At 60.9% G+C, this 56803-nt stretch carries 52 protein-coding genes (1 of these 52 cut by a window edge); 32 read left to right on the top strand and 20 right to left on the bottom strand.

Annotation, left to right across the window (positions count from 1 at the left end; translation table 11 throughout):
• Positions 1 to 22: 22 nt before the first annotated feature.
• The 5 genes from secF to queA are packed head-to-tail and all read right to left on the bottom strand — an operon-like array spanning position 23 to position 5531.
• On the bottom strand, positions 23 to 958 hold the full coding sequence (gene secF, locus ERE07_RS04170) for a protein translocase subunit SecF (protein WP_130007522.1): 936 nt from the start codon (positions 956 to 958) through the stop codon (positions 23 to 25).
• A gap of 60 nt (positions 959 to 1018) precedes the next feature.
• The gene (secD, locus tag ERE07_RS04165; protein WP_130007521.1) at positions 1019 to 2893 is read right to left on the bottom strand and encodes a protein translocase subunit SecD; all 1875 of its coding nucleotides are present in this window, start codon (positions 2891 to 2893) and stop codon (positions 1019 to 1021) included.
• Positions 2894 to 2948: 55 nt separating this feature from the next.
• Positions 2949 to 3293 (bottom strand): preprotein translocase subunit YajC, encoded by a 345-nt coding sequence (gene yajC / locus ERE07_RS04160; RefSeq protein ID WP_130007520.1) that lies wholly within the window; start codon positions 3291 to 3293, stop codon positions 2949 to 2951.
• A gap of 55 nt (positions 3294 to 3348) precedes the next feature.
• On the bottom strand, positions 3349 to 4485 hold the full coding sequence (gene tgt / locus ERE07_RS04155; RefSeq protein WP_130007519.1) for a tRNA guanosine(34) transglycosylase Tgt: 1137 nt from the start codon (positions 4483 to 4485) through the stop codon (positions 3349 to 3351).
• Entirely contained in the window at positions 4482 to 5531 is a 1050-nt protein-coding gene (queA, locus tag ERE07_RS04150) for a tRNA preQ1(34) S-adenosylmethionine ribosyltransferase-isomerase QueA (protein ID WP_130007518.1), read from the bottom strand. Before queA ends, tgt begins: the two co-directional genes overlap by 4 nt.
• A gap of 174 nt (positions 5532 to 5705) precedes the next feature.
• On the opposite strand from queA, the gene dacB reads away from it, so the two are divergent.
• The 6 genes from dacB (at position 5706) to ERE07_RS04115 (ending at position 10066) form a co-directional block, all read left to right on the top strand.
• Complete coding sequence (dacB, locus tag ERE07_RS04140) at positions 5706 to 7184, top strand: D-alanyl-D-alanine carboxypeptidase/D-alanyl-D-alanine endopeptidase (protein ID WP_130007517.1); 1479 nt, start codon at positions 5706 to 5708, stop codon at positions 7182 to 7184.
• A gap of 79 nt (positions 7185 to 7263) precedes the next feature.
• Positions 7264 to 7899 carry a uracil phosphoribosyltransferase gene (upp, locus tag ERE07_RS04135; RefSeq protein ID WP_130007516.1) on the top strand — a complete coding sequence of 212 codons (636 nt, stop codon included), beginning with the start codon at positions 7264 to 7266 and terminating at the stop codon, positions 7897 to 7899.
• A gap of 151 nt (positions 7900 to 8050) precedes the next feature.
• Positions 8051 to 8770, top strand: coding sequence for a hypothetical protein (locus tag ERE07_RS04130; protein ID WP_130007515.1), 720 nt, complete (start codon positions 8051 to 8053; stop codon positions 8768 to 8770).
• 135 nt (positions 8771 to 8905) lie between these two features.
• Positions 8906 to 9223 (top strand): ElaB/YgaM/YqjD family protein, encoded by a 318-nt coding sequence (locus ERE07_RS04125; protein WP_130007514.1) that lies wholly within the window; start codon positions 8906 to 8908, stop codon positions 9221 to 9223.
• A 55-nt stretch (positions 9224 to 9278) separates the two neighbouring features.
• A complete protein-coding gene (locus tag ERE07_RS04120) occupies positions 9279 to 9701 on the top strand; it encodes a phage holin family protein (protein ID WP_130007513.1) in 423 nt (140 codons plus the stop codon).
• The gene (locus ERE07_RS04115; protein ID WP_130007512.1) at positions 9698 to 10066 is read left to right on the top strand and encodes a hypothetical protein; all 369 of its coding nucleotides are present in this window, start codon (positions 9698 to 9700) and stop codon (positions 10064 to 10066) included. Before ERE07_RS04120 ends, ERE07_RS04115 begins: the two co-directional genes overlap by 4 nt.
• An 82-nt stretch (positions 10067 to 10148) precedes the next feature.
• On the opposite strand, the gene ERE07_RS04110 is transcribed toward ERE07_RS04115, so the two are convergent.
• On the bottom strand, positions 10149 to 11732 hold the full coding sequence (locus tag ERE07_RS04110) for a UbiD family decarboxylase (protein WP_130007511.1): 1584 nt from the start codon (positions 11730 to 11732) through the stop codon (positions 10149 to 10151).
• An 81-nt stretch (positions 11733 to 11813) separates the two neighbouring features.
• Between ERE07_RS04110 and ERE07_RS04105 the strand changes: the two genes are divergently transcribed.
• Positions 11814 to 12683, top strand: coding sequence for a lytic transglycosylase domain-containing protein (locus ERE07_RS04105; RefSeq protein WP_130007510.1), 870 nt, complete (start codon positions 11814 to 11816; stop codon positions 12681 to 12683).
• 110 nt (positions 12684 to 12793) lie between these two features.
• On the opposite strand, the gene ERE07_RS04100 is transcribed toward ERE07_RS04105, so the two are convergent.
• Positions 12794 to 13951 (bottom strand): pyridoxal phosphate-dependent aminotransferase, encoded by a 1158-nt coding sequence (locus ERE07_RS04100; RefSeq protein ID WP_130007509.1) that lies wholly within the window; start codon positions 13949 to 13951, stop codon positions 12794 to 12796.
• A 76-nt stretch (positions 13952 to 14027) separates the two neighbouring features.
• Here ERE07_RS04100 and ERE07_RS04095 point away from each other — a divergent pair, with 76 nt between their 5' ends.
• The 4 genes from ERE07_RS04095 (at position 14028) to ERE07_RS04080 (ending at position 19030) form a co-directional block, all read left to right on the top strand.
• On the top strand, positions 14028 to 14954 hold the full coding sequence (locus ERE07_RS04095; RefSeq protein ID WP_130007508.1) for a hypothetical protein: 927 nt from the start codon (positions 14028 to 14030) through the stop codon (positions 14952 to 14954).
• 125 nt (positions 14955 to 15079) lie between these two features.
• A complete protein-coding gene (locus tag ERE07_RS04090) occupies positions 15080 to 17368 on the top strand; it encodes an NADP-dependent malic enzyme (RefSeq protein WP_130007507.1) in 2289 nt (762 codons plus the stop codon).
• Entirely contained in the window at positions 17349 to 18563 is a 1215-nt protein-coding gene (locus ERE07_RS04085) for a patatin-like phospholipase family protein (protein ID WP_130007506.1), read from the top strand. The genes ERE07_RS04090 and ERE07_RS04085 overlap by 20 nt, the downstream gene beginning before the upstream one ends.
• Positions 18560 to 19030: a barstar family protein gene (locus tag ERE07_RS04080; protein WP_130007505.1), complete on the top strand. Its 471-nt coding sequence runs from the start codon at positions 18560 to 18562 to the stop codon at positions 19028 to 19030. The genes ERE07_RS04085 and ERE07_RS04080 overlap by 4 nt, the downstream gene beginning before the upstream one ends.
• 92 nt (positions 19031 to 19122) lie before the next feature.
• Here the strand turns inward: ERE07_RS04080 and ERE07_RS04075 are convergent, their stop codons facing one another.
• A complete protein-coding gene (locus ERE07_RS04075) occupies positions 19123 to 19857 on the bottom strand; it encodes a 16S rRNA (uracil(1498)-N(3))-methyltransferase (protein ID WP_130007504.1) in 735 nt (244 codons plus the stop codon).
• A 1184-nt stretch (positions 19858 to 21041) separates the two neighbouring features.
• Here ERE07_RS04075 and tkt point away from each other — a divergent pair.
• The 10 genes from tkt (at position 21042) to ERE07_RS04025 (ending at position 32770) form a co-directional block, all read left to right on the top strand.
• Positions 21042 to 23057 (top strand): transketolase, encoded by a 2016-nt coding sequence (gene tkt / locus ERE07_RS04070; RefSeq protein ID WP_425330948.1) that lies wholly within the window; start codon positions 21042 to 21044, stop codon positions 23055 to 23057.
• Between the two features lie 15 nt (positions 23058 to 23072).
• Positions 23073 to 24083 (top strand): type I glyceraldehyde-3-phosphate dehydrogenase, encoded by a 1011-nt coding sequence (gene gap, locus ERE07_RS04065; RefSeq protein ID WP_130007502.1) that lies wholly within the window; start codon positions 23073 to 23075, stop codon positions 24081 to 24083.
• A gap of 169 nt (positions 24084 to 24252) precedes the next feature.
• A complete protein-coding gene (locus tag ERE07_RS04060; protein WP_130007501.1) occupies positions 24253 to 25446 on the top strand; it encodes a phosphoglycerate kinase in 1194 nt (397 codons plus the stop codon).
• A gap of 123 nt (positions 25447 to 25569) precedes the next feature.
• On the top strand, positions 25570 to 27003 hold the full coding sequence (locus ERE07_RS04055; protein WP_130007500.1) for an aldehyde dehydrogenase family protein: 1434 nt from the start codon (positions 25570 to 25572) through the stop codon (positions 27001 to 27003).
• Positions 27004 to 27049: 46 nt separating this feature from the next.
• Positions 27050 to 27676: a molybdopterin adenylyltransferase gene (gene mog, locus ERE07_RS04050; RefSeq protein WP_130007499.1), complete on the top strand. Its 627-nt coding sequence runs from the start codon at positions 27050 to 27052 to the stop codon at positions 27674 to 27676.
• 134 nt (positions 27677 to 27810) lie between these two features.
• Positions 27811 to 28875 carry a class II fructose-bisphosphate aldolase gene (fba, locus tag ERE07_RS04045; RefSeq protein ID WP_130007498.1) on the top strand — a complete coding sequence of 355 codons (1065 nt, stop codon included), beginning with the start codon at positions 27811 to 27813 and terminating at the stop codon, positions 28873 to 28875.
• Between the two features lie 76 nt (positions 28876 to 28951).
• Positions 28952 to 29836: a phosphoribosylaminoimidazolesuccinocarboxamide synthase gene (locus ERE07_RS04040; protein WP_130007497.1), complete on the top strand. Its 885-nt coding sequence runs from the start codon at positions 28952 to 28954 to the stop codon at positions 29834 to 29836.
• A gap of 5 nt (positions 29837 to 29841) precedes the next feature.
• The gene (gene purE / locus ERE07_RS04035) at positions 29842 to 30384 is read left to right on the top strand and encodes a 5-(carboxyamino)imidazole ribonucleotide mutase (RefSeq protein ID WP_130007496.1); all 543 of its coding nucleotides are present in this window, start codon (positions 29842 to 29844) and stop codon (positions 30382 to 30384) included.
• Between the two features lie 4 nt (positions 30385 to 30388).
• Positions 30389 to 31573, top strand: coding sequence for a 5-(carboxyamino)imidazole ribonucleotide synthase (locus ERE07_RS04030; RefSeq protein WP_130007495.1), 1185 nt, complete (start codon positions 30389 to 30391; stop codon positions 31571 to 31573).
• Positions 31574 to 31636: 63 nt separating this feature from the next.
• Positions 31637 to 32770, top strand: a complete 1134-nt coding sequence (locus tag ERE07_RS04025) for an L-threonylcarbamoyladenylate synthase (protein ID WP_130007494.1) — start codon at positions 31637 to 31639, stop codon at positions 32768 to 32770.
• A gap of 124 nt (positions 32771 to 32894) precedes the next feature.
• Here ERE07_RS04025 and ERE07_RS04020 read toward each other — a convergent pair whose 3' ends face one another.
• Entirely contained in the window at positions 32895 to 33707 is an 813-nt protein-coding gene (locus ERE07_RS04020; protein ID WP_130007493.1) for an alpha/beta fold hydrolase, read from the bottom strand.
• A 19-nt stretch (positions 33708 to 33726) separates the two neighbouring features.
• Positions 33727 to 34185, bottom strand: a complete 459-nt coding sequence (locus ERE07_RS04015) for an Lrp/AsnC family transcriptional regulator (RefSeq protein WP_130007492.1) — start codon at positions 34183 to 34185, stop codon at positions 33727 to 33729.
• A gap of 178 nt (positions 34186 to 34363) precedes the next feature.
• Between ERE07_RS04015 and ERE07_RS04010 the strand changes: the two genes are divergently transcribed.
• A complete protein-coding gene (locus tag ERE07_RS04010; RefSeq protein ID WP_130007491.1) occupies positions 34364 to 34894 on the top strand; it encodes a cysteine dioxygenase family protein in 531 nt (176 codons plus the stop codon).
• Between the two features lie 98 nt (positions 34895 to 34992).
• On the top strand, positions 34993 to 35442 hold the full coding sequence (locus ERE07_RS04005; RefSeq protein ID WP_130007490.1) for a MaoC family dehydratase: 450 nt from the start codon (positions 34993 to 34995) through the stop codon (positions 35440 to 35442).
• Positions 35443 to 35517: 75 nt separating this feature from the next.
• Here ERE07_RS04005 and ERE07_RS04000 read toward each other — a convergent pair whose 3' ends face one another.
• Entirely contained in the window at positions 35518 to 36747 is a 1230-nt protein-coding gene (locus tag ERE07_RS04000; protein WP_130007489.1) for a nucleoside recognition domain-containing protein, read from the bottom strand.
• 199 nt (positions 36748 to 36946) lie between these two features.
• Between ERE07_RS04000 and ERE07_RS03995 the strand changes: the two genes are divergently transcribed.
• Positions 36947 to 39163: an acyl-CoA dehydrogenase gene (locus ERE07_RS03995; RefSeq protein ID WP_130007488.1), complete on the top strand. Its 2217-nt coding sequence runs from the start codon at positions 36947 to 36949 to the stop codon at positions 39161 to 39163.
• Between the two features lie 168 nt (positions 39164 to 39331).
• Here the strand turns inward: ERE07_RS03995 and gloA are convergent, their stop codons facing one another.
• The 6 genes from gloA to glyQ form a co-directional block, all read right to left on the bottom strand.
• Positions 39332 to 39727 (bottom strand): lactoylglutathione lyase, encoded by a 396-nt coding sequence (gene gloA, locus ERE07_RS03990; protein ID WP_130007487.1) that lies wholly within the window; start codon positions 39725 to 39727, stop codon positions 39332 to 39334.
• A gap of 65 nt (positions 39728 to 39792) precedes the next feature.
• Complete coding sequence (locus ERE07_RS03985) at positions 39793 to 40734, bottom strand: M48 family metallopeptidase (RefSeq protein ID WP_245153389.1); 942 nt, start codon at positions 40732 to 40734, stop codon at positions 39793 to 39795.
• Positions 40721 to 41452, bottom strand: a complete 732-nt coding sequence (locus ERE07_RS03980; RefSeq protein ID WP_425330947.1) for a lysophospholipid acyltransferase family protein — start codon at positions 41450 to 41452, stop codon at positions 40721 to 40723. Before ERE07_RS03980 ends, ERE07_RS03985 begins: the two co-directional genes overlap by 14 nt.
• Positions 41449 to 41994, bottom strand: a complete 546-nt coding sequence (gene gmhB / locus ERE07_RS03975) for a D-glycero-beta-D-manno-heptose 1,7-bisphosphate 7-phosphatase (protein WP_130007486.1) — start codon at positions 41992 to 41994, stop codon at positions 41449 to 41451. Before gmhB ends, ERE07_RS03980 begins: the two co-directional genes overlap by 4 nt.
• Positions 41991 to 44132 carry a glycine--tRNA ligase subunit beta gene (gene glyS, locus ERE07_RS03970; protein ID WP_130007485.1) on the bottom strand — a complete coding sequence of 714 codons (2142 nt, stop codon included), beginning with the start codon at positions 44130 to 44132 and terminating at the stop codon, positions 41991 to 41993. Before glyS ends, gmhB begins: the two co-directional genes overlap by 4 nt.
• Positions 44129 to 45037 (bottom strand): glycine--tRNA ligase subunit alpha, encoded by a 909-nt coding sequence (glyQ, locus tag ERE07_RS03965; RefSeq protein ID WP_130007484.1) that lies wholly within the window; start codon positions 45035 to 45037, stop codon positions 44129 to 44131. Before glyQ ends, glyS begins: the two co-directional genes overlap by 4 nt.
• A gap of 152 nt (positions 45038 to 45189) precedes the next feature.
• Here glyQ and ERE07_RS03960 point away from each other — a divergent pair, with 152 nt between their 5' ends.
• Both ERE07_RS03960 and ERE07_RS03955 read left to right on the top strand, forming a co-directional pair.
• A complete protein-coding gene (locus ERE07_RS03960) occupies positions 45190 to 45957 on the top strand; it encodes a crotonase/enoyl-CoA hydratase family protein (RefSeq protein WP_130007483.1) in 768 nt (255 codons plus the stop codon).
• 63 nt (positions 45958 to 46020) lie between these two features.
• Positions 46021 to 47547, top strand: coding sequence for a fumarate hydratase (locus ERE07_RS03955; protein WP_130007482.1), 1527 nt, complete (start codon positions 46021 to 46023; stop codon positions 47545 to 47547).
• A 27-nt stretch (positions 47548 to 47574) separates the two neighbouring features.
• Here the strand turns inward: ERE07_RS03955 and ERE07_RS03950 are convergent, their stop codons facing one another.
• A complete protein-coding gene (locus tag ERE07_RS03950; protein ID WP_425330946.1) occupies positions 47575 to 49932 on the bottom strand; it encodes a cytochrome P450/oxidoreductase in 2358 nt (785 codons plus the stop codon).
• 151 nt (positions 49933 to 50083) lie between these two features.
• Between ERE07_RS03950 and ERE07_RS03945 the strand changes: the two genes are divergently transcribed.
• Positions 50084 to 50890 (top strand): IclR family transcriptional regulator, encoded by an 807-nt coding sequence (locus ERE07_RS03945; RefSeq protein ID WP_130007480.1) that lies wholly within the window; start codon positions 50084 to 50086, stop codon positions 50888 to 50890.
• Positions 50891 to 51046: 156 nt separating this feature from the next.
• Positions 51047 to 52024 (top strand): Bug family tripartite tricarboxylate transporter substrate binding protein, encoded by a 978-nt coding sequence (locus ERE07_RS03940; protein ID WP_130007479.1) that lies wholly within the window; start codon positions 51047 to 51049, stop codon positions 52022 to 52024.
• Positions 52025 to 52058: 34 nt separating this feature from the next.
• Here ERE07_RS03940 and ERE07_RS03935 read toward each other — a convergent pair whose 3' ends face one another.
• A complete protein-coding gene (locus ERE07_RS03935; protein ID WP_130007478.1) occupies positions 52059 to 52694 on the bottom strand; it encodes an FMN-dependent NADH-azoreductase in 636 nt (211 codons plus the stop codon).
• Positions 52695 to 52703: 9 nt separating this feature from the next.
• The gene (locus ERE07_RS03930; RefSeq protein WP_245153446.1) at positions 52704 to 53075 is read right to left on the bottom strand and encodes a GNAT family N-acetyltransferase; all 372 of its coding nucleotides are present in this window, start codon (positions 53073 to 53075) and stop codon (positions 52704 to 52706) included.
• Positions 53076 to 53434: 359 nt separating this feature from the next.
• On the opposite strand from ERE07_RS03930, the gene pdxR reads away from it, so the two are divergent.
• The 4 genes from pdxR to ERE07_RS03910 all read left to right on the top strand — a co-directional run.
• Complete coding sequence (pdxR, locus tag ERE07_RS03925; RefSeq protein ID WP_245153388.1) at positions 53435 to 54907, top strand: MocR-like pyridoxine biosynthesis transcription factor PdxR; 1473 nt, start codon at positions 53435 to 53437, stop codon at positions 54905 to 54907.
• A gap of 253 nt (positions 54908 to 55160) precedes the next feature.
• Positions 55161 to 55640, top strand: a complete 480-nt coding sequence (locus tag ERE07_RS03920; RefSeq protein WP_130007476.1) for a carboxymuconolactone decarboxylase family protein — start codon at positions 55161 to 55163, stop codon at positions 55638 to 55640.
• A 205-nt stretch (positions 55641 to 55845) separates the two neighbouring features.
• Positions 55846 to 56676 carry an HTD2 family dehydratase gene (locus tag ERE07_RS03915; RefSeq protein ID WP_130007475.1) on the top strand — a complete coding sequence of 277 codons (831 nt, stop codon included), beginning with the start codon at positions 55846 to 55848 and terminating at the stop codon, positions 56674 to 56676.
• A protein-coding gene (locus ERE07_RS03910) for a CaiB/BaiF CoA transferase family protein (RefSeq protein WP_280634351.1) crosses the window boundary here: on the top strand, positions 56673 to 56803 show its 5' portion. The gene runs 1087 nt beyond the window's last position; 131 of the gene's 1218 nt are visible here — the first part of the coding sequence; its start codon is at positions 56673 to 56675; the stop codon falls past the right edge of the window. Before ERE07_RS03915 ends, ERE07_RS03910 begins: the two co-directional genes overlap by 4 nt.

Here is a 56803-nt window from a genome sequence, read left to right as displayed (position 1 = left end):
GTGTGGCCTGTGGCGTGAAACCTCAGGCGATTTCCGCGCCCGGGTCGTCCTTCTTGACTGGTTTGACCAGGTCTTCGCGCTTGACGCCCAGCCACATGGCGATAGCCGCGGCCACGAACACAGAAGAGTAGATGCCGAACCAGATGCCAATGGTTAAGGCCAGCGCGAAATAGTGCAGTGTGGGGCCGCCGAAGAACAGCATGGACAGCACCATCATCTGTGTGGACCCATGGGTGATGATGGTGCGGGAGATGGTTTGGGTGATGGCGCTGTTGATGACCTCGCGCACTGAGGATTTGCGTTGCTTGCGGAAGTTTTCGCGAATACGGTCCATGATGACCACGGATTCATTGACGGAGTAACCCAGCACAGCCAGTACCCCGGCCAGCACCGATAGCGAAAATTCCCATTGGAAGAACGCAAAGAAGCCCAGGATGATCACCACATCGTGCAGGTTGGCGACCACGCCGGCCACAGCGAACTTCCATTCGAAGCGGAAGGCCAGATACAGCATGATGCCTACGACCACGCACAGCAGCGCCATCAGGCCGTTGTGCACGAGCTCCTGGCCCACCTGCGGACCGACGAATTCCACGCGGCGCAGCGTCACCTGGGCATCCTGGTGCTGCAGGGCGCTCAAGACGGCATCGCTTTGCGCGGCGGAGCTTTCACCTTGGCGCAATGGCAAGCGGATCAGGACGTCTTGCGACGTGCCGAAGTTCTGCACCTGGAAATCGGTGTATCCCAGGCTGTCGATGGCTGTGCGAACCTGATCGAGCTGGGCTGCCTGCTCGTAGTGCACTTCCATGACTGTGCCGCCTGTGAATTCGATCGACAGGTGAAAGCCGCGCGTGGCAATGAAGAACACTGCCAGAAGAAACGTGATCAGACTGATCAGGTTCAGCACCAGCGCGTGGCGCATGAAAGGGATGGTGCGGTGGATGCGGAAAAATTCCATGTTTTGTCTTGCCTGTAGGTGACGAAGGGGCGGCGTTGTTGCGCCGCGCCATGCTCAGGTTCAGTCCTTTTCGGGTTTCCAGATCTGGCCGATGGAGACGGTGCGCAACTTGCGCTTGCGGCCGTACCAGAGGTTGACCAGAGCGCGCACGCCCACGATGGACGAGAACATCGACGTCAGGATACCGATGCAGTGGACCACGGCAAAGCCACGTACTGGGCCGGTTCCGAAGGCCAGCAGCGCCAGGCCGACGATCAGCGTGGTGAGATTGGAGTCGAGAATCGTGCCCCAGGCGCGTTCGAAGCCCAGGTGAATGGCCTGCTGTGGCGGCAGCCCGGCCCGCAGTTCCTCGCGTATCCGTTCGTTGATCAGCACGTTAGAGTCGATCGCCATGCCCAGGGTGAGTGCGATGGCGGCAATGCCTGGCAGGGTGAGTGTGGCCTGCAGCATGGACAACACCGCCAGCAGCAACAGCACGTTGAAGGCCAGCCCCAGTGTGGAGAACATGCCAAACAGGCGGTAGTAGGCGACGATGAAGATTGCGATGGCGATAAAGCCATAGAGCGTGGAGTAGAAGCCCTTGGCGATGTTGTCGGCGCCCAGGCTGGGGCCGATGGTGCGTTCTTCGATGATTTCCATGGGCGCGGCGAGCGAACCGGCGCGCAGCAGCAGGGCGGTGTCAGCGGCTTCCTGGGCGGTCATGCTGCCCGTGATCTGCACCTGCCCGCCAGGAATCTCGCTGCGGATGACAGGGGCGGTGACGACCTGACCCTTGCCTTGTTCGAACAGCAGGATGGCCATGCGCTTGTTGATGTTGTCGCGCGTGACGTCGCGGAAAATGCGCGCGCCCTTGGAATCCAGCGTGAGGTTGACCGACGGCTGCTGGGTTTGCTGATCGCGGCCCGGTTGGGCATCCTGCAGGTTTTCGCCAGTGAGGATGACCTGGCGGCGCAGCAGCAATGGGCGGCCGTCGCTGTCTTCGTAGCGCTCAAGCCCGAACGGCACGGTACCTGCGGCCAGGGCGGCCTGTGCAGCGGGCGAGTCGTCGACCATGCGGATTTCCAGCGTAGCCGTGCGCCCCAGGATTTCCTTGGCCTTGGCGACGTCTTGCACGCCTGGCAACTGAACAATAATGCGGTCGGCCCCCTGTTGCTGGATGACAGGCTCGGCGACGCCGAGTTCGTTGATGCGATTGTGCAGCGTGGTGATGTTCTGCTTGAGGGCGTTGGTCTGCACCTGAGTGATCGCGGTTTCGGTAAGCCGGCCGGTCAGCAGGTATTTGCCGCCGTTTTCACCCGCATTGGTGAAGGCCATCTCGGGCATGGCCCGACGCAGCGCGGAGGCAGCGGCGTCTCGGTCGGCTTCGCTGGCATAGGTGGAGACGATAGACATGCTGTCGCGTTCGACACCCGAAACAGGCACCTTGGCAGTGCGCAGCGTGCTGCGCACATCGTTGGCCATGGAGTCGTAGCGGCCAGTGAGCGCGCCTTGCATGTCGACTTGCAGCAGGAAATGCACGCCACCGCGCAAGTCAAGGCCGAGGTACATGGGGTGGGCGTTGAGCGCGGACAACCAGTTTGGCGACGCCGGCAGCAGGTTCAGCGCTACCGTATAGCCAGGGTCGGAGGCATCGGGATTCAGGTTCTTCTCGATGAGATCCTTGGCCTTGAGTTGGACGTCGGTGTTGTCGAAACGCACGCGTACCGTGCCGACCGGGCCGTTCATATCGAAACGGCTAGCCGTGAAGGGGATACTGTGGCTGTTGAGCAGGTTTTCGATCCGCTCCAGCGTGCTGTTTTCTACTTTGACAGTGGCCTTTGCGCCAGCCACCTGAACTGCGGGAGATTCCCCGAAGAAATTAGGCAGTGTGTACAGCAGGCCCAGAATCAGGGCCACCAGTACGGTGAGGTACTTCCAGAGTGGGTAGCGGTTCATGGTAGATCAGAAGCTGGAGCAGGAAAGGCGCCGCGGGCGCCTGGAGACGGACGGATCAGAGAGCCTTGATCGTGCCCTTGGGCAGGACCGATGTGACAGCCGTGCGCTGTACAAGCGTCTCGACAGGCTTGTCGGCTAGCGTGCTGATTTCCACGGTAATGTAGTTGTCACTGATCTTGGTGACCTTGCCCAGCATGCCGCCGCTGGTGATGACTTCGTCGCCCTTGGCCAGATTGGCGACCATGTTGCGGTGTTCCTTCTGGCGCTTCATCTGGGGACGGATCATCAGGAAATAGAGGATCACGAACATCAGGATGATGGGCAGCATGCCCATCAGCGCGTTCTCGCCGCCAGCGGCCGCCTGGGCCGTAATCAGTGTCAAGGTGTCGGTGACTGCCATGGATTGTTTCTCCTGAAGGATTTTTAGTTAACTCTGTATTGTAGCGGGATAATTTCTATTCGATGCCGCGGGCGCGATCGCGGTGGAACTGTTCGCGCCACTGCGTGAAGCGGCCCGCCTCGATGGCATCGCGCATTTCGCTCATCAGTGCGAGGTAAAAATGCAGATTGTGCAAGGTGTTCAGGCGTGAGCCGGTGATTTCGTTGGCGCGCTGCAGGTGGTGCAGGTAGGCGCGGCTGAAATGCTGACAGGTATGGCAGGTGCAGGAGGGGTCCAGCGGGCGCGTGTCGTCGCGGTAGCGCGCGTTGCGTATCTTGATATCGCCATACCGGGTGAACAGCCAGCCGTTTCGCGCATTGCGCGTGGGCATGACACAGTCGAACATGTCCACTCCGCGGGCGACGCCTTCGACCAGGTCTTCGGGGGTGCCGACGCCCATCAGGTAGCGGGGGGCGTTTTCGGGCAGCCGGGGCGCAACATGGGAAAGCACACGCATCATGTCTTCTTTGGGCTCGCCCACCGACAGGCCGCCGATTGCATAGCCTTCGAAGCCGATATCCACGAGCCCGGCCAGGGATTCATCGCGCAGATGTTCGTACATGCCCCCTTGAACGATGCCAAACAGCGCATTGGGGTTCTCCAACTGATGGAAGGCGGTGCGTGAGCGCTGGGCCCAGCGCAGCGACATGCGCATGGAGCGGGCAGCTTCTTCGACCGTGGCGGGACGGCCATCTATGGTGTACGGCGTGCATTCGTCGAACACCATGGCGATGTCGGAATTGAGCGAGCGCTGGATGCGCATGGATTCCTCGGGAGTGAGGAACAGGCGCGCGCCATCGATGGGCGAAGCGAACTTGACGCCTTCTTCGGTGATCTTGCGCAGGCCATTCAGGCTGAACACCTGAAAGCCGCCCGAGTCGGTGAGGATGGGCTTGGGCCACTGCATGAAGCCGTGCAGCCCGTGGTGCTTTTCCATGACGTCGGTGCCGGGACGCAGCCACAGATGAAAGGTGTTGCCCAGCACAATCTGGGCGCCGATGTCGTCCAGCTCGTGCGGCAGCATGGCCTTGACGCTGCCATAGGTGCCTACGGGCATGAAAATGGGTGTTTCGACCACGCCGTGATTGAGCGTGATGCGGCCGCGCCTTGCGGCGCCGTCGGTAGCCTGGAGTTGAAACTGTAAGCCGGTCATTGAGCGGATTCGATGAACATGGCATCGCCGTAGCTGAAGAAGCGATACCTGGATTGGACGGCATGCGCATAGGCACGCCGGATGGGATCCATGCCCGCCAGGGCGGAGACCAGCATCAGGAGCGTGGATTGCGGCAGGTGAAAATTGGTGACCAGTGCGTCCACCCATGCAAACTGATACCCGGGCGTGATGAACAGACGTGTATCGCCTTCAAAGGTTCCCCGGCGATCGGCGTCAGGCGCCAGCCACTGCGCTGCGGCGGATTCAAGCGCCCGTACGCTGGTGGTGCCGACGGCCACGACGCGGCCGCCGCGCGCGCGTGCGGCATGAACCTTGTCGACCGTTTCCGGCGAAACGGAATAGCGTTCGGCATGCATGGTGTGTTCGGACAGGTTTTGCACCCGCACGGGCTGGAAAGTGCCCGCGCCGACATGCAGCGTGACAAAGGCCTGGCTCACGCCCATGTCCCCAAGCGTGCGCAGCATGGCGTCGTCGAAGTGCAGGCCTGCCGTCGGGGCGGCAACGGCGCCTGGCTCGCGTGCATAGACCGTTTGGTAGCGGTCTTCGTCCAGTTGATCGGCAGCGTGCTCGATATAGGGAGGCAGGGGCGTGGCGCCATGGCGATCCAGCAAATCGAGTACACGTTCGGGAAACATGATGTCGAAGAGCTCGCCCTCGCGGCCCATCACGGTTGCCGCGAACGCGTCGGCCAGCATCAGGCGTGTGCCCGCCTTGGGCGACTTGCTGGCGCGTACATGGGCCAGGACACGGTTGGGGGCGGTGATGCGCTCCACCAGAACTTCGACTTTGCCCCCGCTTTCTTTCTGGCCTGTCAGGCGTGCCTTGATGACCCGGGTGTCATTGAAGACCAGCAGGTCGTCGGGGCGCAGCAGGCTGGGCAGGTCGATGAATTGCCGATCGTGCAGCCCACCCTGGGCGTCCAGGTGCAGCAGGCGGCTTTCGACGCGGCGCGCGGCAGGCGTTTGGGCAATGAGTTCTGGCGGCAGTTCGTAATCGAACTGTGAAAGTTGAAGAGCAGGATTCACGGAAAATAGTTGCTGGCCGGTGCATGAGCGAATCGGCGGATTGAATTGTGTGGTGAGCTTGCCGGCGAGGCAGGCTGGCGGTATTTTAAGCTGCGATGGCAAAAAATTGTTTACTCGCTGTCCCGGGCCCGTCTTCTTTGGGTATGCTGATGCTTTTTGAGGGAAAGCCGCCACATGGTATCGCAGCCGGCGTCACACTACCGAAAACACGCCTATCCACGCCCGCTCGCCGGGTGTATTCATCGTGCCTGGTGGCTGATTGCATTGCTGGCTTGCCTGGCAGCCAGCTTTGCCCAGGCGCAGGGTTTGCCGCCCGAGCTCGACAAACTCTGGCGTGCCACACGGCTACCCGATAGTGCGCTGTCTTTGTACGTGCAGGAAATCGGTGGCCCTACCCTGGTGGCTGTCAATCCGGGCGAGCCGCGCAACCCGGCCTCGGTGATGAAAATGGTCACGACCTGGGCCGGGTTGTCGGGCCTCGGCCCAGACTATGTCTGGCGTACCACGGCGCTGGCCGAGGGCAAGGGGCGCATCGACGCGCAGGGCACCCTGGCTGGGCCTCTGTATATCAAGGCCGGTGGAGATCCCTTTTTTACCATGCAGGATCTCTGGGCGCTGTTGCGTGAACTGCGCATGCGCGGTGTCAAGAATCTGACCGAAGTCGTGGTAGACCGATCTATCTTTGGCAATGTCGACACGGATCCGGGCGCCTTCGATGACGCCCCTGATCGCCCGTACAACGCCAGCCCCGACGCCATGATGGTGGGCCTGGGCGCGGTGCGATTGATGTTTCAGCCCGACGCGGCGGCGCGCAAATGGATACCCGTCCTGGATCCGCCCTTTCGCGGTATGCGGGTAGAAGGCGAAATCAAATGGACGGATGCCGTGTGCCCTGGCTCGCCCTCGATCTCGACCCAAGTGTTGCCCGTCAATGGCGAATTCGTGGTGCGCGTGGGCGGCGCGGCTGCGGGTTCATGCGGCGAATTCAGCATATACCGCCTTGCGCTGCCTCAGCGCGAGTATTTTGCCTCGCTGTTCACCATGCTGTGGCGAGAACTGGGGGGCACGCTGGCGCGTGGCGTTCGCGCGGGGCGGGTGCCCAACAATGCTACGACGCTGGCCTGGCATGACTCCCAGAGCCTGGGCGATACCATTCGCTATATCAACAAGCACAGCAATAATGTGATGGCGCGCACGCTGCTGCTCACCCTGGGCGCGGAGATGTCCGGCCAGGGCGCAACGCCACAATCGGGGGCATCTTCGGCGCTGCGCTTGCTGGCGGGACAAGGTGTCGATACACGTGGATGGGTGATCGACAATGGCGCAGGCTTGTCGCGGGCCAGTCGCCTGACAGCACAAGGCTTGGCTGGCATGCTGGATGCGGCCTGGCGCTCGCCGCTCATGCCCGAGTTTATTTCGTCTCTGGCGATCGCGGGGGTGGACGGCACGGTCAGGCGCCGCATGCGGGATAACGAGGTCAAGGGGATGGCCCACCTCAAGACGGGAACGCTGCGCGCCACGCGGGCATTGGCGGGCTATGTGCTGGGCGCAAGCGGCAAGCGCTATATTCTGGTCAGCATGGTGAATGATGAACGGTCGTCTGCCGTGCGGGCATTTGACGATGCCCTGGTGGCGTGGCTCGCCGAACGCTGAGCCCAAATCATGCCTCGCCATAAAATAGCGTAACAGCTGTCACAAAATAACATCGCAGGCTACTCTGCAAGGGATTCCCATGCCTATTCACGAAATACGCCATCCGCTCATTCGCCACAAGCTTGGCCTGATGCGCCGCGCAGACCTCAGCACCAAGAATTTCCGCGAAATGTCGCAGGAGATCGCCGCGCTGCTCACCTATGAAGCCATGAAGGATCTGCCCCTGGAGCCGGTTCGCATCGAAGGCTGGGCAGGGCCGCTGGATGTCGAAAAGCTCGCTGGCAAGAAGGTAACCGTGGTGCCCATCCTGCGCGCAGGCATCGGCATGCTGGATGGGGTGCTCAGCCTGATACCGGGAGCGCGCGTAAGCGCCGTCGGTATTGCGCGCAATGAAGAGACACTGGAGGCCCAAACCTATCTGGAGCGGCTGGCGGGGCAGATGGACCAGCGCGTTGCACTGATTGTCGATCCCATGCTGGCCACGGGCGGCTCCATGGTGGCCACCATAGATTTGCTCAAGAAGGCCGGCTCGCGTTCCATCCGTGCCCTGGTGCTGGTGGCGGCGCCCGAGGGTATTGCGGCCGTACAAGACAAGCATCCCGATGTCGATATTTATACCGCTTCCATCGACAGCCATCTCAACGGCGACGGCTACATTATCCCCGGGCTGGGTGACGCGGGCGACCGTATCTTCGGTACGCGCCAAAAGCATTGAGTCCGTCGCGGGGTGAGGCTGCGCGCCGCAAAACCCCGCACCAAATGTAACGGCGTTCATAATTGCTTAACTTTTGCGAAGACGCCGAGCCTGAGGGTCGATGGCAAATCGGTTAGTATGAAGACTCGATATCTTTATTCAGATGGTGCCTATGCGTTCCTGGTTTACGATTCTGGCAGGATGTCTTGTTGGTCTGGCGGCAGGCCCTGCGGTGGCGGGTATGTGCCAGACGCCGTTCATGCACGATGGCGGCCGCGTTCAGCTCAGCGGTTCCGGCATGATGACGCTTGGCGCAGACTTGAGTTTCTCCAACGTCAAAAAGCAGGGCGACAACGCCTGCCAGGCACGCGTTCAGGGTACGGCTACCTATGGACTGGCGGGCTTGCCCGGGGGCAAGTCCAAGGTAGATTACTGGATGAAAGTCAGTAATGGCCAGGCCAGTTTCGAGCGCGATGACGGCAATGGCCAGCGTGTTCCCGTCCAGGGAAAGTTTGACCTGCGCATGCTGGGGCTATTTTCGTACGCCTCGCCCATTACCCAGGCTGGCCAGACATTTCCCGCCCAGCAGTTTCAATTGCACGTCGACAAAAAAGCGGTCGACGCAAAGCCCGTGGTCATACGCACGGGCGAGCGTACCGTGGGCGAACGCCAGCGCATCAGCACGGCGGCGGGCGAACAATCCTGCTGGCCAGTGCAGTACACGCGGGTCAGCGAACCCACCCAGGCGTCGTTCAACGGGTTGGTGCTCCCGGTGCCAGGCATGACATCTGCTGTCACGGATTGGTATTGCCCTGATGTCAGCATGGTCATGAAGCAGGACAGCGTGCAAAGCGGGGTGACCTCAACCGTAGAAGTTACATTGGTGCAGTAGTTTTGGAGTGCAGCCTGTGGGTTTTGCAGGGATTACGTGTTCTTTGAATTGGGCTGGTGCTGCGAAGGGTTGGGCATGGCTCAAGCGTTAAAACGACCCCTTATTGTTTCAACCGAGTTTGATTAGGAGTGAATCATGGCAACAAAAAAGACTGTTCGGACTAGCGAAGAAGAATTCATCGACAGCGTCAAGACCAGCCTGGACGATGCCGAAAAACTGTTGCGCGAAGCCGCCGAAGCCACAGGCGACAAGGCAGCCGAACTGCGTGAAAGTGCACTGCTGTCGCTCAAGCGCACACGCGAAGCCCTGTACGACACACAGGATGCGGTGTTCGAGCGTGGCCGCCGCGCGGCGCGTGTCACGGATGACTACGTACACGATAATCCCTGGCAGGCGATCGGTATGGCGGGTCTGGCCGGCGTGTTGCTTGGCGCTTTGATCTGCCGTCGCTAAACCGCCGGGGGCTTGGCCCCCCGGATTTTTACCAATACCGACAAGAAGGCGGGATATGGCCCTAAGACAATCGGTAGGCGACTTGGCGTGTACGCTGCTGTCCATCGTGCGCACCCGGATCGAGCTCTTTTCGCTCGAGGCCTCTGAGCAGAAATCACATTTGATTACGCTCCTGGGCATGGCGTTTGGGGCGTTGCTGTTCCTGACACTGGCCCTGCTGGTGTTTTCCATCGCGGTGGCGCTGTATTTCTGGCCGACAGACCAGCGCTATCTGGCCTTGGGCGTACTGGCCCTGATTTACGGCCTGATCGGCGCCGGCTTGTTTCTTGCAATACGGCAACGCCTGTTGTATTCGCCCATGCCTTTTTCGGCGACAGTCGAAGAGCTGCGACGTGATCTCGCGCTCGCGGAGCGCTTGCGCGAGCCTTCTTCTGCCGTGTCTCCGGGTGATTTGCCAGGGGGAAGGGAGCTGCCATGACGCAAGATAATCGCAATAGCGCCCGGGAGCGCGCCGTACGCATTGAGCTTGCGCGAGCCCGGGCGGCGCTTGAGCGTCAAGCCGTTGCGCGGGATGCGCGAGAGCTGGCGGCCTCCTTGCGGCCAGGAGCGCTGGCGCACAGTGCTTTTCCCCGGTTGTCATCACGCTCTGCGTCGCAGTGGGTGCTGGAAGCCGTCACACTGACACGGCGCTATCCGCTGCTGGCATCCGGTGCGTCGGCGTTGCTGTCAGGCCTGGGCAAGGGCAAGCGGCGGCGTTGGTGGCGCATCGGAGCTGGCTTGTTGCTCAGTTGGCAGCTCGCCCGCAATATGAAACACAAGAACGACAACGTGGGCGATGCTTGAGCAGCCAGAACAGCGCTGCTTGAAAACAAACCCGCGCGCGCGGCCGCGCGGACGCCGTTAAGCGCACCGTCGCGGCTGGCGCTCAGAGGCCCAGTGTTTGCCAAAGGGCGTCCACGCGCGCCTTGACATTGTCGTCCATCTGTATGGGCCTGCCCCATTCGCGCTGGGTTTCGCCAGGCCATTTGTTTGTGGCATCCATGCCCATCTTTCCGCCCAGCCCCGAAACCGGGGAGGCAAAATCCAGGTAATCAATAGGGGTGTTTTCGACCAGCACGGTGTCGCGCACGGGATCCATGCGGGTTGTCATGGCCCAGATCACTTCTTGCCAGTTGCGCACATCTACATCGTGATCGACGACGACAATGAACTTGGTGTACATGAATTGACGCAGCACACTCCATAAGCCGAACATCACCCGCTTGGCATGGCCGGGGTATTGCTTGCGCATGGACACAACTGCCATGCGGTAACTGCAGCCTTCGGGAGGCAGGTAGAAATCCACGATTTCCGGAAGCTGACGCTTGAGCAGCGGCACGAACACCTCGTTGAGCGCGACGCCAAGCACGGCTGGCTCGTCGGGCGGCTTGCCGGTATAGGTGCTGTGATACAGCGGATTGCGCCGCATGGTGATGCGATCCACCGTAAAGACCGGAAACCAGTCCTGTTCGTTGTAATACCCGGTATGGTCGCCGTAGGGGCCTTCCAGCGCCATTTCGTAACCAGTGTCCGGCGGCGGGGGCGGAGGATGCGCACCGTTCGTGGCAGCCGTGGAAGCGTGAGCGGCCGCGGCTGCCGTGGGTGGCAATGCGCGGGGATCACTGGAGGGCAGGATATGCCCTTCCAATACGATCTCGGCGTAGGCGGGGACCGAGAGCGCGCTGCCCAGGGTTTGGGTAAGCTCAGTGCGCGAACCGCGAAGCAGGCCAGCGAACTGGTATTCGGACAGGCTGTCCGGCACGGGAGTAACCGCGCCCAAAATCGTGGCGGGGTCGGCGCCTAACGCCACCGCAATTGGAAAAGGCTCGCCGGGATGGGCCAGGCAATGGTCTCTGAAATCCAGCGCGCCGCCCCGATGCGACAACCACCGCATGATCAGCTTGTTGCGGCCGATGAGTTGCTGCCGATAGATGCCCAGGTTCTGGCGTTTGGCGTTCGGACCACGGGTCACGACCAGGCCCCACGTGAGCAGCGGAGCGATATCGCCGGGCCAGCAGCGTTGCAGGGGAATCGCGTTGAGATCCACATCCTTGCCTTCGCGCACGATATCCTGACAAGGGCCGCCTTTGATCATCTTGGGGCTCATGTCCCACAATGCCGCCTTGAGCTTGCTGACGGTGGCCAGGGCATCGCGCAGCCCGCGTGGGGCTTCGGGTTCGCGCAGCGAAGCCAGCAGTTCGCCCACATCGCGCAGGGCGCTGACGTCATCCGCGCCCATGCCCCAGGCTACACGCTTGGGCGTGCCAAAAAGGTTGGTCAATACCGGCATTTGCGCGGGCGCGCCGTTATGCTGCGGCTGCTCGAAAAGCAGGGCGGGACCTTGCGCGCGCAGAACGCGATCACTGATCTCGGTCATTTCGAGATCGGTCGAGACGGGCGGTGTCAGCCTTTTCAGCTCACCGGCCCGCTCGAGTTGGGCGATAAAGTCTCTCAGGTCACGATATTTCACAGGTTGCGCCGATCGGGTTACATTCGTAGGAAGTCAGGAGGTTAACATCGACCTTCGTCATTTTATCGTCAAGGGGCTAAATTGGCCGTGGCAGATCCTCATTCGCTGCTTGTCCGCTCCCTGCGGGGGGCGTCCTATCGCCTGAGCGAGCTGGTGTACGTGAGCGCCGTTTACCTGGGCATTGCCGTCCTGGTCAGCGGCACGCTGGCCGCGATCGTGCCATCGTTGCGAGAGCAGGCGCGCCAAATCCACGAAGCACTGGTCGTTGCCCTCAAGCCCGACGGCTTTCAGGATCAGGCGTTTGCCACCCTGGGCAATATTGAAAACGACTTGTTTTTGCCGGGCAAGGCACCAGATGCCAATGTTCCCGCCGAAGATGAGCAGGCCACGGATCAGGCAGAGCAGGCTTCGCGCCCGCCGGCGGGCGCCCAATTGAGCTTTGCGCTGGCGCTCCGGGCATCGGAAGCGGGCCAGCATGTGCCAGGCCTGACCAACGCGCAGGCGCAGTCGCTGCGCAGCTATATTGCCCGCAAGTATCGCATTGCCTACAGCGTGGCTGGCGCACTGGTCAATACCGCTTTTGTAGTGGCCCGCGAGCGCAATATGGACCCTCAGCTGATTCTGGCGGTGATCGCCATTGAGTCGCGCTACAACCCCTATGCTGAAAGTCACGTGGGCGCGCAGGGCTTAATGCAGGTGATGACCAAGGTGCATAAGGACAAGTTCGAAGTCTTCACCGACGGGCCGATTGCCGCGCTGAATCCGATTGCCAATATCCGCGTGGGTACGCAGATTCTCTACGACTGCATCAAGCGGCGAGGTTCCGTGGAAGGCGGCCTGGCGTGCTATGTGGGGGCCACCGGGCCCAGCGACGGCGGCTATGGCGCCAAGGTGCTGGCCGAGCGGCGTCGTATTGCGCTGGCCTCGGGAATACCGATCAAAGCCAACTGAATGCGTTTGCCCGCAATCTTGGCCAACAAGTCCAAGGCTTGCGAACGCTCGTCGTTCGGGTAAAGGGCAGGTTGCCCAACCGCATGGCCAGAAAAAGACCGCCAGAAAATCTACCCCAGGAAGCGCCTTAGTCTTTCCATGGCTTCCTGCAGGCGATCCAGGCCCGTGGCATAGGAAAGCCGCAGGAAATTTGCTGCGTGAGCCGGGCCGAAATCCAGCCCCGGCACGGCGGCGATCCCCGCTTCGTGCAGCAGGCGGTGCGAGAACGCTGCGCTATCCGAGCTGTGCTGGCTGACGTCGGTATAGATGTAGAACGCGCCGTCGGGCACGACTGGTACATGCAGGCCCAGTTTTTCGAGCTCCGGCAGCAGGAAGTCGCGCCGCTGCTTGAACGAGAGACGACGGTTTTCATACACCTGTATGACCTCAGGTTCAAAACAACTGATGGCCGCATGCTGAGCGAGCGAGGGAGCGCAAATGGCCAGGCTCGCTGCGAGTTTTTCGATGGCGGGCATCATATCCTGCGGGGCGATCAACCAGCCCAGGCGCCAGCCCGTCATGTGAAAGTACTTGGAAAAGCTGTTGATGACGATGAGATCATTGTCCAGCGTCAATGCGCTTTGAGGGCGCTCGTCGTAGTACAGGCCCAGATAGATTTCATCCATGATAATGAAACCGTTGCGTTGCCGTACTTCGGCGATAAGCGCTCGCAGGTCTTCGCGCGAGATGGTGGCGCCAGTGGGGTTGCTGGGTGATGCGATCAGCACGCCGCGGGTGGCTGGCCCCCAGTGTTCACGGATATCCTGGGCGCTCAGGTGAAAGCGCTGCGCCGCGCTCGCGGGGATCAGGCGCGGCACGCCGCCGGCGGCGGTGATGAAATTCTGATTGGCCGGGTAGGATGGATCCGGCATCAGGACTTCGTCGCCGGGGTTGATGAGCGCCATGGTCCCCAGCAGCAAGGCGCCAGAAGCACCCGACGTGACGATAATGCGCGAGGGGTCGATGGCCGCGCCAAAGGCCGTTGCATAGTACCGGGCAATGGCGTCGCGAAGCAGCGGCAGCCCGGCTGGCGAGGTGTAGCCGCTCAAACCCGCCTGGGCGGCGCGGTTCAGGGTTTCGATGACTTGCGGCGGCGCGGTGAAGTCCGGTTCGCCTATGCCCAGGCTGATAATGTCGTGGCCTTGCGCTTGCAGGACACTTGCTTTCTTGAAGAGCTCCACAGCGTAGAATGGCATGAATTGTTCGGTACGCTTGGCAAGGCGGGACATGATGCGAAAATCTCAGGTAAAAGAATGGATTGTAGCCTCCTGGCGTACCCCGCTACAGAATCAAGGATAACAAACTATGCAGTCCTCATCCCGCCGTGCATTTCTCACCGGCCGGCGCCTCCCCACAGACCCCTGGCAGGCGTTCTGCCAGGCCATGCGCAGATCCATGGAGGGGCCATTCTATGAATTCGAGACCGTAGAAGGCGTGGGCGCCGCAAGGCTTACCCCCAAGCAGGCAGCCGAAGTGCACAAGGCTCGCAGCCTGTGTGAGGAGCATGGCGTGCTGTTCGCGCTGGACGATATCCCCGCTGCGACGCGCATCGAAGACATGCCGGTGCTCTGGATGGATCCGGGCCGTTCTTTGGGACGTTGTGAGCGGTTGGAGCCGGGTGGTGCCCTGTGGTTCGTACAGCCTGGCTGCCTGCTGGGGGAGCTCGAATCCGCAGGCCTGACCGCCTTCGCCGATCTTCCCTGCCATATTACGGTGGCTGCCTGGCTGGCCGATCGCCGACTGTGCGACTGGCCTGCGGGTGAAACCTTCCGCAGCGGCATTGTTCATGCATCCGTGTTGCTGGCCGATGGCCAGGCAGTCAGCCTGGGCCCGTTTGGCGAGCACAACCGCAAGCCGCTCGAGGGCGCACGGCTGCAGCGGCTTATCCCTGCGCTGTACCAGTTGTCGGCGAGCGACGCAGCGGCTGCGTGCAGGCAGGCCCCGAACTGGCCGGCCCGTTATCGGCTCGACGCCTTGAAGCCCATCGAAGGCCAGGACGTTAATCTCGCTCACTTGGTGCTCGGGCATGGCGGCGACCTCGGCTGGGTTGAATGGGTCGTGATCGATGAGCGTCTGGCCCAGCCCATGGTCGAGCCTCCTTACGGCAGTCGGTTTGCCTCCGCGCGTGCGGCGGATCTCGGGCTCTTCGCGCAGGCGGGTGAGTTGGATGCCGGTGTCAAGGCGCTGTTTGATCCCAAGGGCCATTTTCCGCACCCCGGCCAGGACCTTTGAAACCGCTCGTTCCGGCGCTATTTGCCAAATCAGTTTTGGGGCATAGGTGTGCAGGCATGTCCCAAACGGCGGCAAAACGCTAGAATGGGCCTCTCCTTCACTTCTCTTACGTTTAAAACGTCGCCATGGAAGAAACGCTACGCAAAGCCGCGCTGGAATATCATGAATCCGGCCGCCCCGGCAAAATCTCTGTCACGCCAACCAAACAGCTGTCCAATCAGCGCGATCTGGCACTGGCCTATTCCCCCGGCGTGGCGGCGGCGTGCGAAGAAATCGTCAATGATCCGCAGAACGCGGTGCGCTACACAGGGCGTGGCAATCTGGTGGGTGTCATCACCAACGGTACGGCTGTGCTTGGGCTGGGCAATATCGGCGCGCTGGCCTCCAAGCCCGTCATGGAAGGCAAGGCGGTGCTGTTCAAGAAGTTTGCCGATATTGATGTCTTCGATATCGAAATCAACGAAACCGATCCCGACAAGCTGGTCGAAATCATTGCTGGGCTGGAGCCCACCTTTGGGGGCATCAATCTTGAAGACATCAAGGCGCCCGAATGCTTTACCGTGGAGCGCAAGCTGCGCGAACGCATGAATATCCCCGTGTTCCACGACGACCAGCATGGCACGGCCATCTGTGTGTCTTCGGCATTCATCAATGGCATCGAGGTCGTGGGTAAAGATATTGCCAAGGTCAAGGTCGTAGTGTCGGGCGCGGGCGCGGCAGCGCTGGCCTGCCTGGATCTCATGGTAGACCTGGGCCTGCCGGTGGAAAACATATGGGTGTCTGACATCGAGGGCGTCGTTTACAAGGGCCGCACAGTGCTCATGGATCCGGACAAGGCGCGTTTTGCGCAGGAAACCGATGCGCGCACGCTGGGCGACCTTATCCAGGACGCCGATGTGTTCCTGGGCCTGTCCGCGGGTGGCGTGCTCAAGCCCGAGATGGTCAAGAAAATGGCGCCACGGCCGCTCATTCTGGCGCTGGCCAATCCCAATCCCGAAATCCTGCCCGAAGACGCACATGCGGTTCGCGATGATGTGGTCATGGCAACAGGGCGGTCAGACTATCCCAATCAGGTCAACAACGTGCTGTGCTTCCCGTACATTTTCCGGGGCGCGCTGGATGTGGGTGCAACCACCATCACGCGAGGCATGGAAAAAGCCGCCGTCATGGCCATTTGCAAGCTGGCCCGCGAAGAGCAGAACGATGTGGTGGCAGCGGCCTATGGCACCTACGGCGTCTCTTTCGGGCCCGAATACTTCATTCCCAAACCCTTTGATCCCCGTTTGATCGTGCGTATCGGTGTGGCGGTTGCCTGCGCCGCCATGGAAGATGGCGTGGCCACGCGCCCCTTGGCAGATGTCGACAACTACGCGGCGCAACTGCAGCAGTTTGTTTACCGCTCGGGCTCCTTCATGAAGCCGCTGTTCTCGTCAGTCAAGAAGCTGGTGCGCGATGGCGGCAAGTCGCGCATTGTCTTTACCGAAGGCGAGGAAGAGCGCGTGCTGCGGGCCGTGCAGATCGTGGTCGACGAAAAACTGGCCCGGCCTATCCTGGTGGGGCGTCCTTCGGTGCTGGCAGACCGCATCAAGCGTTTTGGTCTACGCATTGAGCTGGGCAAGGATGTCGAAGTCACCAACCCCGATTACGACGAGCGTTTTCATCGCTACTGGACCACTTACTGGGAAATCATGTGCCGTCGCGGCATCAGCAAGGAAATGGCACGCGTCGAGATGCGTCGGCGCCTGACGCTGATCGGCGCAATGATGGTTCATCTGGGCGATGCCGATGGCCTGATATGCGGCACCGTGGGCAGCTATGCCAACCACTTGCAGTTCATTGATCAGGTGATCGGCAAAGTACCAGGCACCTGCACCTATGCGGCCATGAATATCCTGCTGCTGGCAGAGCGTACCATTGCAATCGCCGATACCCACATCAACGACAATCCCGATGCCGAGCAGGTCGCCGAGATCACCTTGGCCGCCGCCCGTGAGCTGCGTCGTCTGGACATGGTGCCCAAAGTAGCCTTGCTGTCGCGTTCCAATTTTGGCACGGGCAGTTCCGCCTCGGGCGCCAAGATGCAGGAAGCGCTGGCGCTGGTGCGGGAACGCGATCCGGAGCTTGAGGTCGATGGCGAGATGCACGGCGACTGCGCGCTAGACGAAGCATTGCGTCAGCGCATTCTGCCTTCCACCACGCTCAAGGGCGAAGCCAATCTGTTGATCTGCCCGAATGTGGATTCGGGCAATATCGCCTATAACCTGCTCAAGACCGCTGCCGGAGGCAACGTGGCGGTCGGGCCCTTCCTGCTGGGCGCGAATGCGCCAGTGCATATCCTCACATCCAGTTCCACAGTGCGGCGCATTGTCAATATGACTGCACTGACCGTGCTTGATGCCAATCGGCCAGCCTGACAGCCTTCCCGGAAAAGCGATCGGCCTGGTGCTGACTGGAGGCGGCGCCCGCGCCGCCTACCAGGCGGGCGTCCTGGCGGGTTTGCTCGATATTCTGGACCCTGATCGCTCGCCGGATTTCCGCAACCCCTTCGGTATCATCTGCGGCTCGTCGGCTGGCGCAATTAACGCGGCAGCACTGGGATGCCGCGCCAACGATGTACACAAGGCCTGCGACCATCTGGAGGCCTTGTGGGGCGGCCTGCATACAGGCGACGTCTATCATGCCGACGGGCCGCGCCTACTGTATACGGGCCTGCGGTGGCTGAGCCTGCTGCTGATGGGATGGGCTTTGCCGAACCGGCGCAATAATCAGCCTCGCTCTTTGCTGGACAATTCTCCCCTGCGACACCTGCTGGAGTCCACGCTTGATTTCGAGCGCCTGCAGCGCAATCTCGACAAAGGGTATTTGCAGTCGCTGGCCATCACTGCCACGGCCTATACCACCGGCGAACACCTTACCTTCTATCAGTCCACGAACACCATTGAACCCTGGACGCGCTCGCTGCGCCAGGCGATTCCGTGTAACCTCGGGGTAGGGCACCTGTTGGCCTCCAGCTCCATTCCGTTTATTTTTCCTGCCGAGGCCCTGGCCATACGGGGGCTGACTCAATGGTGCGGGGATGGCTCCATGCGTCAATTGGCGCCCATGAGCCCTGCCATCCATCTGGGTTCGCAAAAGATTTGCGTCATTGGCACGGGCCATCAGGATGATATCCATCTTGAAGAGCAGGAGGCAAAGCCGCGTTATCCTTCGCTGGCGCAGATTGGCGGGCATGCTCTGTCCAATATTTTTCTTGATAGCCTGTCCATGGATGTGGAACGTATGCAACGCATCAACGATCTGCTTGCTTTGTTGCCTGCAAATGCATTACAAAGCCAATCGCTGCGTCCAGTAAGCACTTTTGTGATTACGCCTAGCCGCTCCCTGGACGAACTGGCGATTGAACACATCGACAGAATGCCGCGCGCTGCGCGTACCCTTTTTCGTGTTCTTGGTGTATCGTCGTCTTCCGGGCCAACAACCGGCGGTGCACTGATTTCCTATTTGTTGTTTGAGGCCAGTTTTACCCGAGAGCTCCTCCGTCTCGGAAGAGCCGACAGCATGAGCCGTGTTGAAGAAGTGAAAGCGTTTTTCAAGGAGACGCAGCAATGAGCCAAGCGCAGTCGTTGCAAAAGAAATTGCAAAAAGGCGGTTTGATCGACATGCCTGCAGTGTCCCAGGAACAAGCCCTCGAGGCTGCCCGCGAAGCGGGCATGTCGGCTTTTGTCGTGGATTGCGACCGCGCACGCAGCCGGTCGGCAGTGCTGCGCGCAGTCGTCAAAGCGGTGGATTTCCCGGAGTTTTTCGGCGGCAATCTCGATGCGCTCTACGATTGTCTGTGCGACACCGTGCTTGACCACAAGAATGGTCTGTTTTTATGGTTTCGAAAACTGCATTCAGGGGATCCCGCGCTCGAGGAAGACGCTAAGGCGATTATGGCGGTGTGCGACGATGTGTCGGATTTTGCCAGCAACAACGAGCGATTGTTCGGCTATATCGTCGAGCATGCCGGCAAGCATCCGGATCCCGAACCAGGGCTGGAGCCTTCGCGATATTTGGGCGGCGAAGGCAACGATTGATTCAGGGCGGCGGGGCCTTGCATCGCTTCATTCCGCGGATGATCATCTGCAAGCCGAACTAAGCGTGTTCCGGCCTGCATGGGTCCGTGCGCCTAGACCCATCCCAGCATGGCGCTGGCGGCCGCGATCAGGGCCAGACCGGCCGTTTCTGTACGCAAAACGCTGCGTCCGAAGCTGACGGGCGTGAGGCCGTGGTCTCTTGTGAGACGCAGCTCTTCGTCGGACCATCCTCCCTCGGGGCCGATCAGCAACGCCAATTCGTTGTCGACTTGCTTGAGTGCCTGCGCCAGCGTGTGTTGCGCGCCGGGATGGCAGAACAGCGTCGTGGCCGGATTGGGAGCATGGGTGGTCAGGTAGGCCTGCAGGGTAGAGGGTTCATGCACCTGCATGAGTCTGTTGCGGCCGCTTTGCTCGCTGGCGGCGAGCGCAACACGGCGCCAGTGTTCCAGTCGTTTGCGCAGGCGCTCCCCGGAAAGCTGCAGAATGCTGCGCTGGGCAAAAATGGGCTGAACGTCTGTGGCGCCTAGCTCGACGGCTTTTTCCACGATCCAGTCCATCTTGTCGCCGGAAGGAATGCCTTGTAGAAGGGTGATGCGACCTGCCAACTCTGTTTCGGGGGTTTGATGCTCACCAAGCCTGGCGTAGCCGCGCTTGCCTTCGACAATCAGGTTCCCGGGATATTGGCCACCCTGGCCATCGAACAGGACGATGGCGGCTTCGGGTTTGAGTCGGAGCACACGAATGGCGTGGTGAGCCAGAGCGGTGGGCAGTTCCACGGTGCTGTGGGGTGTCAGGGGGCCAGGGTGAAAAAATCGGGGCAGGGTCATGGCAGCAGGTGGCGCGGCGGAAAGTACGGTGTCGGGTGTCGGCGTTGATATGACGTCAGTGGTTTTGCGTTGTCATATTGTATCGGGCTGGATGCTGCCGGGTTCTGTTGGCACATGCTGATAGATTCTGTTGGCACATGCTGATAGATTCTGTTTGTTCGTGCTGGTGGATTCTGTTTGTTCGTGCTGGTGGATTCTGTTTGTTCGTGCTGGTAAGTTCTGTTGTCGTATGTGATGGGTTCAGTTGGCTTCTGTTGGCTTGTACCGATAGGTTCTGTTGACGGTCGGGCGGTCGTTCACCCGGCTTCCGGCACAACCTCGCCGGTTCGGCGCCCACGCGCCGAACATCGCGTCGGCCGCTCGTCCAGGCCCTTCGGCCTTCCCTTCGCGCCTGCCTCGCTCGGCTCAGATCGTGCCTGCAGGCGGGTGAACGACCGCCCGACCTGCATTGAATTCATGCGTACGGTCGCTGGGGCGGGTGGGGTGCTTGGCCTTCTGCTCCTGCGTCTGGTTTGTGCCGAAGATCTCTTGCGCTCGTGAAGCCGGGCCTCCCTATCCAGGCCCGGCTTCACGTCGGAGCGTTTGCATGCGGACGGTGGTGGTGTCTGCATGCCCGAGTGCAATCACTATTGCCGATCAGACTAATGCCGATCAGCCTTCCGAAAGCCAGCAACCCGATGTGGTCATGGGCCCTGATAGGGGGGCCCATGACCACAAGCGCAAGAGCTCTTTTGCTATGACAGGCTATATCAGAAAAATGCCAAGCAAGCCACCCGCCCCAGCGGCGTGGCGCATGAATTCAATGCAGGACGGGCAGGGGCTCATCCGGCTGCAGGCACGATCTGAGCCGAGCGAGGCAGGCGCGAAGGGAAGGCCGAAGGGCCTGGACGAGCGGCCGACGCGATGTTCGGCGCGTGGGCGCCGAACCGGCGAGGTTGTGCCGGAAGCCGGATGAGCCCCTGCCCGGCCGTCAACAGATACCTCCGCAGCCAGGCACCACCAGCCAGACGCCTCCGGCAGGAGACCCCATCGCACCCTTGGTCAGACACCCAAAACCCTCCCCCCGCCCCGATGGTAAAATCGAAGACTTTGCATATCCTTCAATATCGAGGGCCGGCCTGTTTACCGGGGCGGTGCCTTTTGCGAGTGTTCCGATGAGCCTTACCCCTGCCCAAGATACCTCCATGGCCAACGCAATTCGCGCCCTGGCCATGGATGCAGTCCAACAAGCCAACTCGGGACATCCCGGCGCCCCCATGGGCATGGCCGATATCGCCGAAGTACTCTGGACCCGCCATCTGCGGCACAACCCTGCCGACCCCACCTGGGCGAATCGCGACCGCTTCGTGCTGTCCAATGGCCATGGCTCCATGCTGCTGTACGCCTTGTTGCATCTTACAGGCTACGACCTGCCGATAGAAGAACTGCGCAACTTCCGGCAGCTTCACTCCCGCACGCCAGGCCACCCCGAAGTCGGCATCACCGCGGGCGTCGAAACCACCACCGGCCCCCTCGGCCAAGGCATAGGCAACGCAGTGGGCATGGCGCTGGCCGAAGCCCTGCTGGCACAGGAATTCAATCGCGAAGGCCACAAGATCGTCGATCACTATACCTACGCGTTTGCCGGCGACGGCTGCCTGATGGAAGGCATTTCCCACGAAGTATGCTCGCTGGCCGGTACGCTCAAGCTTTCCAAGCTTATCCTCTTCTACGACGACAACGGCATTTCCATTGATGGCCATGTCGACGGCTGGTTCCGCGACAACACCCCGGAACGCTTTGCCGCGTATGGCTGGAACGTCATTCCCAACGTCGATGGCCATGATGCCAAGTCCGTTGAGGCGGCCATCGAGCAGGCGCACGCCTTCGCTGCGCAGGCCAGCGGCCCCACCATTATTTGCTGCCGTACCGTGATCGGAAAAGGCGCCCCCACGATGGCCGGCACCGAAAAAGTTCACGGCGCCGCGCTGGGCGAAAAAGAAATCGAAGCCACGCGCGAAGCGCTCAACTGGCCCTATCCCCCGTTCGACATCCCGGCCGAAATCTACGAATATTGGGATGGCAAGCCCAAAGGCACACAACTGCAATCCCAATGGCAGCAAGGCTTTGAAGCCTATGCCAAGGCCTATCCCCAGGAAGCCGCAGAGCTCGTGCGCCGCATGCAAGGTGACTTGCCAGCCGACTTCGCTGAACAGGCGCGCGCCTTCATCCAGAAAACCAACGACAAGGCCGAAACCGTAGCCACGCGCAAGGCCTCCCAGTTGGCGATTACGGCACTGGTCGAAATGCTGCCCGAAATGCTCGGCGGCTCGGCCGACCTGACCGGCTCCAATCTTACCGACTGGAAGGGCGCGGAACCCGTACGCGCTGGCGATCTTCATCTGCGTTTCGGCCGCCATATCAACTATGGTGTGCGCGAATTTGGCATGGCTGCCATCATGAACGGCATTGCGCTGCACGGCGGCTATCTGCCTTTTGGCGGCACCTTCCTCACTTTTTCGGATTACTCCCGCAACGCCATCCGCATGGCCGCGCTCATGAAACAGCGCGTCATCCATGTCTTTACGCACGACTCCATCGGCCTGGGCGAAGACGGCCCTACCCATCAGTCTATCGAGCACGCCGCCAGCCTGCGCCTGATCCCCAACCTGCACGTGTGGCGCCCATGCGATACCACTGAAACCGCAGCGGCCTGGGCCTATGCGATCCAGCGACCTGTCAGCATCGGCATGACCGTGCGGGACGGCGGCCCCAGTGCCTTGCTGCTGTCGCGGCAGAACCTGGCGTTTGTCCCGCGCGACGAGCAGACGATCGCCAATATTCATCGCGGAGGCTATGTACTGCGCGACGCAGACAACCCTCAGGCCGTGATCATTGCCACTGGCTCCGAGGTTGCCCTGGCGCTGGGCGCGCAAGAACAGCTTGCCGCCAAAGGCATCGCGGTGCGTGTAGTGTCCATGCCCTGCGCCAACGTATTCGACGAGCAGGATCAAGCCTGGCGCGATGCCGTGCTGCCCAAGGGGCTGCCGCGCGTTGCCGTCGAAGCGGGCGTTACCTGGGGCTGGTACAAGTACGTTGGCCTTGATGGCGCGGTGATTGGGCTGGACCGCTACGGTGAGTCGGCCCCTGGCGGCGAACTCTTCAAGTATTTCGGGTTTACTGCCGACCACGTCGTCGAGGCAGTGGAAAAGGTTCTATAAAACAGGAGTGATGTAATGACCATTCGCGTAGCGATCAACGGGTACGGCCGCATTGGCCGCAATATCTTGCGTGCCCATTATGAAGACGGCAAGAAACACGATATCGAAATCGTGGCGATCAACGACCTTGGCGATCCCAAGACCAATGCCCACCTTACGCGTTTTGACACGGCGCACGGCAAGTTCCCCGGCACGGTAACGGTCGATGGGGACTACATGGTCGTGAACGGCGACAAGATCCGTGTGCTCGCGCAACGCAACCCGGCTGAATTGCCCTGGGGTGAACTGAAGGTCGACGTCGTGCTCGAATGCACGGGCCTGTTCACCAGCAAGGAAAAGGCCGGTGCCCACATCAAGGGCGGCGCCAAGAAGGTGATTATCTCCGCGCCTGGCGGCAAGGATGTCGATGCCACGATCGTGTATGGCGTGAACCACGACGTGCTCAAGTCCAGCGACACGGTCATTTCCAACGCCTCGTGCACCACCAACTGCCTGGCGCCGCTGGTGCAGCCCCTGCATAAGGCATTGGGCCTGGTCAACGGGCTGATGACCACCGTCCACGCCTACACCAACGACCAGGTGCTCACTGACGTTTATCACTCCGACCTGCGCCGTGCGCGCTCGGCCACCCACAGCATGATCCCCACCAAGACCGGCGCGGCATCCGCGGTTGGCCTTGTGCTGCCCGAGCTCAATGGCAAGCTGGACGGCTACGCCATTCGCGTTCCGACCATCAACGTATCCATCGTTGATCTGTCGTTTGTGTCGGCCCGCGAAACCACGGTCGAAGAGGTCAATGGCATTCTCAAGGCCGCCTCCGAAGGCCCGCTCAAGGGTATTCTGAACTTCAACGAAGAGCCGCTGGTATCGATCGATTACAACCATGATCCCGCGTCCAGCACCGTGGATGCCGCCCTTACCAAGGTCTCTGGCTCGCTGGTCAAGGTGTCTTCCTGGTACGACAACGAATGGGGCTTCTCCAATCGCATGCTCGACACCACCGTCGCATTGATGGCGGCAAAGTAAGCCGTATTATTATTGCAAGGTAAAGGGCGGGTGTATCCCGCCCTTGCCGTATCTGTTACGTATGTCGTCCGCCGCGCCCGACCATGCCTTACGCTGACTGGACCTGTGTGGCGTCGATTGCCCGAAACGATATTTGGCACGTAGCTGTACAGACTGGAAGCCTACGCTCATGACTACCGTAAACACTCTTTCCTCCCTGGCCAAGACCGACGCGCTGGCCGGAAAACGCGTCTTTATCCGCTCCGACCTGAACGTGCCGCTGAAAGACGGCAAAATCACTGAAGATACCCGCGTGCGCGCCTCGGTGCCAGCCATCCGAATGGCGCTGGATGCGGGCGCTGCGGTCATGATCACCTCACACCTCGGCCGTCCGACGGAAGGCACCGTCGGCCCCGACGACACACTGGAGCCTGTCGCTCGCCGATTGTCCGAGCTGCTGGGCCAACCCGTCAGGCTCGCCACCGATTGGGTGGATGGCGTCAGCGTATCGCCAGGCAGGGTGGTGTTGCTTGAGAACTGCCGCTGCAACGTCGGCGAAAAGAAGAACGACCCCGAGCTTGCCAAGAAAATGGCGGCGCTCTGCGATATCTATGTGAACGACGCCTTCGGTACCGCACACAGGGCGGAAGCAACGACTTACGGCATTGCGCAATATGCGCCTGTCGCGTGCGCCGGCCCCTTGCTCGAGGCCGAACTGGAGGCCCTGGGCCGCGCGCTGCATGATCCGAAGCGGCCGCTGGTGGCCATTGTCGGCGGCGCCAAGGTCTCCACCAAGCTGTCCATCCTGCAGGCATTGGCTGACAAAGTGGATCAGCTTGTCGTGGGCGGCGGCATTGCCAATACCTTTATGCTGGCGGCGGGGCTGTCCATCGGCAAATCACTGGCCGAGCCGGAGCAGATCGACCAGGCACGCGCCGTTATCGATATCATGAACAAGCGCGGGGCCGGGGTGCCGATTCCTGTGGACGTGGTATGCGCAAAATCCTTCAGCGCGGATGCCGAGGCAACCGTCAAGCCCGCCGACCAGGTGGCCGATGACGACCTGATTCTTGACATCGGCCCCGAGACTGCGCAACGGCTGGCCGACATTCTGGGCAACGCCGGCACCATTGTCTGGAATGGCCCCGTAGGCGTGTTCGAATTCGACGCCTTTGCAAACGGTACTGAGGTGGTATCCAAAGCCATCGCCAATTCTGCCGGGTTTTCGATTGCCGGCGGCGGCGATACGCTCGCGGCAATTGCCAAGTATCATATCGAAGACAAAATCGGTTATATCTCCACCGGAGGTGGCGCTTTCCTGGAATTCCTTGAAGGCCGTACGCTGCCAGCGGTGGATATACTGCAAAAACGCGCTCAAGGCTGATCACAGGCCGCGCGCGGCAGCGGGATTCCGCTGCCGCAAGGCCCGTCGACCGATGGGCAGGTGGCTGGCGGCGAAGCTGGCATGCCTGCCAGCGTCAGGGCGTATCCACCAGGAGGCAGGCTTATGATTTACAAAAACTTTATTGGTAATCAGTGGATAAGCGCCATGTCGGGCCAGGCCTTGCCTGTGATCGACCCATCCGATGGGCAGCTGTATGGCGAGATAGCACGGTCTGGCGATGCGGATATCGATGCCGCGGTGCGTGCCGCCCGCAACGCCTATGAGGGCGCCTGGGGCAATATGGCGCCCGCCGAGCGCAGTCGCCTGCTGTGGCGCTTGAGCGCGGCCTTGCTCGATCACGCCGATGAACTCGCGCAAATCGAATCCCGCGACACCGGCAAGCCGATCAGACAGGCCCAGGCCGATGCGATGGCACTGGCACGGTATTTTGAATTCTACGCGGGCGCCGTGGACAAGCTGCATGGCGCGACAATTCCTTACCCCAACAACTTCACTGTACTGACGGTGCGAGAGCCGCATGGTGTTACCGGCCACATCGTGCCGTGGAATTACCCCATGCAGATTTTTGGGCGCAGTGTGGGCGCTGCGCTGGCGGCTGGCAATGCCTGCGTCGTCAAGCCAGCCGAAGACGCCTGCGTATCCCTGTTGAAGGTGGCAGAGATCGCCATGGAGGTCGGGCTGCCTGCAGGGGCGCTCAATATTTGTACCGGGCTGGGCATGGAAGCGGGCGCTGCGTTGTCGGCGCATCCGGATATTGACCATATCTCCTTTACCGGCTCGCCGCAGACGGGCAAGCAGGTTGCCATGGCCGCTGCAGCGCATTACGCGCCTGTCACGCTGGAGCTGGGCGGCAAGTCGCCCCAAATCGTGTTTTCGGATGCCGATATCGAGTCGGCACTGCCGGTATGGCTGAATGCCATTATCCAGAACGCCGGGCAGACCTGCTCTGCAGGTAGCCGGTTGCTGGTCCAGCGCGCCGTTTACGCGGACGTCATGGCGCGCCTGTCGGAATTGTTCCAGGCGACCCGCACGGGGCCTGCCGGCGATGATCCGGATTGCGGCCCGCTGATCAATGCCCGGCAGCGTGATCGGGTGCAGGATTATCTGGGCATGGTCGACGAAGCCGGCATTACGATTGCCGCGCAAGGCAAGCTGGACGCCAACGCGCCCAAGGGTGGCTTTTATCAAGTGCCCACGCTGCTAAGCGATGTGCCTCCCGGCCACACACTGGCCCAGGAAGAAATCTTCGGGCCAGTGCTTGCTGCCATCCCTTTTGACACCGAGGACGAAGCGCTGCGCATCGCCAACGGCACGCCCTTTGGGCTGGCCGCCGGGCTATGGACGGCGGATGGTGCGCGGCAGATGCGCTTTGCCCGCAAGGTGCGCTCCGGCCAGGTCTTTGTCAACAATTACGGCGCAGGGGGTGGCGTGGAGCTGCCCTTTGGCGGCACCGGCCAGTCTGGCTACGGGCGGGAGAAGGGCTTCGAAGCCATGTACGGCTTCACGACACTCAAGACCATCGCCATCAAGCATTGAGCGCTTGCAGAAGCAGGCCACGCACTATTACGTTTCGAGAGGTAACATGCCGAACACATCACGTCTGGCTCGCAGTCATCCCGATCAATTGCTGGTCGGCCTGGTATCCGTTTCTGATCGCGCTTCGGCCGGTGTGTATCAGGATCAGGGCATCCCCGCGCTGCGCGAGTGGCTGGATGGGGCGCTGACCGTGGCGCCTCAGTACGCCGAGCGGCTCATCCCGGACGATCCGGCCGGCATATCCGCCGCACTGATTGAGCTTGTGGACCAGACAGGTTGCGATCTGGTGTTGACCACAGGCGGTACCGGTCCAGCGCGACGCGATCTCACCCCCGAGGCCACGTTGGCCGTTGCCACCAAGCAAATGCCGGGCTTTGGCGAGCAAATGCGCCAGATCAGCCTGAATTTTGTGCCTACCGCGATTCTCTCGCGCCAAGTCGCCGTCATCCGCGAAACCACGGCGGACCATGCGGCGCTCATCATTAATCTTCCGGGCCAGCCCAAGGCGATACGCGAGACACTCGAAGGCCTGAAAGACGAGGCCGGCAAGGTATTGGTCCCCGGTATTTTTGCGGCCATACCTTACTGTATTGATTTGATCGGCGGCCCTTATGTTCAAACGCATGAACATATCGTCAAGGCATTCCGACCAAAATCCGCCATCCGGCCATAGCGAGGCGCTCCGCTGCGTCGCGGCCTTGTTTCCGATTGTTGCCGGGCTTTGGGCCTTGCACAGTTGAGGCCGCGCAATTCCGGTAAAATGGGGTGATTCATCCATCACCCACTATTGATTTCAGGAGTCTCTACATGGCCCTTGTTTCCATGCGCCAGTTGCTCGACCATGCCGCTGAGAATGGCTACGGCATCCCCGCGTTCAACGTGAACAATCTCGAACAAGTCCAGGCCATCATGGAAGCCGCTGCTGAAACCGACAGCCCGGTGATCATGCAGGCTTCCGCCGGCGCCCGCAAATATGCCGGCGAAGGCTTCCTCAAGTATTTGATTCAGGCTGCGGTGGAGTCTTATCCGCATATTCCTATCGTGATGCACCAGGATCACGGCCAGTCTCCCGCCATTTGCAAGGGTGCCATCGATCTGGGTTTTTCCAGCGTCATGATGGATGGTTCGCTCAAAGAAGACGGCAAGACCATCGCCGAATACGAGTACAACCTTGATGTCACCCGCCGCGTGGTCGACATGGCGCATAAGCTGGGCGTCACCGTCGAAGGCGAGCTGGGCTGCCTGGGTTCGCTCGAAACCATGAAGGGCGACAAGGAAGACGGCCACGGCGCTGAAGGCACGATGACCATGGAACAACTGCTCACCGATCCCGAGCAGGCTGCGGATTTCGTTCGCCACACGCAACTCGACGCGCTGGCCATTGCCATCGGCACCAGCCACGGCGCTTACAAGTTCACGCGCAAACCCACGGGCGATATCCTGTCGATTTCCCGCATCAAAGAAATCCACCAGCGCCTGCCCAATACCCATCTGGTCATGCACGGCAGCTCCAGCGTGCCCCAAGACCTGCTCGCCGAAATCCGCGAGTTCGGTGGCGACATGAAAGAAACCTATGGCGTGCCTGTCGAAGAAATCCAGGAAGCCATCAAGTTTGGCGTGCGCAAGGTTAATATCGATACCGATATCCGCCTTGCCATGACAGGCGCGATCCGCCGCTTCATGGCCGAGAACCCCGGCAAGTTCGACCCGCGCGAGTACCTCAAGCCGGCCCGTGAGGCGGCCAAGCGCATCTGTATCGAACGCTACCAGCAGTTTGGCACCGCGGGCAATGCAGCCAAGATCAAGCCGATCCCCCTCACCGACATGGCCCGGCGCTATGCAGCCGGAGAGCTCGCCCAAGTCGTCCAGTAAAGTGTTGCACCGTTAAATCTCACCCCATCCCGCGCGGACGCATACCGGCGGGATTTTTCCTTTTCGAGGTCACATCGTGGCGCAGGCCCTACATCAATCCACCATCACTTCGCTCCCCCTGCTAGGCCGTGGCAAGGTGCGCGACATGTACGCAGTCGGCGACGACAAACTGCTCATTGTCGCGTCCGACCGCATCTCCGCCTTTGATGTCATCCTCGACGATCCCATCCCTGGCAAAGGCCAGGTCCTGACTGAGCTCACCGAGTTTTGGCTGAACAAGCTCTCGCATGTCTTGCCCAACCACTCCACGGGCGTGGCACCCGAAGACGTCGTCACCGCGGACGAACGAGCGCAGGTCGAAGGGCGCGCCGTGGTGGTCAAGCGACTCAAGCCGATTCTGGTGGAAGCCGTGGCGCGAGGCTATTTGATCGGCTCGGGCTGGAAAGACTACCAAGCCACGGGCAGCGTCTGCGGTGTCACCCTGCCAACCGGCCTGAAACAAGCCAGCCGTTTGCCTGAGCCCATCTTCACGCCCGCGGCCAAGGCAGAGTTCGGCACGCACGACGAGAACGTGGATTTCGAGCACGTGGTCAAGGAGGTCGGCCCTGAGCTGGCTGAACAGATACGCACAGTGACGCTCAGGCTGTACGACGAGGCGGCACGTTACGCGGCCGGCAAGGGCATCATCATTGCCGATACCAAGTTCGAGTTCGGGCTGGACGATCAGGGCCAGCTCCATCTGATGGATGAAGTGCTTACCCCCGACTCTTCGCGTTTCTGGCCAGCTTCAGACTACGCAGAAGGCATCAGTCCGCCGTCTTTCGACAAGCAGTTCGTGCGAGATTGGCTCGAAACCCAGACGTGGGACAAAACGCCGCCCGCACCGCGCCTGCCTGCAGACGTCCTCGAGAAAACCACCGCCAAATACCGCGAGGCGCTTACCCGCCTGACAGCGGCCTGATTCCCATGAATGAGCATACCTCCCGTTCCCGCGCGACTGACGCGGCCAAACCCCAGCCGGTGGCCGGCATCATCATGGGTTCATCCAGCGATTGGGATGTCATGAAGCATGCGGCGGCCATTCTGGACGAGTTCGGCATTGCCCATGAAACCCGTGTTGTCTCCGCTCACCGCATGCCGCTGGATATGGTTGAGTACGGTCATGCGGCGATGGGCCGCGGCTTGCGCGGCATCATTGCTGGCGCGGGCGGCGCTGCGCATTTGCCGGGCATGATGGCGGCGCTGACCCCGGTGCCCGTGTATGGCGTGCCAGTGCCTTCGCGCTATTTGCGCGGCGAAGACTCGCTGTTGTCCATTGTGCAGATGCCGCGCGGCGTGCCGGTGGCTACTTTCGCCATCGGTGAGGCAGGCGCTGCCAATGCGGCCTTGCATCTGGTGGCTTGTCTGGCCACCACGGATCCAGCCTTGCAGCAACAACTGGTGGCTTACCGTGAAAGGCAGACCAACGCGGCCAGGGCCATGGTGGTTCCTCCGTCCGCAGAGGGTTGAGCGCATGGCTGATGCTTCCTCACCTGTTTTTCTCGCGCCGGGCAACTGGCTGGGCATGCTGGGCGGTGGTCAACTGGGTCGTATGTTTTGTCATTCGGCACAAAGCATGGGCTACAAAGTTGCCGTGCTCGACCCCGACGAGCACAGCCCCGCTGGCGCCGTTGCGGAACGGCATATTTGCGCTGCGTACGAAGATGCAGATGGGCTGGCGCAATTGTCGGCGGGTTGCGGCGCGATAAGTACCGAATTCGAAAACGTGCCGGCCCGCAGCCTGGAAGCATTGGCGCGCAGCGCAGTGGTCAGTCCAGGCGCCCACGCCGTTGCCATTGTTCAGGACCGCATCAATGAAAAAGCCTTCATACAGAAGGCAGGCGTGCCGGTGGCGCCACATGCCGCCATTCGTTCCGAAGCCGACGTCCAAGCCACGCCAGACACATTGTTTCCGGGCATTCTGAAGGTGGCGCGCCTGGGCTACGATGGCAAGGGTCAGGCCCGTGTAAAGAGCCGGGATGAGGCGCTGGCGGCCTTCCGGCAGTTCGACTGCGCAGATTGTATGCTGGAAGCCATGTTGCCGCTGGATTATGAATTGTCGGTTGTGATGGCGCGTGGTCAGGATGGCAGTACGGCGCTGTACCCGTCGGCACGTAATGAGCATCGCGATGGCATTCTTGCTGTGTCGACGGTCGACGCCTCGCGGGCAGCGGCCGACAGCATTGAAACCCAGGCGGCAAGCGCTGCCGTGGCGATTTCTCGCTCGCTCGATTATGTCGGGGTCATGTGTGTCGAGTTCTTTGTGCTGAAAGACGGCCGGCTCGTTGCCAACGAGATCGCGCCACGCCCGCATAACAGTGGGCACTACACCATGGATGCATGCGCCTGCAGCCAGTTTGAGCAGCAAGTGCGCGCGATGGCGGGCTTGCCCTTGGGTGACACCCGCTGCCTGGTATCAGCGGTCATGCTCAATATTCTTGGCGATGTCTGGTTTGATGCCGTCACGGGTAGGCAGCGCGAGCCCGATTGGCGCACCGTCTTGTCGGTGTCCGGTGCAAGGTTGCATCTATATGGCAAGGCAGAGGCCCGTCGCGGCCGCAAGATGGGGCATGTGAATATCGTCGGAACCACCCTGGCTCAGGCGCAAGAAGGCGCCGCACAGGTGGCGCGCGCACTGGGCATGGATTACCACGTTTGATGTAACTTCCCGGCAGGCTGGCGCGGCTCCTTGCGCAGGCCTGTCTAACCCGAGCAATTGAACATGACCGGCACTGCTTTCGATATGGCCCGCGTGTTGGCCGAGGGCGCGCAGCGTCTGGCCGACGGCAGGTTGGTGGCTTTCCCTACCGAAACCGTCTATGGCTTGGGGGCGGACGCCGAGAACCCCACTGCTGTCGCGGCTATTTACGCGGCCAAAGGGCGGCCATCGAATCATCCCGTCATTGTGCATGTTGCGCCGGAAGCCGATTTATCGTACTGGGCGGCATCGGTGCCGCCAGAGGCGCGAGCCTTGATCCAGGCTTTCTGGCCCGGCCCCTTGACGCTGATTTTGCCGCGTGCCGCCCATATTCCCGCGGCAGTGAGCGGCGGGCAACGCAGCGTGGGTTTGCGCTGCCCCTCGCATCCTGTTGCGCAGGCCTTGTTGCGCGAGTTCGCGCGGCTCAAGCCTTCGGGCCAGGGGGGCGTAGCGGCGCCGTCTGCCAATAAATTTGGTCAGGTTTCGCCCACACACGCGCGACATGTGCGTGAAGAGTTCGCTGAACTGGGCGAAGATGAGCTGCTGGTGCTGGAGGGCGGGCCGTCGCAAGTAGGCATCGAGTCGACCATTATCGATGTGTCGCGGCTGGCGCAGGGCGTAGGCCCTGTTCTGTTGCGGCCTGGACATATCACCGCCATGCAGCTGGCGGAAGTGCTCGGCATGGCGTTGGGGCGCCCGGACGCGACCGCGCCGAGGGTATCGGGCTCGTTGAAGGCCCATTATGCGCCCCGCACGCCTTTGTCGATCCTGACACGTGCGGAGCTCGCAAGCCTGGCCAAAGGTCGGACTGGCCAGGCGAGTGAAGTCGCCAGCCAGGAGGACGCCCATTCATCAAAAGGCAAGCCCCTGAACGACAGTGCCGCCGGGCGTCGCGCCGTGGCGCTTGTTTTTGAGCCCCTCCCTGAACTGAAGGCCAGGCCAGTGCACGAGGGCGAAGCAAGCACAGCCAGCGCGCAGCATCTGGACTGGCGTATTTGCTCGTCCGATCCAAACATCTATGCGCGCGACTTGTACGCATTGCTGCGCGAACTCGATGGACTGGGTTATACGCATATCTACCTCGAAGCACCGCCACGGAACGAAGCCTGGCGTGCCGTCAACGACCGGATAGGGCGAGCCGCGGCCGCGTTTGCCTGAACGTGGCCAGTTGGGCGGCCCAATATATGGCCATTGGCGGAAACACCGCCTGGGCGGGCCGAGGGGAGATCAGCCACGCGAGCCGGAAGACGGCGGCAAGGCGTGCACTGCCCATGGCGCGGGATTACGGCAAGCTATTGACGAAATCGTGCAGTGCCGTGATTGTTGCCGTGGGTTGATCGCGTTGAGGTGAATGCCCGCACGTCTGGATAACATTCAACCGGGTCTGTGGCGCCAGGCGCTGGATGCCTTCGATCTGTGCCAGCGTGCCGTACTCATCGTTGTCACCTTGCATGGCCAGTATCGGACAGCGTATCTGCTCAACGTCGTTCTCGATATTCCAAGCGCGAAATGCGGGACTCAACCAAGTATCGTTCCATGCATGGAAAACGCTGTCGACATCGCGGTGATAGCGGCCCAGTCTTTGCCTGAGGTCGGACGCGCGATAGGCGTCCCGGGCCCGCGCGATGCTTGCGAGCGTGATGTCTTGGACAAAAATGTGAGGCGCAGCCACCGCGATGGCCCGCACGCGCTCAGGATACCTGGCGGCGAACAGCAGGGCGATGGATCCCCCATCGCTATGGCCAAAGAGGATGGGTTTTTCGTTCTGCAGGCCAGCCGCTTCGAGCAGGGCAGGCAAGTCTTCCTGGGCTTCTTCGTGTAGGTAGGCCGGGGTGCGCAGCTCGCCAGGCGCGCGCGGGGTGCTTTGCCCGTAGCCGTAACGCGAATACACGAGGCCGCGACAGTTCAGCGCTGTGCAAGCCTGCGAGGGCCAGTCTTTCCACATGGCGACACAGCCCAGCCCTTCGTGCAGAAAGATGATCAGCGGTCTATCCCTTTTCTCGGGCGAAATCCATTGGGTTTCGATGGCAATATCACGCCCTGCGCGCTTGAGTTCGACTTGCGAGGGCCGCGTGTGGGGAAAGACCTGATCCATGTTTTTCTGAGATTCCTCTCTAGCAATAATCGAGCGGCAGGACAGTGGTGTGCTTGATTTCTTCCATGGCAAAGCTGGAGCTTACATCGTACAGGGCGGCTGCGTTGATCAGCTTTTTGTAGATTTTGTCATAGCCTTCGATATCCGGCACCACGATCTTGAGCAGGTAGTCGATTTTGCCGCTCATGCGGTAGAACTCCACGACTTCCGGCAAATCGCACACATTGGTCGCAAATTTCTCCAGCCATTTTGGGTCGTGCTGATTTGTTTTGATAGCCACGAAGACGGTGATATTGACATTCAGTGCCTTTCGGTCGAGCAGACAGACCTGTTTCTTGATCGGGCCTTCGCGCGCCAGGCGCTGGATCCGTTTCCAGGTTGGCGTGGCGGAAAGGCTGATGCGGTCAGCCAGGTCATTGACGGATAAGGTGGCGTCTTGCTGCAGCAATTTCAGCAACTGCTTGTCTTTGGTATCCATGCCCATGAGGAGTCCTTCTTTCATCAATATACGGTGATAGATAATTTTATTCTACGAATAAAAATAACACATAAATAATATTCTATTTTCGGGTAAATGAGGCGTTGAATATGGAATTAAATTAACAGGCCTATTTTTTATAATTAAGGCTCTATGGTTGCTTAGGCGGTGAACAATAATGAATGCAGATTCCAGACAGTTTCCAGCTCGCTTGGCGTCGTTGGTCTATCAGATTTCCAGTGCCTGCGAAGGCGCCGCAGATGTATTGCCCGAAAAGGTCAAGGATATTCTGTGCGAATACGGAGATATCGATAATCTGCTCCTGCCTTATCAGCGCGAGGGCAGTGCGTCGAGTTATACCCGTCATCTTCTGCATGGCGACAGCAAAGGGCGTTTCACTATTGTCGCACTGGTCTGGTCGCCTGGCCAGAAAACACCCGTACATGCTCATTACACCTGGTGCGCCTATCGCGTTGCCGAGGGTAATCTGCAAGAGGAACGCTTCTCCTGGGATGCGGCCCAAAAACAGGTCGTCCTGAACGAAACGGTCGCCCGTACCTGTGGTGATACTGGCTATGGTCATGCCGGCATGGAGCAGGTGCACCGTCTGGCCAATGTAGGGACAGCGCCCGCGATATCCATACACGTGTATGGTGTCGATGCGGAGCGGATTTCGACACACGTAAACCGGCTGGCGCAGGCAGCCTGACACCAGACGCCTGCGCTCAGCTAGACCTGCGAAGCTTCGCGAGCGTGTTCAATGCTTTACACTGCTGGTTTCATTAATCCAGATGCATTGAATACGCCATGAAATATAACGAGCTCCAGGTAGGGGTCGTCATCAAGCACCCGCCAATCGTGGTCAACGAAGACGAGATGGTTGAATTTGCCAAGCGTTACGATCCGCAGTGGTTCCATGTGGACAAGGATCAGGCGGAAGAAGGACGCTGGGGCGGCTTGATTGCCAGCGGCTGGTTCACGTGTGGCATTGCCATGCGCATGGTCGTGGAAACCATTTTGCACGATTCAGAATCCTTTGGCTCCCCAGGGCTGGAGAAGTTGCGCTGGCTGCGCCCGGTACGCCCCGGCGACGCGCTGCGGCTGGAGGCCAGCGTGACGTCCAAGCGCGTATCGTCTACGCGCAGCGATCTGGGCGTGGTTCGTTGGTCCTGGCGCTTGTTCAATCAGCACGACGAAGAAGTGCTGGACATGGATGTGACCAATATGTTCAAGCTGGATCCCTCCACCGCCCTGTAGACGTCAGCGGCCGGACTGGTGTCGTACAGGCCCGGCGCGGCTGTGCCAGGCGCAGGATGACTTGCGCGGCGCGCATTATCCAAAAAACCAATAGCAAACAGCAATCGAGGCCAGCACGCCGGCCAGGTCTGCGAGCACGGCGCAGCCTACCGCGTGGCGGGCGCGCTGTATGCCGACCGCCCCAAAGTACACGGCCAACACATAGAAGGTAGTTTCGGTGCTGCCCTGTACGGTAGCGGCCAGCAGCGCAGGGAAGCTGTCCACCCCAAAGTGCTGCATGGTTTCGATCAGCATGGCCCGTGCTGCGCTGCCGGAAAACGGTTTGACCAAGGCGGTGGGCAGCGCTTCCACAAATCGCGTGTCCCAGCCCAGCCCGTGCACTGCCCAGCGCACGCCGTCCAGGATGATGTCCAGCGCGCCCGAGCCGCGCAGCACCCCAATTGCGCAGAGCATGGCCACCAGATAGGGCAGCAGGTCTTTCGCAATATTGAAGCCTTCTTTGGCCCCCTCGATAAAACACTCGTAAACCGGCACCTTCTTGCGCGCGCCCGCGATCAGGAACAACATGATGATGCCGAACATCGTGAGATTGCCCAGCAGCGACGATGTGGCCGCGATGGCGGCGCTGCTCAGCGTTGCGAGCACGGCCATGAAGCCGCCCATGATGAGTATCAGGCCGCCCAGCCAGGCCAGCACGACGGGATCGTGCAATCGCAATCGCTGCATCACGGCAACAGACAGCAATCCTACGAGCGATGATGCAGTGGTGGCCAGCAATATGGGCAGAAACACCATGGTGGGATCCGCCGCGCCCTGCTGGGCGCGATACATGAAGATGGTGACGGGCAGCAGCGTGAGTGACGAAGAGTTCAGCACCAGGAAGAGAATTTGCGCATTGGTCGCTGATTTCGGGTCGGTATTGAGTGTTTGCAGCTCGCGCATGGCACGCAGGCCGATGGGCGTGGCGGCATTGTCCAGCCCTAGCCCGTTCGCGGCGAAGTTGAGCGTGATCAGCCCCAGCGCGGGGTGACCGCGCGGCACGCCCGGCATCAGACGGCTGAACAGTGGCGACAGCAGCCTGCCGAGCTTGTCCACCAGGCCTGCGGTTTCAGCGATCTTGAGAAAACCCAGCCACAGGGTGAGGGTGCCGAACAGCAATATCATGACTTCGACAGACAACTTGGCCATGTCGAACAGGCTGAGCACGATGCGCGAGAACACTTCAGGGTCGTGCAGCACGACCCATTGATAGAGTCCCGACAGGGAAGCCACGACAAAAAAGGCGAGCCAGAGCGTATTAAGCATAAGTGCTGTGAAATGAGATTTCCGAATGCGCAGGCCATGATTGTCGCAGACAAAACCGTCCGCACACTAATTGCTGTGTGCCAGGCGATACGGGAAAAGGCCGCGCGCCCTGCGGGGCAACGGCGACGGGCAATCGCCACGCCAAGGCCTTTCAGGGGATAATGAGTTTGTCGATACGTTTTGTACAAGAGGGCATATCATGGACTGGAGAGCCTTGCGGCGCCGCTGGCTGACCGAACCTTTGTACCGCATGGGCCGCAAGGCCATGCCCCGATTGTCGTCCACGGAGCAGGAAGCGATCGATGCGGGCGACGTCTGGTGGGATGCGCAGTTGTTTTCGGGCTCGCCCGATTGGCGCGCCATGCTGGATCTGCCGCCTGCGCAGCTTACTCAAGACGAGCAGGCGTTTCTGGACGGGCCTGTCGCCGAGGTTTGCCACAAGCTGGACGACTGGCGCATCAGCTGGAAAGACGCCGATCTGTCCCCGGAGGTCTGGGCGTTCCTGAAGCAGCATGGCTTCTTTGGCATGATTATTCCCAAAGAATACGGCGGACTGGGGTTTTCTCCCTATGCGCATTCGGAAGTGGTGCGCCAGCTCTCGGTGCGTTCGGTGACGGCGGCCGTGACGGTGATGGTGCCAAACTCGCTTGGTCCCGGAGAGCTTCTGCTGCAGTTTGGTACGCCCGAGCAGCGCAACTATTGGCTGCCACGGCTGGCAAAGGGCGAAGAAATCCCATGCTTTGGGCTCACCAGCCCGGACGCGGGGTCGGACGCCGCTGCCATGGTGGACACGGGCGTCGTGTGTCGTCAGGAGGTCGACGGGATCGAAACCCTGGGCATACGCCTGAACTGGCGCAAACGTTACATCACCCTGGCCCCCATCGCCACCGTACTCGGTCTGGCGTTCAAGCTGTCCGATCCGGACAATCTGCTGGGGCCTGACAACGAACCTGGCATTTCAGTGGCGCTGGTCCCCACGCATCTGCCGGGTGTTATCACAGGGCGTCGGCACTTGCCCGCTTTGCAGGTATTCCAGAATGGGCCGACCGAGGGCCATGATGTGTTTGTGCCTATTGATGCCTTGATCGGCGGGCCGGAGCAGGCAGGCAAGGGATGGCAGATGCTGATGAGTGCGCTGGCGGCGGGGCGTGGCATTTCGCTGCCGTCGCTGTCGGCCGCGGCCTGCACATTTACCGCGCATACCGCGGGTGCCTATGCGCGTGTGCGCTCGCAGTTTGGCATTCCTATCGGTAAGTTCGAGGGGATTCAGGAGAAGCTTGGCCATCTGGCTGCCAATGCCTATCTGGTAGAAGCCGCCAGGCGTTTTACCTGCGCAGGGCTGGCCACCGATATCAAGCCGGCGGTCGTTTCAGCGATCATGAAGCTTCATGCGACTGAACGCATGCGCCAGTCTGTGAACGACGCGATGGACATCCACGCTGGCAAGGCTGTCATGGATGGGCCGCGCAATTATCTGGGGAATCTGTACCGTGCATTGCCGGTGGCGATTACGGTGGAGGGCGCCAATATCCTCACGCGCAATCTGATTGTTTTCGGCCAGGGCGCGATTCGCGCCCATCCCTATCTGATGCAGGAGATTCAGGCGATCAGCAATGCGGATCAGGCTCAGGGCGAGGATGATTTCGATGCGGTGATCTGGAAGCATCTGGCGCACAGTACGTGCAATGCCTTGCGCGCAACGGGCAGAGCGTGGACGATGGGGATCTTTGCGCGCGTGCCTTCTGGCGCTGGGGCGGTGGCGCCTTACTATCGGGGCATGGCACGCTGGACAGCGTCGTTTTCGCTGGTCTCGGAACTTGCATTGCTGACGCTGGGCGGCTCGCTCAAGCGCAAGGAAATGCTGTCTGCGCGGCTTGGAGACGTATTGGCCGAACTCTTCCTGCTGTCGGCCGTGTTAAAGCGCTGGCACGACGAAGGCCGCCATGATGCGGATCTTCCGCTGGTGCGGCAGTGTGCGCTGCAGGGGTTTGCAACGATAGATCGCCGCCTGGACGAGGTATTGGCGAATCTTCCGTCTCGCGGGGTGTCCTGGCTATTGCGGGTGTTGTTGTTGCCGCCTTGGTCGCGTGGGCGCCGGCCGTCCGACAGGGTGACGGCAGCGTGCGCGGAGATACTTTTAACGCCGTCCATCGCGCGGGATCGCCTGGTTGGGGCGGTCTGGGAAGGGCACGATAGCGCCAGTGTTGAGCAGCTTGAGCGGGCGTTCGAGCTGGTGGTGGATGCGCAGCCGGTGCTGGACCGGATCCAGCAGGCAGGGCTGGAGGACTGGCGGGTTGCCCATGAGCACGGTGCCATTACAGACGAGCAGGCTGAAGTGCTGAAGGCGGCAGAAGAGGCTGTGGCGGCAGTGATCGAGGTGGATGATTTTGCGGGTAACGAATTGATGCGGGCCTAGTGCAAAACCCGACACCCCCTCTGCATTCTTGAGCCGTGGCGCCCTGCACGATATGCCCCGCCTGGATTGCGCAAGCGCCACCGCTCCGGGTGGGACGCTTGCGCCGATGCCGTTGGCCCGGGCAAGACGCCAGGCAAAAACGGCCCAGCGCCCGCGAGCCAGAATCGCTCAGTCCGTACGGCCCTTGTGCTGAATCAATTCGATCTTGTAGCCATCCGGGTCTTCGACGAATGCGATGACGGTCGTGCCGTGTTTCATCGGGCCCGCCTCGCGCACCACATTGCCACCTTTTTCCTTGATGCGTGTACAGGCGGCATAAGCATCATCGACTTCCAGTGCGATATGGCCATAGCCGTTGCCTAAGTCGTAGCTGGTCGTGTCCCAGTTATGGGTAAGCTCGATCACCGCGCCATCCTCTTCGTCCTGATAGCCGACAAAGGCCAGTGTGAACTTGCCGTCGGGATAATCCTTGCGGCGCAACAGGCGCATGCCCAGAACATCTGTGTAGAACGCAAGCGAGCGATCAAGATCGCCGACGCGCAGCATGGTGTGTAGTAAACGCATGAAATTCTCCTTGTTGATGAGTCCTGCGCGCAGGCCTATTCGTGGGCGTGGCTTGCGACAGGGATTCAGATGAGCGGCAACGACCTGGGGTCATGCTGTTTGAGTACATCGCGCGCCCGTTCAAAGCCCGGAAGAATGCGGCCCACCTCTTGCCAGAACGCGCGGCTGTGGTTCATGTGGCGCAGATGGGCGATTTCGTGGGCGATCACATAGTCGATGACCGCATGGTCAAAGTGTATCAGTCGCCAGTTGAGCATGATGTTGCCATCGCTGCTGCATGATCCCCAGCGGGTCGCGGCCGAGGACAGCCGCCAGCGGCGTATGGTCAACTGTTGCTCATCCAGGAAGTGTTGCAGCCGCCGGCCGAACCATGCCGAGGCTTGTTGTTGCAGCCATGCATGGGCGCTGTCGCGTACGCGGGCCTGGTCGGCGTCGCGTGGCAAGGCAAGCACGAGGCGATCGCCCGGTTGCGGCGCAAAGGCGTCGCCCCTGAACGCAGGCGTGTTGCAGGTGTCGTCCAGCGCCAGCCTGATGCGTGCGCCCAGATAGGGCAGGGTGCCGCCATCCCGCCACTGCACATCGGCGGTGGCCAGTTGCGCCTGGCGGGCCTGCCGTACGCGCAGTTTATTCAGTATCCACTGGGATTTTTCGATGACGGCCTCATCGATCTGTGCCAGCGTGACCCAATTAGGGGCGGTGATCGTCAGGCCGCCGTCGTCGATGGTCAGGCCTATGCTTTTGCGGCGTGAGCGGCGCAGGACAAAACCGATTGTTTGTGCCGAAGTCGTGACTTCGCGCCAGCGCGCATTGAGCGGCAGCGTGGCGGGCCTGGGCGTAGGGACGGCGGTGCCGTGACGGCTGGGCGCGAGAGGCGGGCGTTTGGGAGAGCGAAGCAGGTCGGGCTGTTTCGGCGGCGTTGAGCCGGCCAGTGGCTGCCTGTCTGCCGGCGTGTCGGGAGCAGCCGGCATCAGGCCCTCAAACAGATTCAGTTGTTCACTTGAGCCCATAACGCTCGGGGTTGAGCACCCGCATCTCGCCTTCGATCCAGGCTTTGACTTTTTCGTTGACTTCGTCAGGGGTCAGGCCTGTGGGGTCGATCAGCGGACCGATGGACAGCGTGATCAAGCCGGGTTTCTTGATGAATGCTTTGCGCGGCCAGCGTTCGCCCGCGTTGTGGGCGACCGGGATAATGGGTGTGTTCGTGCGCGACGCCAACAAGGCGCCGCCCATTTTGTACCGGCCGGTTTTGCCTGGCGCGATGCGTGTGCCTTCGGGGAAAAGAATGGGCCAGCGTCCTTCGTCTATGCGCTTCTGGCCGGTTCGGATGACTTGCTCGAACGCATCACGCCCTTTTGAGCGGTTGATGGGGATCATATCCAGCAACGCCAGGCCCCAGCCGAAAAACGGCACGTAATGCAGTTCGCGCTTGTAGACAAAGCACAGTTCGCGTGGCATATAGGCAGGGAAAAACAGGGTTTCCCACGCCGACTGATGCTTGGACAGCACAATGCCTGGGCCGTCCGGAAGATTGTCCCAGCCCTTGACCTGCCATCGTATGCCCAGGAACACCTTGGCGCCCCACACGGCCATGCGTGGCCAGCCCACGGTGAGCCGGTAGCGCCAAGGGCGGGGCAATGGCGCCCAGAGAATGCAGGCGAAGGCGTAGGGGATGACTGTGACAATCAAAAAGAGTTGGTACAGTGCGGCGCGCAACACGCTGATCATGCGGGGCTGTCCTCCAGCCAGGCGTCAACCACTGCCGCCAGGTCATCACATACGCGGGTGCCTGAGGGCAGTTCGCCGTTGTCCAGCGTTTTGCGTCCGTTTCCGGTAAGCACCAGCCACGGACGGCAGCCGGCTTTTTTTGCAGCCTGGAGGTCGCGCAGAGAATCGCCAACCGAGGGCACCTGAGACAGGTCGAGGTCGTAGCGGCGACCGATGTCCAGAAACAGGCCAGCGTTAGGCTTGCGGCAACTGCATCCGTCGTCGGGCCCGTGCGGGCAGACGAAGATGGCGTCTATGCTGCCGCCGGCCTGGGCGACCTCGCGCCGCATCTTGGCATGGATGGCGTTCAGGATATCCATGCTGAACAGGCCGCGCGCGATGCCCGATTGGTTGCTGGCGATGACAACACGCCAGCCCGCATGGGAGAGGCGGGCGATGGCGTCCAGGCTGCCTGGCAGGGCGATCCACTCGTCAGGGTGCTTGATGAAGGCTTTGCTGTCCTGATTGATCACACCGTCGCGGTCGAGGATGGCGAGCTTCATCGCGCCAGCCCGGAAATGTCGGCGACCTGGTTCATCAGGCCGTGCAATTGGGCCAGCAATGCCAGACGGTTGGCGCGCACGGCGGGATCTTCGGCCATGACCATGACATCGTTGAAAAAGGCATCCACCGCATCGCGGGCTTGCGCCATGGTGGTCAGGCTCTCGGCGAATTTGCCCTGCTCAAACTGCGCGCGGGCCTGAGGGCCGAGCTTGCCGATCACGGCCGCCAGGGCTTGCTCCGCGGGCTCTTGCAGTCGTGCCGGGTCAAGTTCGCCGGACGTGGCGTCGGCTTTCTTGAGCAGGTTGGATATCCGCTTGTTGGCGGCGGCCAGGCTTTCGGCTTCGGGGAGCTGGGCAAACTGCGCGCAGGCCTGGATACGGGCCTGCACCTGATGCAGCGGGGGCGACAGCGCCAGCACGGCATCGACGACATTGCGATCGGCGTCTTGGGCAAGCTGGTTGCGATAGCGTTCGTAGATGAAGGCTGCGATTTCCGCGCAGGTATTGTCCTTCACAATGCCGGGCTTGAAGGTGGTGGCGCTGAAGGCCAGCAGGGCGGGCAGGTCGAGAACGCTGCTGTCGCTGATCTTCAGGCGGTCGCCGGCCAGCAACTGCTCGTAGGCGCTGATCAGGCCCAGCGCGGCTCGGCGCAGGCCAAAGGGGTCGCGCTCGCCGGTGGGCGCCAGCCCTATTCCCCAGATGCCGACAAGCGTCTCGGCCCGTTCCGCAATAAACAGAATGGCGCTGACCAGCGTCTCCGGTGTGATGGCTTCATCCAGGCGGATGCGGTACTGGTCGCGTATGGCGCGAACGACCTCGGGAGGTTCGTCGTCAGCCGCTGCATAGTAGGAGCCTATGACGCCCTGGAGCTCCGGGAATTCACCCACCATGAGGCTGACCAGATCGCCCTTGGCCAGTAAGGCCGCGCGGGCGGCAAAGATGGGGCTGACGCCGAGCTGCTCTGCCACATAGCGCGTAATGCGGCGCAGGCGTTCGACCCGGTCCAGCTGCGAGCCCAGCTTGTTGTGGTAGACCGTGGTTGCCAGTGCGGTGATGCGATCCGCCAGGGATATCTTGAGATCTGTCTCAAAGAAGAACTGCGCGTCGGCCAGTCGGGGCCGCACGACACGCTCGTTGCCCTGGATGATGTTCAAAGGATCATCCGTCTGCATATTGCTGACGATCAGAAAGCGGTGTGTAAGCTTGCCGCCTTGTTTCTCGAACAGCGGGAAGTACTTCTGGTTCAACCGCATGGTGAGAATCAGGCATTCCTGAGGCACTTTGAGAAACTGCTTGTCGAACTGGCCCACGTAGACGGTGGGATGCTCCACCAGCGCGGTGACCTCGTCCAGCAGGGCGTTGACTTCGGTGTCGTCGCCCAGCGAGGCGTCGAGCTCGGCGGCCTTGGCTGCCAGCTGTTTGCTGATCTGCGCGCGTCGAACGTCGTAAGAGGCCACCACCATGCCTTTTTCCGCCAGTTGGTTCTCATAGTTCATGGCATGGTCCAGGACGATATCGCCGTCGGACATGAAGCGGTGGCCCAGCGTGCTGCGGCCGGCCGCAAGGCCCAGGGCGCTGACATTGACAACGCTATCGCCCCACAGCACCGTCAGCCGGTGCGCCGGACGCACGAACTTGACGCTGGTGACGCCGTCGGCCAGCTGATAGCGCATGACCTTGGGAATAGGCAGATGGTTCAGGGCGAAGTCCAGGGCTTCTTGCAGGCCTTCGGCCAGGCTTTTGCCATGGGCCACGCCGCGGGCGAGCAGGTAGTCCTGCTTGCCGTCGGACTCGCGCAGCAGATCGCCGACGGCCAGGTGTTGCAGGCCTTTGGCAGCCAGTTTCTTGGCCAGTGCGGGCGTGATATTGCCGGATTCGGTCAGGCCAATCTTGGCAGGCATGAGCTTTTCGGTATAGGGCAGGTCTGGCGCGCGTTCCAGGACGGCGTCCAGCCGCACGGCCAGGCGGCGCGGCGTGGCGAAGTCTGTGACGCTATGGCCTTCGGCCAGCAGGTGATGCTGCGCCAGCACTTTTTCGATGCCTTGTGCAAAGGCCAGACCGAGCTTCTTGAGCGCCTTGGGCGGCAGTTCCTCGGTAAAGAGTTCGACCAGCAGGGGTTGGGTATTGGCGGCGCTCATAATGCTGCCTCCGCTGTGGACTGGACCAGCATGGGGAATCCTAGTTTTTCGCGTGAATCGTAATAGGCCTGCGCGACGGCGCGCGACAGGTTGCGGATGCGGCCGATATAGGCAGCTCGTTCGGTGACGCTGATCGCGCCCCGGGCATCCAGCATATTGAAGGTGTGAGCCGCCTTGAGCGTGGCCTCGTAGGCGGGCAGTGCCAGCGGCACCTCGATCAGGCGCTGCGCTTCGGCTTCGTAGTCATTGAAGTGGGCGAACAGCATGGTGGTGGAGGCATGCTCGAAATTGTATGTGGACTGTTCCACCTCGTTCTGGTGGAACACGTCGCGATACAGCACCTGGCGGCCATCGGGCGATGCTGTCCAGACCAGGTCGTACACGCTTTCGACGTCCTGCAAATACATGGCCAGGCGCTCCAGCCCGTAGGTGATCTCGCCGGTGGTCGGTGAGCAGTCCAGCCCCCCCACCTGCTGGAAATACGTGAACTGGGTGACTTCCATGCCGTTGAGCCAGACTTCCCAGCCCAGGCCCCAGGCGCCCAGCGTGGGGTTTTCCCAGTCGTCTTCCACGAAGCGGATGTCGTGGGCCTTGGGGTCAATGCCGAGAGCTTCGAGCGAACCGATGTAAAGGTCGAGGATTTCCGGGGGGGCGGGCTTGAGCACCACCTGGTACTGGTAATAGTGCTGCAAACGGTTCGGGTTGTTGCCGTAGCGGCCGTCTTTCGGCCGGCGGGAGGGCTGCACATAGGCGGCGCGCCAGGGTTCGGGCCCGATGGAGCGCAGGAAGGTCGCGGTGTGCGAAGTGCCAGCACCCACTTCCATGTCATACGGTTGCAGCAGTGCGCAGCCTTGGCGATCCCAGTATTGCTGAAGCGTTAAAATGATTTGTTGAAAAGTGAGCATGAGCGATTAGCCAGTAAGCGAGATGCCGCAAAAGTTCTCAATTTTAACTGGTTCCGCAAGGAAGGCTTGTTGGCCATGATCCGCTGTTCCATTTACCCTTTCCATAATCGAAGCTAGAACTACCTGCCACGGCGGGGCTATGAGGAAACTGCATGTCTGACCTGGTTCAAACCGAAGTAAAGGAAGGTGTCCTGATCATTACCCTGAACAGGCCGCAAGCCAAGAACGCGATCAATTACGAAACGGCGCAGGCGCTGTTGGCCGTATTCGAGGAGTTCGATGCCCGAGACGACATCGTCCTGGGGATATTGACCGGCGCAGACGGCACGTTCTGCTCCGGCATGGATCTGAAGGCCTTCGCCCAATCCGGCCAGCGTCCCTATGCGGGCGACCGTGGGTTTGCTGGTCTGTGCGAAAAACCGCCCGCCAAACCCCTGATTGCCGCCGTCGAGGGCTACGCCCTGGCAGGCGGCTTCGAGATGGCCTTGTCCTGCGATCTGATCGTGGCCGCCAGCAATGCCAAGTTCGGCCTGCCGGAGGTCAAGCGGGGCATCGTCGCCGGGGCCGGCGGCATGATGCGCCTGCCCAGCCGCATTCCCTATCATCTGGCCATGGAGGCCATTCTCACAGGTGAAATGTTCACAGCCGAGCGGGCCAACAGCTTTGGTCTGATCAACCGCCTGGTCGAGCCCGGCCAGGCGCTGGACGCCGCGCTTGAGCTTGCCCGCATCGTCGCGGCCAATGGTCCGCTGGCTGTGCGCACCGCCAAATCCATCGTTACCCAGTCGCGCGACTGGCGTCAGGCCGATATGTTCGATCTGCAGCGTCCGCGTGTTGCGCACATTTTCACCTCGGCCGATGCCAAGGAAGGCGCTACCGCCTTCGCCGAAAAGCGCAAACCTGTCTGGACCGGCAAGTAAAACCTGTCTTCCATAACGAACCGGCGGGCCTGACGCCCGCCCTTTTTACGATCGAGCATACCCATGACAACCACTATCCGAGAAGACGATCTGATCCAGTCCATCGCAGACGCGGTGCAGTTCATCAGCTATTACCATCCTGCCGACTACATCCAGCACCTGGCCCGTGCCTACGAGCGCGAAGAAAGCCCGGCTGCCAAGGACGCCATCGCCCAGATTCTGACCAACTCGCGCATGTGCGCCGAAGGTAAGCGTCCCATCTGTCAGGACACCGGCGTGGTCAATGTGTTTCTCAAGGTAGGTATGGATGTGCGCTTTGACACCCGCCGCAGCATGCAGGAGCTCTGTGACGAAGGCGTGCGCCGCGGCTATCTCAATCCGGACAATCCCCTGCGCGCCTCCATCCTGACCGATCCGCTCTTTACCCGCAAGAACACACGCGACAACACGCCCTGTATTGTCTCCGTCGAGCTTGTCGAAGGCGACAAGGTCGACGTGCAGGTCGCCGCCAAGGGCGGCGGCTCAGAGAACAAGTCCAAGTTTGTCATGCTCAATCCCAGCGATTCGCTGGTCGACTGGGTGCTCAAGACCGTACCCACCATGGGCGCAGGCTGGTGTCCGCCGGGCATGCTGGGCATAGGCGTAGGCGGCACGGCTGAAAAGGCCATGCTGATGGCCAAGCAGTCGCTGATGGAAGACATCGACATGTACGAACTGTTGCAGCGCGGCCCGCAGAACAAGGTCGAGGAACTGCGGATTGAGCTGTACAACAAGGTCAACGCACTGGGCATTGGCGCCCAGGGCCTGGGCGGCCTGACCACGGTGCTCGATGTCAAGATCAATACCTTTCCCACCCACGCGGCATCCAAACCCGTGGCAATGATTCCCAATTGTGCGGCAACGCGTCATGTTCATTTTGAGCTTGATGGCTCAGGCCCGGCTCAACTCACGCCCCCTTCGCTGTCGGACTGGCCCGATGTGCACTGGGCACCCGATTACAACAAGTCGTTGCAGGTGGACCTGAACACACTGACGCCGGAGCAGGTTGCCAGTTGGAAGCCGGGTCAGACGTTGCTGCTGTCAGGCAAAATGCTCACTGGTCGCGATGCGGCTCACAAGCGCATTCAGGAAATGCTGGCCAATGGCGAGCAACTGCCGGTGGATTTCACCAATCGCGTTATTTATTACGTGGGGCCGGTCGATCCTGTACGCGAGGAAGTGGTGGGCCCCGCAGGCCCGACCACCTCGACCCGCATGGACAAATTCACCGATATGATGCTGGACAAGACAGGGCTGATATCCATGATCGGCAAGGCCGAGCGCGGTCCGGTGGCCATCGAGTCCATCCGCAAGCACAAATCAGCGTACCTGATGGCGGTGGGGGGCTCGGCCTATCTGGTCTCCAAGGCGATACGCGGCGCGCGCGTCGTGGCCTTTGAAGACCTGGGCATGGAAGCAATCTACGAATTCGATGTCAAGGACATGCCTGTGACAGTTGCGGTCGATGCCCAGGGCGTGTCGGTGCACGATACCGGCCCCAAGGCCTGGAAAGCGAGGATTGCCGAAATTCCGCTGGTTCCAGTGGCTTGATAACGCAACGGGCCGGTGTGTGATCGTTTAAAGATCAAGCACCAGCTTGCCTGATTTCGCGCGGGAACAGCAGGCCATCAGGCGGCGGTTCTCGCGCTGCTCCGCAGGGCTCAGGACGCTGTCGCGATGGTCGACGTCGCCATGCAATACGCCGACCTCGCACGCGCCGCACAGGCCTTCTTCGCAATCGCTTTGCACATCGATGTTCGAGGCGCGCAGTACGTCCAGCAGTGTGCTGTCGTTGGCCACGTTCAGCGTCAGGCCGGAGTTCTTCAGTTCCACCACAAAGGCTTGCTCCCTGCTGGGATCGAGGGTGGCCGATACGCTGACAAAATGCTCGATATGCAGGGCAGTGTCGGGCAGGCCGCGCGCGGCCACGGCACCCTGCAGGCTCGACAGCATGCGCGTTGGGCCACAGGCATAGATCTGAACGCCGTCGTCTGCTGAGGCAAGCAGGGCGGTGAAATCGTTGCGCTGGCCTTCCTGGCTGATGTACAGGTGCAGCTTCTCGCCATGTTCCTGGAGCAAGGCATCGTGGAACGGCAGGGCCGCGCGAGACCGGCAGCTGAAGTGAATGTCGTACGGCAGATTCAACGCGCGCGCGCGTTGTGCCATGGCCATGATGGGCGTAATGCCTATGCCGCCGGCAATCAGCAAAATGCGCGTTGTCGTGTCTTCTTTCAGGTGAAAGTGATTGCGTGGGCCACGCACACGTACGTTTGCTCCCGGCTTGGCGAACTGATGTATCCAGGCGGAGCCGCCCCGGCTGTCCGGGTCGCGCAGGATGGCCACTTCCCACGCCGAGCGGTCATCCAGCCGGCCACAGAGCGAGTATTGGCGCGACAGGCCCGTATCCCCGCACTCAATGTCCAGGTGGGCGCCTGGCGTCCATTGCGGCAGTGTTGCGCCAGTGGGCGACACCAGTCGCAACAGCAGAATATCTTGCGCGACCTGTCGCGCCGACTGCACGCGCAGATCACGCACAACGTTTTTGGCAAGGGGGGCGCCCAGCCGAACTTCCTGATTCGAATGCAGCACACCGGGGTTGGTGCGTTCCGGATTCAGGGCAGGATCCCACGCCACGACAAGATTACGCGGCCCGCGGAACGCCAGGTTATGGACGTATTGGTAGGTTTGGTCGGCAAGGCGCATATGCGGCAGGCGTCGCGCCAGTTCGCCGATGATGATCTGCATTTCCATCCGCCCGATATTCTTGCCCAGGCACTGGTGCGCGCCGAATCCGAAAGTCAGGTGCTCAACGGTGTTGTCGCGGCGGATATCGAAAAAGTCCGGGTCGCCGAACTGGCGCGGGTCGTGGTTGGCCGACGATACCACCAGCAGCAGGCGCGAGCCAGCAGGGACGGCCACGCCTTCGATCTCTACATCGCGCGTTGCCCGGCGGCGCCAGGAACCGATTGAGCCATTATGGCGCAGGCACTCTTCAACGGCTGGCGAGATCAGCCCGGGATTCTCGCAAATATCGCGCCAGTCATTGGGGTGTTCGAGCAGTAGTTTGATGGCGTTGGCCGAGGCGAAGGAGGTCGACTCATGGGCCGCCACAATAATCGCCATCATCATTGAATGCAGATAGGAGTCTGTCACGACATCGGGAAACGCTTTCTGCTGCCTGATCGAATAGCGCATCCATCCCGGGCCGTCCGGCGTACGCTTCATTTTCTCGAGCACTTCGCCGGAGAACTTCCAGAACTGGCCGACGGTATGCGCGACAGACTCGCGTTCTTGCGGGGTAGGGCGCCCGAAAGCATTGATGGTATGCGCGATGGAAAACCGATGCATGGTCTCGCGGTCCGAATCGTCGTCGATACCGAGAAAGTGCAGCGCGACGGTGAACGGTACGTCCCACAGTAGCTTTTGCATGAGATCCACGCGTCCGTCATCGATGAAGCCATCAATGGCCTGTGTGACCAGCCGCCGCACCATGGGTTCGTGCTGGCGCAGATGCTCGGGCGTGAAAGGCTCCATCAGTACACGCCGACGCGCCATATGCACAGGCTCGTCCTCGTTGACCAGGGTGCGGTTCATCGCATAATCGTACTGCTTGAGAATGGCGGCGGCTTCAGCAGAAGGCTCGCCAACCGGTTCGAGCACGTTCGAAGGGCTGTAGGTGATGGGGTCTCTGAAGATATCCTTGATGGCTTGATAGCGCGTGACCACCCAATAGTCCAGCTTGGGGCTGTAGAACACGGGCTGTTCCTCGCGTGCCCATCGCACGAACTCCGAGGGGTTTTCCATATAGGCATCCTGGAACGGATCGAACTCGGACGCTTGCCGGGCAAAGGGGCAGCCTTGCGCCTGAGCGGGTGCTCCGGTGTGTGCGTTATGGGCGATGGGACAGGACATGGGGGCTTGATTGAGGTTGTTCATGGATGCCATCCTCCGGCTGAACGTGTCATGCGTTGCGCATTTCACGCCTGAAAAATACTATTTGCGTAATCCTAACACGCATTGCGTAAATAATAGAGTATAGAAAACCCTAGCTATATACTTGTCGATTCTTCATTCACCCGTACGATTTATGACTGAAAGTAAGCCAGAAGCCGCCCCAACGCGCGGCCGCCGCCAGCGCGTACAGGCTGCAACCACCGGAATGGCGGTGCTCAATGGCTTGGCACGTTTGGGCGGGCGGGCCAGTCTTACTGTGCTGGCCAAGCATGTGTCCGAAAACCCCGCCAAGGTGCACCGCTATCTGATCAGCATGATGGAAGAGGGACTGGTCGCGCAGGATCCGGTGTCGCTTCAGTATTACCTGGGTGCGGGCGCCATCCAGATCGGGTTGGCTGCCATGCGTCAGGCCGATCCCATTCGGGTGGCCGAGCCGGCGCTTGTGCGTTTGCGTCAGTCCCTGGAAATGACCTGTTTTATTGCTGTCATGGGCAACAAGGGGCCAACCATTGTTCGTTTCGAAGAGCCTGGCTTGCCGGTTACCCTGAACGTAAGGGTTGGATCAGTGCTGTCGTTGTTGTGGTCGGCCACCGGGCGGGTGTTTCTTGCCTACCTCGAAGATTCCCGTGTCGAGAAGCTGGCGCGCGAAGAGCTGGCCCAGATGTCGTCGTCGCAAAAAGCGGTGCTTGGTGAAGAAGACATGGTAAATACCCTCAAGCACGAGGTCCGCAGCGCAGGAATGGCAGTCGTGAAGGACACCAATCTCGCTGGCATCAGCGCTATTGCAGTGCCCATCTTCGATTTCTCTGACAAGGTATCCGCTGTGCTGACGGTGCTGGGTGCGACCGGAAGTTTCGAGGCCAATGCCCACAGCCATGTCGCCCAGGCAATGAGAGTGGAAAGCAGCGCCATCAGCGCTGCCCTGGGACACGAGGACTGAAGCCTGTCAGGGGGCGTACCCCGTTTAAATCCCGTTGGTTCACGGATTGTGTGCCCGAGGGGGCAGGCTGGGGTTTTTTCGGGCTTGTTTGAATTACGCACTGCGTATATATTTTACGCTTATAAGTTCGAACCACGACAAACCCGAGAGGAAACAATGAGCAAGTTCAATAAATTCGTGTCGGCCGCCCTGCTGGCATTGCCTTGCATGCTGCTATCTGCCCCAAGTGCCGCGGCCTATCCCGACAAGCCCGTACGGTGGCTGGTGCCCTACGCTGCGGGGGGCGGTTCGGATTTTCTGGCCCGCACGATCGGCAATGCGCTCTCTCCCCTGCTGGGGCAGACCGTGGTCATAGAAAACAAGCCGGGCGGCAATACCGCCATCGCTGCCAGCGAAACGGCACGTTCCTCGCCCGACGGTTATACCGTGCTGTCGGCAGATAATGGCACCCTGGTTTTTAATCCGGCCCTTTACAACAAACTCAGTTACGACCCGGCCAAGGATTTGGCGCCTGTCACGCTGCTGGGGCGTTTCCCCATGATTCTGGTGGCCGATCCGAATGCCGGCATCAATAGCGTTCAGGATCTCATTGATCAAGCGAAAGCCAGCAGCCAGGGCTTGAACTATGCATCGGCGGGAGCGGGCAGCCCTCACCACCTCGCCATGGAGCTCTTCAAGTCCGAGCTTGGCCTGAACATGGTTCATATTCCCTATCGTGGTGCTTCTCCAGCATTGACCGATCTTGCTGGTGGACAGGTGCCGGTCATGATGGTGGACCTGGCTGCGGGGGCGGGCTTTATCAAGGGTGGCAAGGTCAAGCCGCTGGCAGTCGCGAACCCCGAGCGCTTGCCGCAGTTGCCGGATGTGCCAACTTTCGCAGAGCTGGGTTACAAGAACATTGTCGCGGCAGCGCATGTAGGCATGGTGGTTCCTGCAGGCACGCCCCAAAGCGTGATCGACGCGCTGAATAGCAAGGTGGTCGCCGCGCTCAACGAGCCCAAGGTGCATGACACGCTGATTGAGTTTGGCGTGGAACCAGTTGGCAATACGCCGGCTGAATACACTGCGCTGCTCCAGGAAGACACCGCAAAATGGCAGAAGCTGATTCGGGATCTGGGGACCCAGCTGGATTAAGCCGGACACGATCGCGCCGCGCCTGTGGGCGACGTTACAGCGGGCTTTGCTGCAGTGCCAACCCAAAATGGCCAGCAACCGCCTGTTCCGCCTGCTGGCGTGCGGCGGCCAGCATTGCGCCATTGCCTGCCGTGCCTTCCACTGTGAAGAAGATAACGTCCTTGAGCCCCACCGTGGCCAGCACTGCCTTGAGATAAGGTGTCAGAAAATCAGGTTGGCGGGCATGGGGGCCAGCTACCGGTCCGCCGGATGCCATGGCCACATACACCGGCCGGTCGCGCAATGCGCCTATCTTGCCCTGCGGCGTGATCTGGAACGTGCTGTGCGCGCGGACAACGTGATCGATCCAATTCTTTAGCCCGGCAGGCACGGTGTAGTTGTGCATGGGGGTGGCGATCACGAGGCAGTCGGCACGATCCAGCGATTGGATAAGCCGGCTTGATGCGGCCAGCGTACCCGCGGCTGGCGTGTGCTGATGCCCGGCGTGCGGTCCGCTTACCGCGTGGGCATAGTCGTCATCCACATGCGCGAGCGTTGTCGCGTCCAGGTTTTCAAGCGTCACAGGTTCGGGATGAGCGCACTGCTGCAAATGACGTATGACGCTATCCGAAAGCAGATTGCTTTCAGAGGCGGCGCCGCGCGGGCTGCTGAGAATACGCAGAATGTGCATATAAAGATCCTAGGGCAGGGGTTTGCTGAATCGCATGGCGCCGGTCAATAGCCCTTGCCGGAAATAAAAGCGCTGGGCCAGCGCATTGGACAGGCCTGTGTCCAGTACAAAGCGGGCGCAGCCGGCCTTGCGGGCAAAGCCCTCCACGGTTTCCAGTAGTTTCGCTCCCCATTGGCTACCGCGCAGGGGCTCGGCCACGACGAGGTCATCGACATACAGAAAGCGGCCATAAACCAGATTTTCCTGATAGCGATAGCCCGCCAGCGCAATCGGTTCGTCGGCCTGCCAGGCGGCCAGCAGCCGGTAGTCCTCGGCGCGCATCCGGTAGAGTCTGCTCATGAAGTCTTCCTCGTCGCGCAGGTGGGGTCTGAGCTGTTGCATGATGGGAAAACAGGCGCGCAGCTCGCGTTCGGTATCAGCGTGCTCGATGACGGTGTCAGGGAATGTGCCCGCTCCCGTCTTGGCGGCGAGTGTCGTGTTGTCTTTCAAGATGGACGTCCTTGCTTTCATGTGCTGTATCAATGGGGATGGCCGGCAATACCCATGCTAAACGTCGGATGCCCTTCTCAAAAGAGCCAAGAATTGACGTTTGAGTTAGGCCATGAAGCAGTTCGACGCGGCCGCTATACTGCCCGGGCAGGGGCCGCTGTCGGGGAGCCTTGCGTTTCAGTATTTCATTCAGGGCAGTGTGCCGGCAACGCGCTGGCCAAGCTGGGTGACATAATAAAGCTACCGATGACATGACATTTTTTCAGGCTATGGAAAATCCCTGCTCAGCCGCGTTGCTCTCGGTCGACCCTGCCGGATCGGAACCGCTTTACCGGCAGCTGTACGGACGAATCCGTGGCGCCATCACAGAAGGCGTGCTCAAGCCCGGAGATCGCATTCCGTCCGCTCGGGCCTTGGCCAAGGAGCTGGGGCTCGCGCGCGGAACCATCGAGATGGCCTATGGCTTGCTCAGCGCCGAAGGATATATCCAGTCGCGCGGGCAGGCGGGAACCATTGTGACGCCGGGTATCCACATGTCGTCCGCGACGGCCAGGCCCACGCAGCGCGCGCCGACGCAGTTTGTGGAGGTTGCCACGGCGTTTGGCGGCTCGCATCCGGATGACCCCGACCCGTCGAGAGAGATCCCTCCCTTCCAGATGGGGTTGCCGGCACTGGATGCCTTTCCCCGCAAGATCTGGGCGCGCCTGGGCGCACGGCAGTTGCGCGGCACGCAGCCGCCAGACATGAACTATCCCTCGCTGTTTGGCCTGCCGGCGCTGCGGCAGGCGATTGCCGCCTATTTGCTGGTGGCGCGCGGCATAAGCTGCAGCACTGAACAAGTGTTCATTACCTCCGGCTATCGCGACACCATGCAGTTTATTATGCAGACCTTGCTGACGCCGGGCGACCGCGTCTGGATGGAAGACCCGGGCTACCTTCCCACACGCGAATTGCTGGAGCGCGCGGGCCTTCACCCTGTTCACGTGCCGGTGGATGCAGAAGGGATGGTGGTGCGGCAAGGCATAGCGCTAGCCAGCGCTGCCCGCGCCGCCGTGGTCACGCCCGCGCATCAAAGCCCGCTTTCCATGTCGCTGTCGTTGCCGCGTCGGCTGGATATACTGGATTGGGCAGCGCAGGCGGGCGCATGGATTGTTGAAGACGATTACGATGGCGAGTACCGGTATGCCAGCCGGCCGCTGCCTGCGCTGACCAGTCTGGACCGACGGGGCAGGGTGCTGTATGCCGGCACCTTCAGCAAAGTCATGTTTCCGGGTATTCGGCTGGCTTACCTGGTGGTGCCCGAAAACGAAGTTCTGCGTTTTCGGGAAACCAGACAGGTCTTCGCGCCCGGCATTCCATCGTTGACCCAGAAAATGGTTGCAGCATTTATGGCCGAAGGGCATTTTGGCCGTCATATCCAGCGCATGCGCAAGCTTTATGCGGAGCGTCGCGACGCGACCGCCACGGGTCTCATGCGTGTGCTCGGCGGCCACATGCAGGTGGCGCCGCAGCCTGGGGGCATGCACCTTCTTTTGCGCATGCGGGAATCGCGGTCGGACGAAGTGTTGGCCGCGCGCATGCGCGAGCACGGCATGTATGCGCATGCCTTATCCAACTGGGCCGTCTCCACCTCCGTCGAGCCAGGCTTGCTGCTCAGTTTTACCAATATTGCTACGCAGGAGCGGGCAGAGGAACTGGGCAGGCGTATCCTGGATTTGATATAGCCCGTGCCATGCGGGCACGCGAGGGGCAGCCTTCGCCTCGCCTTATGACCAAGACCGCCGCCGCGATGGGCAAACCCAATGGCGCAGGAGCCAGTCCGGGTGCGTATGGCGTGCAACGGAAATCATGGCCTATAACAAAAATCTTTTCATGGTGCTTACTGTGTAGACCAAGATGTTCCATCATTGGGCCGTGAACGATGTCAGGATTCACACCGCCGGAACAGCCGGCGCTTTTATCAGTAAAGGAATCAAGATGACCCAGCGGTTGAATTATTTCCAGGCCTCTCCGGCCCCCGCCAACAAATTTCGGGAACTGAGCATGCTGCTCGCCGGCAGCCCAATTGCCAAAGAACTGCAGCACCTGGTGGATATCAGGGCGTCGCAGTTGAATGGCTGCGCATTCTGCGTTGACATGCACGTCAAGCAGGCCAAAATCCACGGTGAACGCGAGTTGCGGCTGCACCATATTGCCGTTTGGCGTGAGTCGCCGTTGTTTACCTCCCGCGAGCGAGCCGCCCTGGAATGGACGGAAGCGGTCACCAAACTGCCGCCACATGGCGTGCCGGACGAAATCTACGAGTCCGTCCGTCAAGCGTTTTCAGAACAGGAGCTCGCCGAGCTGTCGTTTCTGATCGTTGTCATCAATGGATGGAACCGCATGTCGGTGGCATTCCGGGCGGAGCCGGGCTCGATGGACGCCGCGTACGGGCTGGACAAGGCCGGGCTGAACTAGCCCTGTGCGGCGCCGGCCAACCTTGCTGGCGTCGTCGGATTTGGCGCTGGAAGCGGTGTTCCACTGCCGTGGCACCGCTATAGCACGGGCCCATTGAACCATCGTTAGCGTCTGGCAAACTACCCCTTGCGCAAAAGCGAATTCAAAAGCCTGCGAATTACAGGCATGCTACCCCTATTATGTAACCCATACTTTGGGGGAAAGCATGTCAACTCAAGACCTCAGCGCCTGGTTGGGTCGCAGTGAAACCTGTGAAGACAATCTCGACCTTGGGCATCTCGACAAAGTGGCCCTGGCCCTGAACGAACCGGCGCCGGCGCAGGGCGATCCGTTGCCGTTGCTCTGGCAATGGTGTTTTTTTGTGAAAGGCGTGCCATATGCCGAAACGGGCGCCGACGGCCATCCTCGCCGTGGCGGCTTTCTGCCGCCTGCGGATGGTCGCAACCGCATGTGGGCAGGAGGGCGGCTTAAGTTCTACGAATCCCTGCGTGCAGGCGTGCCTGCGCGCCGTGAATCCACCATTCTGGCTGTCAAAGAGAAAACCGGCCGCACCGGAAAACTGCTGTTCGTCACCGTGGGCCATCAGTACATTCAGGCCGATCGCCTGTGTATCGACGAAGAGCAGGATATCGTCTATCGCGAGCCCAGCCCTCCCAGGCTGCAGGGCAGCGATGGCGCGCCGGACGCGCAATGGTTCGACAAGGTCGAGCCCCAGCCGCTCATGCTGTTTCGCTATTCCGCCGTCACCTTCAACGGGCATCGCATTCATTATGATTATCCCTATGCCACCCAGACAGAAGGCTATCCTGGCCTGGTCGTGCATGGACCGATGCTGGCCACGCTGATGTGCCGCGCCTTTACGCGGGCCAATCCGGACAAGACACCCGTGTCTCTGGCATATCGAGGCCTGCGCCCATTGATCGCGCCCACGCCGTTTCGCGCGGCTGGCCGCATCGATGAGGCAGGCAAGGCAAGTTTGTGGGTAGAGCAGGATGGGACATTAGCTCATCAGGCAGAACTGGAGTTCAAAGCGTGAGTAGTCAGCAACAGACCGCAGTCGGGGGCAACACGCCACGGCCACTGGACGGTATTACCGTCATCAGCATGGAGCATGCCATCGCAGCACCGTTTTGTACTCGGCAGCTGGCAGATCTGGGCGCGCG

Origin of the sequence: Allopusillimonas ginsengisoli (assembly GCF_004153455.1) — a bacterium.
GTDB classification, from domain to species: domain Bacteria; phylum Pseudomonadota; class Gammaproteobacteria; order Burkholderiales; family Burkholderiaceae_B; genus Allopusillimonas; species Allopusillimonas ginsengisoli.
The sequence above is the reverse complement of the archived record's forward strand: the minus strand, read 5'-3'. Positions and strand labels throughout refer to the sequence as shown.

Excerpts from the sequence above, each read along its gene's own strand:
- secF (WP_130007522.1), bottom strand. The coding sequence starts at position 958 with ATGGAATTTTTCCGCATCCACCGCACCATCCCTTTCATGCGCCACGCG.
- secD (WP_130007521.1), bottom strand. The coding sequence starts at position 2,893 with ATGAACCGCTACCCACTCTGGAAGTACCTCACCGTACTGGTGGCCCTG.
- yajC (WP_130007520.1), bottom strand. The coding sequence starts at position 3,293 with ATGGCAGTCACCGACACCTTGACACTGATTACGGCCCAGGCGGCCGCT.
- tgt (WP_130007519.1), bottom strand. The coding sequence starts at position 4,485 with ATGACCGGCTTACAGTTTCAACTCCAGGCTACCGACGGCGCCGCAAGG.
- dacB (WP_130007517.1), top strand. The coding sequence starts at position 5,706 with ATGGTATCGCAGCCGGCGTCACACTACCGAAAACACGCCTATCCACGC.
- upp (WP_130007516.1), top strand. The coding sequence starts at position 7,264 with ATGCCTATTCACGAAATACGCCATCCGCTCATTCGCCACAAGCTTGGC.
- ERE07_RS04130 (WP_130007515.1), top strand. The coding sequence starts at position 8,051 with ATGCGTTCCTGGTTTACGATTCTGGCAGGATGTCTTGTTGGTCTGGCG.
- ERE07_RS04125 (WP_130007514.1), top strand. The coding sequence starts at position 8,906 with ATGGCAACAAAAAAGACTGTTCGGACTAGCGAAGAAGAATTCATCGAC.
- ERE07_RS04120 (WP_130007513.1), top strand. The coding sequence starts at position 9,279 with ATGGCCCTAAGACAATCGGTAGGCGACTTGGCGTGTACGCTGCTGTCC.
- ERE07_RS04115 (WP_130007512.1), top strand. The coding sequence starts at position 9,698 with ATGACGCAAGATAATCGCAATAGCGCCCGGGAGCGCGCCGTACGCATT.
- ERE07_RS04100 (WP_130007509.1), bottom strand. The coding sequence starts at position 13,951 with ATGTCCCGCCTTGCCAAGCGTACCGAACAATTCATGCCATTCTACGCT.
- ERE07_RS04095 (WP_130007508.1), top strand. The coding sequence starts at position 14,028 with ATGCAGTCCTCATCCCGCCGTGCATTTCTCACCGGCCGGCGCCTCCCC.
- ERE07_RS04090 (WP_130007507.1), top strand. The coding sequence starts at position 15,080 with ATGGAAGAAACGCTACGCAAAGCCGCGCTGGAATATCATGAATCCGGC.
- ERE07_RS04085 (WP_130007506.1), top strand. The coding sequence starts at position 17,349 with ATGCCAATCGGCCAGCCTGACAGCCTTCCCGGAAAAGCGATCGGCCTG.
- ERE07_RS04080 (WP_130007505.1), top strand. The coding sequence starts at position 18,560 with ATGAGCCAAGCGCAGTCGTTGCAAAAGAAATTGCAAAAAGGCGGTTTG.
- ERE07_RS04075 (WP_130007504.1), bottom strand. The coding sequence starts at position 19,857 with ATGACCCTGCCCCGATTTTTTCACCCTGGCCCCCTGACACCCCACAGC.
- tkt (WP_425330948.1), top strand. The coding sequence starts at position 21,042 with ATGGCCAACGCAATTCGCGCCCTGGCCATGGATGCAGTCCAACAAGCC.
- gap (WP_130007502.1), top strand. The coding sequence starts at position 23,073 with ATGACCATTCGCGTAGCGATCAACGGGTACGGCCGCATTGGCCGCAAT.
- ERE07_RS04060 (WP_130007501.1), top strand. The coding sequence starts at position 24,253 with ATGACTACCGTAAACACTCTTTCCTCCCTGGCCAAGACCGACGCGCTG.
- ERE07_RS04055 (WP_130007500.1), top strand. The coding sequence starts at position 25,570 with ATGATTTACAAAAACTTTATTGGTAATCAGTGGATAAGCGCCATGTCG.
- mog (WP_130007499.1), top strand. The coding sequence starts at position 27,050 with ATGCCGAACACATCACGTCTGGCTCGCAGTCATCCCGATCAATTGCTG.
- fba (WP_130007498.1), top strand. The coding sequence starts at position 27,811 with ATGGCCCTTGTTTCCATGCGCCAGTTGCTCGACCATGCCGCTGAGAAT.
- purE (WP_130007496.1), top strand. The coding sequence starts at position 29,842 with ATGAATGAGCATACCTCCCGTTCCCGCGCGACTGACGCGGCCAAACCC.
- ERE07_RS04030 (WP_130007495.1), top strand. The coding sequence starts at position 30,389 with ATGGCTGATGCTTCCTCACCTGTTTTTCTCGCGCCGGGCAACTGGCTG.
- ERE07_RS04025 (WP_130007494.1), top strand. The coding sequence starts at position 31,637 with ATGACCGGCACTGCTTTCGATATGGCCCGCGTGTTGGCCGAGGGCGCG.
- ERE07_RS04020 (WP_130007493.1), bottom strand. The coding sequence starts at position 33,707 with ATGGATCAGGTCTTTCCCCACACGCGGCCCTCGCAAGTCGAACTCAAG.
- ERE07_RS04015 (WP_130007492.1), bottom strand. The coding sequence starts at position 34,185 with ATGGATACCAAAGACAAGCAGTTGCTGAAATTGCTGCAGCAAGACGCC.
- ERE07_RS04010 (WP_130007491.1), top strand. The coding sequence starts at position 34,364 with ATGAATGCAGATTCCAGACAGTTTCCAGCTCGCTTGGCGTCGTTGGTC.
- ERE07_RS04005 (WP_130007490.1), top strand. The coding sequence starts at position 34,993 with ATGAAATATAACGAGCTCCAGGTAGGGGTCGTCATCAAGCACCCGCCA.
- ERE07_RS04000 (WP_130007489.1), bottom strand. The coding sequence starts at position 36,747 with ATGCTTAATACGCTCTGGCTCGCCTTTTTTGTCGTGGCTTCCCTGTCG.
- ERE07_RS03995 (WP_130007488.1), top strand. The coding sequence starts at position 36,947 with ATGGACTGGAGAGCCTTGCGGCGCCGCTGGCTGACCGAACCTTTGTAC.
- gloA (WP_130007487.1), bottom strand. The coding sequence starts at position 39,727 with ATGCGTTTACTACACACCATGCTGCGCGTCGGCGATCTTGATCGCTCG.
- ERE07_RS03985 (WP_245153389.1), bottom strand. The coding sequence starts at position 40,734 with ATGGGCTCAAGTGAACAACTGAATCTGTTTGAGGGCCTGATGCCGGCT.
- ERE07_RS03980 (WP_425330947.1), bottom strand. The coding sequence starts at position 41,452 with ATGATCAGCGTGTTGCGCGCCGCACTGTACCAACTCTTTTTGATTGTC.
- gmhB (WP_130007486.1), bottom strand. The coding sequence starts at position 41,994 with ATGAAGCTCGCCATCCTCGACCGCGACGGTGTGATCAATCAGGACAGC.
- glyS (WP_130007485.1), bottom strand. The coding sequence starts at position 44,132 with ATGAGCGCCGCCAATACCCAACCCCTGCTGGTCGAACTCTTTACCGAG.
- glyQ (WP_130007484.1), bottom strand. The coding sequence starts at position 45,037 with ATGCTCACTTTTCAACAAATCATTTTAACGCTTCAGCAATACTGGGAT.
- ERE07_RS03960 (WP_130007483.1), top strand. The coding sequence starts at position 45,190 with ATGTCTGACCTGGTTCAAACCGAAGTAAAGGAAGGTGTCCTGATCATT.
- ERE07_RS03955 (WP_130007482.1), top strand. The coding sequence starts at position 46,021 with ATGACAACCACTATCCGAGAAGACGATCTGATCCAGTCCATCGCAGAC.
- ERE07_RS03950 (WP_425330946.1), bottom strand. The coding sequence starts at position 49,932 with ATGAACAACCTCAATCAAGCCCCCATGTCCTGTCCCATCGCCCATAAC.
- ERE07_RS03945 (WP_130007480.1), top strand. The coding sequence starts at position 50,084 with ATGACTGAAAGTAAGCCAGAAGCCGCCCCAACGCGCGGCCGCCGCCAG.
- ERE07_RS03940 (WP_130007479.1), top strand. The coding sequence starts at position 51,047 with ATGAGCAAGTTCAATAAATTCGTGTCGGCCGCCCTGCTGGCATTGCCT.
- ERE07_RS03935 (WP_130007478.1), bottom strand. The coding sequence starts at position 52,694 with ATGCACATTCTGCGTATTCTCAGCAGCCCGCGCGGCGCCGCCTCTGAA.
- ERE07_RS03930 (WP_245153446.1), bottom strand. The coding sequence starts at position 53,075 with ATGCAACAGCTCAGACCCCACCTGCGCGACGAGGAAGACTTCATGAGC.
- pdxR (WP_245153388.1), top strand. The coding sequence starts at position 53,435 with ATGACATTTTTTCAGGCTATGGAAAATCCCTGCTCAGCCGCGTTGCTC.
- ERE07_RS03920 (WP_130007476.1), top strand. The coding sequence starts at position 55,161 with ATGACCCAGCGGTTGAATTATTTCCAGGCCTCTCCGGCCCCCGCCAAC.
- ERE07_RS03915 (WP_130007475.1), top strand. The coding sequence starts at position 55,846 with ATGTCAACTCAAGACCTCAGCGCCTGGTTGGGTCGCAGTGAAACCTGT.